Source organism: Gramella sp. KN1008 (assembly GCF_004332155.1).
Lineage (GTDB): Bacteria > Bacteroidota > Bacteroidia > Flavobacteriales > Flavobacteriaceae > Christiangramia.
Window position 1 is genome coordinate 1 of the sequence record NZ_SJDV01000003.1, and the last position, 57671, is coordinate 57671.

The 57671-nt window shown below is 36.2% G+C and carries 65 protein-coding genes and 1 other RNA gene (1 of these 66 running past the window's edge); 37 read left to right on the forward strand and 29 right to left on the reverse strand.

The features are described 5' to 3' along the window. Positions 1-312: 312 nt before the first annotated feature. The 8 genes from EZJ28_RS05705 to EZJ28_RS05740 all read right to left on the reverse strand — a co-directional run bounded on the left by EZJ28_RS05705 (position 313) and on the right by EZJ28_RS05740 (position 6042). Positions 313-702, reverse strand: a complete 390-nt coding sequence (locus EZJ28_RS05705; protein WP_131395847.1) for a hypothetical protein — start codon at positions 700-702, stop codon at positions 313-315. A 10-nt stretch (positions 703-712) separates the two neighbouring features. Continuing rightward, on the reverse strand, positions 713-1576 hold the full coding sequence (locus tag EZJ28_RS05710) for a hypothetical protein (RefSeq protein WP_131395849.1): 864 nt from the start codon (positions 1574-1576) through the stop codon (positions 713-715). After that, positions 1569-2117, reverse strand: coding sequence for a hypothetical protein (locus EZJ28_RS05715; RefSeq protein ID WP_131395851.1), 549 nt, complete (start codon positions 2115-2117; stop codon positions 1569-1571). Before EZJ28_RS05715 ends, EZJ28_RS05710 begins: the two co-directional genes overlap by 8 nt. Before the next feature lie 179 nt (positions 2118-2296). Then, entirely contained in the window at positions 2297-3283 is a 987-nt protein-coding gene (locus EZJ28_RS05720) for a 3-oxoacyl-ACP synthase III family protein (RefSeq protein WP_131395853.1), read from the reverse strand. A gap of 3 nt (positions 3284-3286) precedes the next feature. Beyond that, a complete protein-coding gene (locus EZJ28_RS05725) occupies positions 3287-3712 on the reverse strand; it encodes a hypothetical protein (protein WP_131395855.1) in 426 nt (141 codons plus the stop codon). A 3-nt stretch (positions 3713-3715) separates the two neighbouring features. Next, a complete protein-coding gene (locus EZJ28_RS05730) occupies positions 3716-4696 on the reverse strand; it encodes a glutamate ligase (protein ID WP_131395857.1) in 981 nt (326 codons plus the stop codon). After that, positions 4686-5477 carry a RimK family alpha-L-glutamate ligase gene (locus EZJ28_RS05735; protein WP_131395859.1) on the reverse strand — a complete coding sequence of 264 codons (792 nt, stop codon included), beginning with the start codon at positions 5475-5477 and terminating at the stop codon, positions 4686-4688. Before EZJ28_RS05735 ends, EZJ28_RS05730 begins: the two co-directional genes overlap by 11 nt. Positions 5478-5499: 22 nt before the next feature. After that, positions 5500-6042, reverse strand: coding sequence for a hypothetical protein (locus EZJ28_RS05740; protein WP_131395861.1), 543 nt, complete (start codon positions 6040-6042; stop codon positions 5500-5502). Between the two features lie 205 nt (positions 6043-6247). Between EZJ28_RS05740 and EZJ28_RS05745 the strand changes: the two genes are divergently transcribed. The 12 genes from EZJ28_RS05745 to EZJ28_RS05795 all read left to right on the forward strand — a co-directional run bounded on the left by EZJ28_RS05745 (position 6248) and on the right by EZJ28_RS05795 (position 15763). After that, positions 6248-6937, forward strand: a complete 690-nt coding sequence (locus tag EZJ28_RS05745; RefSeq protein WP_131395863.1) for a M48 family metalloprotease — start codon at positions 6248-6250, stop codon at positions 6935-6937. An 81-nt stretch (positions 6938-7018) separates the two neighbouring features. Next, positions 7019-7366 carry a hypothetical protein gene (locus EZJ28_RS05750; protein ID WP_131395865.1) on the forward strand — a complete coding sequence of 116 codons (348 nt, stop codon included), beginning with the start codon at positions 7019-7021 and terminating at the stop codon, positions 7364-7366. Next, the gene (locus EZJ28_RS05755; protein ID WP_131395867.1) at positions 7366-7839 is read left to right on the forward strand and encodes a hypothetical protein; all 474 of its coding nucleotides are present in this window, start codon (positions 7366-7368) and stop codon (positions 7837-7839) included. Before EZJ28_RS05750 ends, EZJ28_RS05755 begins: the two co-directional genes overlap by 1 nt. A 29-nt stretch (positions 7840-7868) precedes the next feature. Beyond that, the gene (locus EZJ28_RS05760) at positions 7869-8246 is read left to right on the forward strand and encodes a hypothetical protein (RefSeq protein WP_131395869.1); all 378 of its coding nucleotides are present in this window, start codon (positions 7869-7871) and stop codon (positions 8244-8246) included. 11 nt (positions 8247-8257) lie between these two features. Beyond that, positions 8258-8380, forward strand: coding sequence for a hypothetical protein (locus EZJ28_RS16190; protein WP_278248308.1), 123 nt, complete (start codon positions 8258-8260; stop codon positions 8378-8380). 110 nt (positions 8381-8490) lie between these two features. Next, positions 8491-9339: a PP2C family serine/threonine-protein phosphatase gene (locus EZJ28_RS05765; protein WP_131395872.1), complete on the forward strand. Its 849-nt coding sequence runs from the start codon at positions 8491-8493 to the stop codon at positions 9337-9339. A gap of 8 nt (positions 9340-9347) precedes the next feature. Then, positions 9348-12233: a protein kinase gene (locus tag EZJ28_RS05770; RefSeq protein WP_131395874.1), complete on the forward strand. Its 2886-nt coding sequence runs from the start codon at positions 9348-9350 to the stop codon at positions 12231-12233. Positions 12234-12236: 3 nt separating this feature from the next. Further along, complete coding sequence (locus tag EZJ28_RS05775) at positions 12237-12887, forward strand: FHA domain-containing protein (RefSeq protein ID WP_131395876.1); 651 nt, start codon at positions 12237-12239, stop codon at positions 12885-12887. A 14-nt stretch (positions 12888-12901) separates the two neighbouring features. Continuing rightward, on the forward strand, positions 12902-13420 hold the full coding sequence (locus EZJ28_RS05780; RefSeq protein WP_131395878.1) for an FHA domain-containing protein: 519 nt from the start codon (positions 12902-12904) through the stop codon (positions 13418-13420). Between the two features lie 100 nt (positions 13421-13520). Continuing rightward, positions 13521-14243 carry a hypothetical protein gene (locus EZJ28_RS05785; protein ID WP_131395880.1) on the forward strand — a complete coding sequence of 241 codons (723 nt, stop codon included), beginning with the start codon at positions 13521-13523 and terminating at the stop codon, positions 14241-14243. Then, positions 14236-14577, forward strand: coding sequence for a protease inhibitor I42 family protein (locus tag EZJ28_RS05790; RefSeq protein ID WP_131395882.1), 342 nt, complete (start codon positions 14236-14238; stop codon positions 14575-14577). The genes EZJ28_RS05785 and EZJ28_RS05790 overlap by 8 nt, the downstream gene beginning before the upstream one ends. Before the next feature lie 7 nt (positions 14578-14584). Further along, positions 14585-15763: a C1 family peptidase gene (locus EZJ28_RS05795; RefSeq protein WP_131395884.1), complete on the forward strand. Its 1179-nt coding sequence runs from the start codon at positions 14585-14587 to the stop codon at positions 15761-15763. A gap of 90 nt (positions 15764-15853) precedes the next feature. Here EZJ28_RS05795 and EZJ28_RS05800 read toward each other — a convergent pair whose 3' ends face one another. The 5 genes from EZJ28_RS05800 to EZJ28_RS05820 form a co-directional block, all read right to left on the reverse strand. Continuing rightward, the gene (locus EZJ28_RS05800; protein WP_131395886.1) at positions 15854-16336 is read right to left on the reverse strand and encodes a hypothetical protein; all 483 of its coding nucleotides are present in this window, start codon (positions 16334-16336) and stop codon (positions 15854-15856) included. A gap of 7 nt (positions 16337-16343) precedes the next feature. Beyond that, entirely contained in the window at positions 16344-16805 is a 462-nt protein-coding gene (locus EZJ28_RS05805) for an SEL1-like repeat protein (protein WP_207388433.1), read from the reverse strand. A 107-nt stretch (positions 16806-16912) separates the two neighbouring features. After that, positions 16913-17614 (reverse strand): hypothetical protein, encoded by a 702-nt coding sequence (locus tag EZJ28_RS05810; protein ID WP_131395890.1) that lies wholly within the window; start codon positions 17612-17614, stop codon positions 16913-16915. Positions 17615-17616: 2 nt separating this feature from the next. After that, complete coding sequence (locus tag EZJ28_RS05815; protein ID WP_131395892.1) at positions 17617-18222, reverse strand: hypothetical protein; 606 nt, start codon at positions 18220-18222, stop codon at positions 17617-17619. A 126-nt stretch (positions 18223-18348) separates the two neighbouring features. Then, positions 18349-19182, reverse strand: a complete 834-nt coding sequence (locus tag EZJ28_RS05820) for a hypothetical protein (RefSeq protein ID WP_131395894.1) — start codon at positions 19180-19182, stop codon at positions 18349-18351. Positions 19183-19943: 761 nt separating this feature from the next. On the opposite strand from EZJ28_RS05820, the gene EZJ28_RS05825 reads away from it, so the two are divergent. The 8 genes from EZJ28_RS05825 (at position 19944) to EZJ28_RS05860 (ending at position 29778) form a co-directional block, all read left to right on the forward strand. Beyond that, positions 19944-20243: a helix-turn-helix domain-containing protein gene (locus EZJ28_RS05825; RefSeq protein ID WP_131395896.1), complete on the forward strand. Its 300-nt coding sequence runs from the start codon at positions 19944-19946 to the stop codon at positions 20241-20243. Continuing rightward, positions 20236-21435, forward strand: coding sequence for a hypothetical protein (locus tag EZJ28_RS05830; protein WP_131395898.1), 1200 nt, complete (start codon positions 20236-20238; stop codon positions 21433-21435). Before EZJ28_RS05825 ends, EZJ28_RS05830 begins: the two co-directional genes overlap by 8 nt. A 149-nt stretch (positions 21436-21584) precedes the next feature. Then, entirely contained in the window at positions 21585-22385 is an 801-nt protein-coding gene (locus EZJ28_RS05835; RefSeq protein ID WP_131395900.1) for a hypothetical protein, read from the forward strand. A gap of 328 nt (positions 22386-22713) precedes the next feature. Continuing rightward, a complete protein-coding gene (locus EZJ28_RS05840) occupies positions 22714-23646 on the forward strand; it encodes a restriction endonuclease (protein WP_131395902.1) in 933 nt (310 codons plus the stop codon). A gap of 33 nt (positions 23647-23679) precedes the next feature. Continuing rightward, positions 23680-25308, forward strand: a complete 1629-nt coding sequence (locus tag EZJ28_RS05845; protein WP_131395904.1) for a site-specific DNA-methyltransferase — start codon at positions 23680-23682, stop codon at positions 25306-25308. 2 nt (positions 25309-25310) lie between these two features. Next, positions 25311-27950 (forward strand): DEAD/DEAH box helicase, encoded by a 2640-nt coding sequence (locus EZJ28_RS05850; RefSeq protein WP_131395905.1) that lies wholly within the window; start codon positions 25311-25313, stop codon positions 27948-27950. 5 nt (positions 27951-27955) lie between these two features. Continuing rightward, positions 27956-28837: a hypothetical protein gene (locus tag EZJ28_RS05855; protein ID WP_131395907.1), complete on the forward strand. Its 882-nt coding sequence runs from the start codon at positions 27956-27958 to the stop codon at positions 28835-28837. A gap of 47 nt (positions 28838-28884) precedes the next feature. Next, entirely contained in the window at positions 28885-29778 is an 894-nt protein-coding gene (locus tag EZJ28_RS05860) for an FRG domain-containing protein (RefSeq protein WP_131395909.1), read from the forward strand. Positions 29779-29803: 25 nt separating this feature from the next. Here EZJ28_RS05860 and EZJ28_RS05865 read toward each other — a convergent pair whose 3' ends face one another. Together EZJ28_RS05865 and EZJ28_RS05870 are read right to left on the reverse strand one after the other, a co-directional pair. Continuing rightward, the gene (locus EZJ28_RS05865) at positions 29804-30787 is read right to left on the reverse strand and encodes a hypothetical protein (protein ID WP_131395911.1); all 984 of its coding nucleotides are present in this window, start codon (positions 30785-30787) and stop codon (positions 29804-29806) included. Between the two features lie 37 nt (positions 30788-30824). Then, positions 30825-32048, reverse strand: coding sequence for a site-specific integrase (locus EZJ28_RS05870; RefSeq protein WP_131395913.1), 1224 nt, complete (start codon positions 32046-32048; stop codon positions 30825-30827). Between the two features lie 450 nt (positions 32049-32498). On the opposite strand from EZJ28_RS05870, the gene EZJ28_RS05875 reads away from it, so the two are divergent. From EZJ28_RS05875 to EZJ28_RS05925, 11 genes are all read left to right on the forward strand, one after another. After that, positions 32499-33761, forward strand: coding sequence for a tyrosine-type recombinase/integrase (locus EZJ28_RS05875; protein ID WP_131395915.1), 1263 nt, complete (start codon positions 32499-32501; stop codon positions 33759-33761). Between the two features lie 97 nt (positions 33762-33858). Then, complete coding sequence (locus EZJ28_RS05880; RefSeq protein WP_131395917.1) at positions 33859-34098, forward strand: hypothetical protein; 240 nt, start codon at positions 33859-33861, stop codon at positions 34096-34098. A gap of 43 nt (positions 34099-34141) precedes the next feature. Beyond that, complete coding sequence (locus EZJ28_RS05885) at positions 34142-34441, forward strand: hypothetical protein (RefSeq protein ID WP_131395919.1); 300 nt, start codon at positions 34142-34144, stop codon at positions 34439-34441. A 112-nt stretch (positions 34442-34553) separates the two neighbouring features. Further along, positions 34554-35648: a hypothetical protein gene (locus EZJ28_RS05890; protein ID WP_131395921.1), complete on the forward strand. Its 1095-nt coding sequence runs from the start codon at positions 34554-34556 to the stop codon at positions 35646-35648. 103 nt (positions 35649-35751) lie between these two features. Further along, complete coding sequence (locus EZJ28_RS05895; protein WP_131395922.1) at positions 35752-36033, forward strand: helix-turn-helix domain-containing protein; 282 nt, start codon at positions 35752-35754, stop codon at positions 36031-36033. A 4-nt stretch (positions 36034-36037) separates the two neighbouring features. Further along, positions 36038-36331, forward strand: coding sequence for a hypothetical protein (locus EZJ28_RS05900; RefSeq protein ID WP_131395924.1), 294 nt, complete (start codon positions 36038-36040; stop codon positions 36329-36331). 3 nt (positions 36332-36334) lie between these two features. Then, the gene (locus tag EZJ28_RS05905) at positions 36335-37741 is read left to right on the forward strand and encodes a DUF3987 domain-containing protein (protein ID WP_131395925.1); all 1407 of its coding nucleotides are present in this window, start codon (positions 36335-36337) and stop codon (positions 37739-37741) included. 103 nt (positions 37742-37844) lie between these two features. Then, positions 37845-39230, forward strand: a complete 1386-nt coding sequence (locus EZJ28_RS05910; RefSeq protein WP_207388434.1) for a DUF6965 family protein — start codon at positions 37845-37847, stop codon at positions 39228-39230. A gap of 14 nt (positions 39231-39244) precedes the next feature. Next, complete coding sequence (locus EZJ28_RS05915; protein WP_131395927.1) at positions 39245-39544, forward strand: hypothetical protein; 300 nt, start codon at positions 39245-39247, stop codon at positions 39542-39544. Next, the gene (locus tag EZJ28_RS05920; protein WP_131395928.1) at positions 39537-39770 is read left to right on the forward strand and encodes a hypothetical protein; all 234 of its coding nucleotides are present in this window, start codon (positions 39537-39539) and stop codon (positions 39768-39770) included. The genes EZJ28_RS05915 and EZJ28_RS05920 overlap by 8 nt, the downstream gene beginning before the upstream one ends. A gap of 35 nt (positions 39771-39805) precedes the next feature. Next, complete coding sequence (locus EZJ28_RS05925) at positions 39806-40276, forward strand: DUF4468 domain-containing protein (protein WP_131395930.1); 471 nt, start codon at positions 39806-39808, stop codon at positions 40274-40276. 248 nt (positions 40277-40524) lie between these two features. Here EZJ28_RS05925 and ssrA read toward each other — a convergent pair. Further along, positions 40525-40924: a transfer-messenger RNA gene (gene ssrA, locus EZJ28_RS05930) on the reverse strand. Between the two features lie 414 nt (positions 40925-41338). Between ssrA and EZJ28_RS05935 the strand changes: the two genes are divergently transcribed. Beyond that, on the forward strand, positions 41339-42553 hold the full coding sequence (locus EZJ28_RS05935) for an NAD(P)-dependent oxidoreductase (RefSeq protein ID WP_131396714.1): 1215 nt from the start codon (positions 41339-41341) through the stop codon (positions 42551-42553). On the opposite strand, the gene EZJ28_RS05940 is transcribed toward EZJ28_RS05935, so the two are convergent. Then, positions 42550-44163: a sulfatase gene (locus tag EZJ28_RS05940; protein ID WP_131395931.1), complete on the reverse strand. Its 1614-nt coding sequence runs from the start codon at positions 44161-44163 to the stop codon at positions 42550-42552. The genes EZJ28_RS05935 and EZJ28_RS05940 overlap by 4 nt on opposite strands. Positions 44164-44228: 65 nt before the next feature. On the opposite strand from EZJ28_RS05940, the gene EZJ28_RS05945 reads away from it, so the two are divergent. Next, complete coding sequence (locus tag EZJ28_RS05945; protein WP_131395933.1) at positions 44229-45056, forward strand: endonuclease/exonuclease/phosphatase family protein; 828 nt, start codon at positions 44229-44231, stop codon at positions 45054-45056. Here EZJ28_RS05945 and EZJ28_RS05950 read toward each other — a convergent pair. The 10 genes from EZJ28_RS05950 to kdsA all read right to left on the reverse strand — a co-directional run bounded on the left by EZJ28_RS05950 (position 45020) and on the right by kdsA (position 52316). Further along, the gene (locus tag EZJ28_RS05950; RefSeq protein WP_131395934.1) at positions 45020-45421 is read right to left on the reverse strand and encodes a DUF2809 domain-containing protein; all 402 of its coding nucleotides are present in this window, start codon (positions 45419-45421) and stop codon (positions 45020-45022) included. The genes EZJ28_RS05945 and EZJ28_RS05950 overlap by 37 nt on opposite strands. Before the next feature lie 54 nt (positions 45422-45475). Continuing rightward, entirely contained in the window at positions 45476-46198 is a 723-nt protein-coding gene (locus tag EZJ28_RS05955; protein WP_131395936.1) for a DoxX family protein, read from the reverse strand. 36 nt (positions 46199-46234) lie between these two features. Beyond that, positions 46235-47017: an oxygenase MpaB family protein gene (locus EZJ28_RS05960; protein WP_131395938.1), complete on the reverse strand. Its 783-nt coding sequence runs from the start codon at positions 47015-47017 to the stop codon at positions 46235-46237. 21 nt (positions 47018-47038) lie between these two features. Further along, the gene (locus EZJ28_RS05965) at positions 47039-48421 is read right to left on the reverse strand and encodes a serine hydrolase (protein WP_131395939.1); all 1383 of its coding nucleotides are present in this window, start codon (positions 48419-48421) and stop codon (positions 47039-47041) included. Between the two features lie 70 nt (positions 48422-48491). Then, positions 48492-48785: a hypothetical protein gene (locus EZJ28_RS05970; RefSeq protein ID WP_131395941.1), complete on the reverse strand. Its 294-nt coding sequence runs from the start codon at positions 48783-48785 to the stop codon at positions 48492-48494. A gap of 8 nt (positions 48786-48793) precedes the next feature. Further along, on the reverse strand, positions 48794-50038 hold the full coding sequence (locus tag EZJ28_RS05975) for a hypothetical protein (RefSeq protein WP_131395943.1): 1245 nt from the start codon (positions 50036-50038) through the stop codon (positions 48794-48796). A gap of 35 nt (positions 50039-50073) precedes the next feature. Further along, the gene (locus tag EZJ28_RS05980) at positions 50074-50358 is read right to left on the reverse strand and encodes a hypothetical protein (protein WP_131395944.1); all 285 of its coding nucleotides are present in this window, start codon (positions 50356-50358) and stop codon (positions 50074-50076) included. 70 nt (positions 50359-50428) lie between these two features. Then, a complete protein-coding gene (locus tag EZJ28_RS05985) occupies positions 50429-50749 on the reverse strand; it encodes a transcriptional regulator (protein ID WP_131395946.1) in 321 nt (106 codons plus the stop codon). Continuing rightward, the gene (locus EZJ28_RS05990; RefSeq protein WP_131395948.1) at positions 50749-51387 is read right to left on the reverse strand and encodes a hypothetical protein; all 639 of its coding nucleotides are present in this window, start codon (positions 51385-51387) and stop codon (positions 50749-50751) included. The genes EZJ28_RS05985 and EZJ28_RS05990 overlap by 1 nt, the downstream gene beginning before the upstream one ends. A gap of 110 nt (positions 51388-51497) precedes the next feature. After that, a complete protein-coding gene (gene kdsA, locus EZJ28_RS05995) occupies positions 51498-52316 on the reverse strand; it encodes a 3-deoxy-8-phosphooctulonate synthase (RefSeq protein WP_131395949.1) in 819 nt (272 codons plus the stop codon). 130 nt (positions 52317-52446) lie between these two features. Here kdsA and EZJ28_RS06000 point away from each other — a divergent pair, with 130 nt between their 5' ends. From EZJ28_RS06000 to EZJ28_RS06010, 3 genes are all read left to right on the forward strand, one after another. Next, positions 52447-52935 carry a DinB family protein gene (locus EZJ28_RS06000; protein ID WP_131395951.1) on the forward strand — a complete coding sequence of 163 codons (489 nt, stop codon included), beginning with the start codon at positions 52447-52449 and terminating at the stop codon, positions 52933-52935. Between the two features lie 116 nt (positions 52936-53051). Further along, positions 53052-54854 carry a translational GTPase TypA gene (gene typA, locus EZJ28_RS06005; protein ID WP_131395953.1) on the forward strand — a complete coding sequence of 601 codons (1803 nt, stop codon included), beginning with the start codon at positions 53052-53054 and terminating at the stop codon, positions 54852-54854. Positions 54855-54946: 92 nt separating this feature from the next. Further along, on the forward strand, positions 54947-55198 hold the full coding sequence (locus EZJ28_RS06010; protein ID WP_131395955.1) for a uroporphyrinogen decarboxylase: 252 nt from the start codon (positions 54947-54949) through the stop codon (positions 55196-55198). Here the strand turns inward: EZJ28_RS06010 and ppgK are convergent, their stop codons facing one another. Both ppgK and EZJ28_RS06020 read right to left on the reverse strand, forming a co-directional pair. Next, positions 55199-55945, reverse strand: coding sequence for a polyphosphate--glucose phosphotransferase (gene ppgK, locus EZJ28_RS06015; protein ID WP_131395957.1), 747 nt, complete (start codon positions 55943-55945; stop codon positions 55199-55201). A 304-nt stretch (positions 55946-56249) separates the two neighbouring features. After that, positions 56250-56933: a cell division ATP-binding protein FtsE gene (locus EZJ28_RS06020; protein WP_131395959.1), complete on the reverse strand. Its 684-nt coding sequence runs from the start codon at positions 56931-56933 to the stop codon at positions 56250-56252. A 247-nt stretch (positions 56934-57180) separates the two neighbouring features. Between EZJ28_RS06020 and EZJ28_RS06025 the strand changes: the two genes are divergently transcribed. After that, positions 57181-57671: the start of a tetratricopeptide repeat protein gene (locus EZJ28_RS06025; protein ID WP_131395961.1), read on the forward strand. Its footprint extends 2530 nt past the window's final position; the window shows 491 of its 3021 coding nt (coding positions 1-491); its start codon is at positions 57181-57183; its stop codon lies off the right edge, out of view.

Below are 57671 nucleotides of genomic sequence, written 5' to 3' on the forward strand. Positions count from 1 at the left end.
TTTTCTCTTCCTTAAATGCAGTAATATAGATTCTTCCGGGAAATATCATTTCAAAAATCTCCTTTGGATTTTGATAATAAATATTAAGAAGCTCGATGATTTGGCTTTTATAATCTAAAAATTGATCATCTGTTAAAGTTTTGTATTTATAAGAATTCATAACTATATCTACTTTTTAAATTTAATATTTAATCTCAGTGCGAAGAATTCATTTATTTAATCTATAATTTCCCAACCATTTTCTAAATGCTTTTCAATGTTTAGATTGTGTTAGTAAATCGCATCTTAATTGTTTTCTAAAACTTTATGAGATTACTTGTGAGTAATCTGGAAATCCCGTAAACATCTAAGCTTCATCGCAATTTGAGCCCTAGGACACGAGTTTTTACTGAAATCTGGTAAATTTCTTTTTAGTTGTACTTGATAAGCTTTTGTGAGTTCATTTCCAGAGTCTGCATCGACGAGGAAAAAACCGGCAAATTCATTTTTTACCTTCGCAAGAATTAGATTATTATTTTCAATAATTCTCTTTAATTCGGATGTTTTATATCGAGCTCCAAATAAGAATCCATTCTTATTATCCTCAGACTTCGCTAACCAATAGTTCTGAAGAGCTAAAATTTGATCTATATCATCTTCAATTCCTAACCTAATAGAAATTCCTTCAGCAATCTTTTCTTCTCTTAAATTTAGTGTGTCCAAGAGCGTTTTATTACTTACCTGAAATTTTAATAGGATCTGACGGATTCAAACAAATAGTGATCATTATCCCGGTTAGAAGTACACTAAGACCAATGTGGCTAACAGTAAAAACCTTATTTTCAATGATCATTTCAAGGCCTAAGGTTGCCAGGGCGCCTAAGGCAAATGGGAGTCTTACCTTTTCAGCATGATATCTTTTAAATAAAATAATGGAGCAAATCGAGATCAGGGCGAGCAGGCCACCACTCAAAATGAATAACCACATGTCTTCCATCCTCACAGACAGTCCTGCCCCGCTGTAGGAAGTTATGCCTACCCCCCAGATAACGATGCCAGACAGGTATAAAACGCCCAGAGACATTCCACCCTCGGTTTCAGACTGTTTCTTGATAATAAAAAAGCTTAATGCTGATAAAACAATGCTTGCACCAACATACAAGAAGCCCTTGGGATCTTCATCAATGATATTAGCAGATAATACAAAGAAGATTATGATAAATATGGTCCAGATAGACAAATAGAATTGAAGACTGCTGCGGTAATTTTTGCTGAAGACCGCTATAAGGATTAGTAAGGGGATATCCATTCTTTGAAACAATGCCACGGTCCCGGCTGAAAGAAATTTAAAACTGTATATAAGAAACCAGGCGCTGAGTCCATTAATGATAAGTCTCAAAATATGAGGTTTCCAATTCTTTGGTTTTAAGTCGCTTTTTCGATAGACAGCGAATAACAGAAAAACGCAAAGTGCTCCAAGGCCCCGGTATAACATGATTAGTCCGCTTGAATAACCTTTATCGGTTAAGGCTTCGATACCGTTGTTGTCGGCGGCTACTAAAAAAATTACAACTAAAAAAAGTATGTACTTAAGCATCCTGAATTTGTGGGAATAATTTTCGTTCTAATTCCTGAAATTTAATTTCAGAGGGGAGGTTACATAAAATCATCATTCTATCCCCTTGTGTTTCATCTATATCTAGTATTTCAAAAGTTCTTAAATCAAACTTCTTACATATATCCTTAAACCTTCTTCTTTCGAAATCCGCATATCTGGTTTTAACTGCAATCTTTTTAAGAACATAGGGATGGTAAGTCGAAAATTTTTCAAGATCGAGTTCCTTTTGTATTTGCCTGATTATTTTTTCACCATGCTTAGAATATGATCCATCCAGATTGGGTTCCACTTTATCCCAGATCTTAGGTAATGTTAATAGAATTACAGGTGTAGCTGTTGTTCCAAATAAAAGAATGGGATTTGAGTAATTAGATTGGAGTTGCAGGGCTTCCTTAGTGAAAGTATAATACAGCTTACTTCCTAATTTGTTTTCTTTATACTGATTATTAACGCAGCTTAAACCGAGATAGATTATAACTCTTTCTTCCTTTTCTGAGGACATTTCTGACCATCCGGTCATGAAAAAGGCTTCAATTTTTCCACCTATTTTCCGGTAATAATAGATACGATTATTCTTTTTCAGTTCGGACAGTAAAAGTTCGGTAGGCTCTTCATAATAATCCTGTAAAAGGTGGGTTATTTCTTCTAGATCCCTTCTATTGAGATCTGCTATTGAACTTGTAAAAAGCTTAAAGTCTATCATGTCTTATAGAAAATTGCGCCCCATGTAAGTCCGCCTCCCATACCGCAAATTAGAATTTTTTTATTTTTCTCAGAAAATCTTGCAAAATGCTCTGCAATAGTAATGTAAATTGAACCTGACCCAGTATTCCCAAGAAATTCTACAGTTTTTAAAATTTTACTTGAAGGGATACCCTGATCTTTCAGGCACTTTTCAATTACAACCTTGTTCGCCTGGTGTGTTATAATATAATCTAAATCATCAACCGTTTTTATATGCTTACTGAGTAGCCAGTTGATAGACTCATTTAATTTCTCGCATATAAAGTTTTTGACTTTTCTGCCCTCCATTTGAAGAAAATGATCTTTTTGATTTAGAGTATAATTTTGGATGGGGTAATTGGATTTACCGGCCAAGACCTTTAATGAATAGTCTTCGCCTACATCACCCTCGATATAGGAACCAAGATAAAAATCGATGATACCTTTATTTATAATACTTTCCTTCTTTTCAACAATAAGAGCTCCAGCTCCTTCACCGAACAGAACGTTCATTAAAAAATCTTCTGGATCTATCGCATCAAGCATTTTGTCTACGCCAATTAATAAGCCTTTACTATATCTGCCAGATTTTAAGAACATTTCAGCGATTGATAATGCGTAGACAGGACCAGCACAAGGCATATTTATTTCAAAAGCAAAGGCCTGGTCTAATCCTAATTTCTCCTGAATTAAAGTGGCAGTTTGGGGTAAGGTATAATCTCCTGTAAAAGTATTAACTATGATAAAGTCAATGTCGTTGCCGTCCTTTTCCAATAAATCTTTTGCGGCTAAAAAACCTTGTTTCGAAGGACTGAGATTTGATTTTCTTCGCTCAACAACACCTGTTTTTTGAAGTATCCATTCTTCAACATCAAACTTTTGGTTGAACCTTTTAGAAAGATCCTTGTTTGTAATGATTTCCTCCGGAATATAAGATGCGGCTGAAGTTATACATATGGCCATGAATTACTTTTTAAGATTTTCCAGAAACACCAGGTCGTCTTCTACCCTTTGTTTTATATGATCCAGGTAGGAATCAATAATTCCGGAACGTGTACAGGAATTTGTGGAATATGAACCGGTGTCGTCTTTATAGGCGAACAAGAGCCACTCTCCTTCGGTGCCAATATTGAGACCGCACATAGATAGATCGAGCGAGGTTGAAACACTAACGGAGTCGGTTTCCAGATCACCTTTATAAATCTTTTTGAGCTTAAAGGTGATCTGTCTTTGCTGATCTACAGTATCCAGTTTTTGAACTACTCCGCGGAAAATAAGGGCATAGTCCTCAATTTCTTCCATATTGATTTCTACTGGCGGGCGGCAGGTACAAAAAGCTTCTTCTCCGGGATTTGAGAAAAGGCTAAGAATTAAAAAAAATCCTATAGTCATAATTTAGTTTTTTAGAAGGTGCTCCAATAAATATTTCTCGGCACGCCGGTTTATTCCTTTATAGGGATAACTATGCATACTAATCATTGGTCTTTCATTGATTTCCAGAACCTCATAGTAATTCTTGTTTAGGTCAGGGATGATGATGTCTATTCCGGCAAACGGGAGATCAAACTTTTCACAAATGTCAATAGCTAATTGTTTATGATGAAGGCTTATCTCTTCCGTTACGTCAATGCTATCGCCACCTTTGCTCAGGTTACTGATTTTACATATCTGATGGATTTCATTTCTGGCAGGAATATAGTCACTTTTCAATTGTGAGTTTTCTAAATATTTCTGAAAATCCTGCTCTGATATCTTCATCAAAGGTTTGGTATAATCATTTCCACGATCTTTGTTTTTACTTTGTAATAATTCCGATAATGAATGGATACCGTCACCTTTCAGATTGGCTGGAATCCTTTGAATAACTCCTATTAATTTTCTTTCTATGACAAGAAACCGATATTCTGGTCCATCAATAAACTCTTCTACCATTATCTCATTGTATTTGCTTAAAAGTTCACTTATGGAAGTTAAAAAATCTTCCTCGGACTGAATATTTACATAAATACCAATACCATGATTAGTTTCCAGTGGTTTCAAAACGATGGGGAATTTCAACCTTAGATCCTTAAACTGATCTTCTTTTCGGAAAATTTGGAATGCCGGAGTTTGAAAACCTTCCCTTTTTAGGTTTTCTTTACACAACCTTTTGTTATTGCATAATATATGGTTTAAAAGTGAATGGGTATGTGTATAGGTAGTTCCTAATATTTTAAAAATCTTATTATCAATAGTAATTTCAATCAAATTATACTGGTCGTCCAGTACTTCCACAGTACCACCACGAGAAAGAACCTCTTTGATCAATAACTGAGTACTGGCAACCAGATGAGTAAAACCAGGGAGGGGTGAAAATATTTTTGGGTTATTTTTCATTCAGATGATTTACTACATATTTAGCTACATTAACTCCGGTGAAATTTGCGGGTATGCTGAAATCATTTGGGAAATTCACTTCAAGGACATAATACTTCCCATCTATATCCTGAATAAAATCTATTCCAACAAATTCAAATTTTACGGCTTGAGAAACTTTAATAGCCAACTTCTCTAACTCTTCTGAGCAATTATAAATCTCAATTATAGAAGACTTACCAGGAGCGGAACATCTAAAATCATTTTCTGGATTAAGCCTAATAATGCTGCAAACTACCTTATCACCAACTACAATAGCTCTTATAGTGCCATTATTTGGGATATATTGTTTCAACTGAAAATGAATACTTTTTGAAGAGAGCATGTCGGCCGTTGAAATCAGGTTTTCCCACGATTCAACCTTTATAACGCCCACGCCTAAAGTTCCACCAGTAACTTTTAAGATAAGAGGAAAACCTCCCAGGTAATCTACATAGTTTTGCAGTAATTCCCTTTTGTTGGAACCCTTTAAGATAGTCTTCGGTACCGGAATATTGGCAGAGATCAAAGATAGATCTAGCTGATGGGTAGAAAAGATATAATTCTGAATATTAGGATTGATAAAGAAACTTTTAATTTCTTTTGAAATTAGAATATTCTCTATTTCATGAGAAAAAGGGGTAACGTTGTAAAACATATCACCTGGACCAGCTTCCAATTCATCCAATTTGCTGTAATCAAAATACTCAGACTCTAATTTGACAGGTTCAATATTTTGCTCAACGGCTGCATCTGAAAGCATATTTAATCTTTCTTTCCAGTGTCTAAAACGCTGGTTGTATATTAGATAGAATTTCGCTTTTCTTTTGTTCAAAATCTAGATTATAATTTTCAAGTTTAAAGAGTATTAATTCTACAGAGTTATTTTCTATAGAATGATAGGATTGCATAGAACCATATTCCTTGAATCCAAATATTTCAATTACTTCCTGAACTCCTTTTTTATATGGTCTAACAGAAGTTAGAATGGTTTTGTTATTATAAAAATTGAGAGAATTAAGCATAAGTAATTTGAAGATCTCCCTTTTTCTATAATCAGGATTTTGAATTATAAATCCCCTGGATAAAAATAACGTGTCTTTTTTTGCAGATATTTTACCTTGTGACCATGCTTGTAAGATTTCATGCGCATGTGAAACCGTTAACGCCCCTAAACAAACATTTCCATTTCTAACAACAACATGAGTGCTTTTATTGTCAATGATTGTGGCTTTTTCATTCAGTAAACTTGACTTAAATGCCCTTTTCTTTGACTCAATAATTTCAGGAGAAAGGTTTGAAGTGATTGAAAAGTTAAGCTCGTTCACAGGTTTTACTTGGTTAGGATTGAGTTTTCAAAAATTACGAATATAGGTGTTTGAAGCAATACCCCGAAAGAGGTATTTTAAGAATTTATTAAGAGTTGTATATTGCTCCCCAAAGAATTGAATATTAGAAGTGAAGAGTAATATTCTAATGCTTCTTTAAAATCTCTATTTCTTAAATGTACTTTTTTAAATTTTTATAAATCATATGTTTCTGAAACAAATTAAAAGATCTTTATTTCTCCTCTGCTTAATTATTACCAGTAATGCAAGCTCTCAAGGAGAAGAGGTTATCACATATTTAAATAATTCTGATGCCATATATGAAAAGTATCTTCAGCAGTACGAGGTATATAATGGACCAGAAAGTATTTGGCTCAAACAAGTTGGTGAAGAAGTCAAAACTGCTGTGGATCGAATGTTTGTGGCGAATGGATCTAAAGAGTTACTTCCCCTTTTTGATTGGGAATTCAATGTTGTGAAAATGAATGAGGGAGACAAGGATTTTATGGTGTTTCCAGGTGGAAAGGTGTTGATTTCCAAAGAGTTGCTTGGTGTTTTAGATACGGCAAATGAATTGGCCTGGATGATTGCGCATGGACTTGGCCATGTATTTTATGACTCCACAGAGTTAAGCCTTTCAAAATTTCATCTCGATAATAAATACAGTTTTAGTGATGATGAGGAGATGAATGTAGATGAATTTAGTTTAAGCTTAATGGCCATTGCCGGTTTTAATCCTGATGTGATGGAAGAAATGTGGAATGATAAAGAATTAGAGAAAAAAACAGACTTTTTTGATTATCATCCTAGGTACGAAGGAAGGTTAGGAAAAATCAGAGAATTTTCTGCAGAAGCTAAATCAAATGCCAGAAAATATGGGGTAACTCGTTTTTAGCTTTCAAGAACCTAATCCTAAATAAAATTCTTGGGATTAAGAATTAGGAGTGAAAAAGAAGTCCGAGAATAAAACAGATTTATGAGAAGTTTACTTCCAATTTTAATAGCAATTTTAGTTTCAATTACATTATCTGGTTGTGCTGAAATGTACTCCGCGATGTCTAATTATAATGCTGCTAACGGTTCGAAATGCAAAGTCAAAGCTGCTAGTTTTGCCGGCTATCATGAAGGAGAGGGGAAATATATGGAAAATCGTGTGCTATATAAAGAAAGTACAACTGATCAAAATATCAAGAACGAATATGCATGGTTGAAGAAAAAAATGAATGAGTATGTCTATAAAAATGGGTTTGGAACTTTTTATGAAACTAGCCCTTTTACAGATATCTCATATAAATTTCATACTTATTGTAAAGACTATTATTAGTGTTTGATATAAGAATTACTAGTCTACTATTCCTTTTACCTATTTCAGGCTTGACCCAAAGTCTTGATTGGGAAGAAATAGAGAAAGATATTGAATACCTAAACAGCCAGAGAGTCTTGTTTTCAAAGGTCGAAAATTGGCTCGAAGGAACGCGGGTGGAATCCATACTCATGGATTCTATCTATATTCACAATGGAAACAGCCCACAAAAAGCGGAATTAACGGTTTATCATTATGGGAGGTCTAATCCAAGTGAACTTAAAATCCCTTTGAAGCAAATAGATTCTATTACACATGATGATTATGTGCTTAATCTTCATGTGTCTACACTGGATCCTCCTATCTATTCTTTGATGTATGAACAAATAGATCTATTCCAGGGTAATTTACACGTCCTTCATTTCGTGATCGAGAGATTTAGGAGGATCGTTGATTTTTACAAATTCGGTCAATCAAATGATGAAGACCGTTAGACGACAAATACTAATTTAAATTTTAATACATGCAATTTTTAAAGACAGGTTTATTCTTAATGTTCACGATTCTTTTTTTGCAGAGTGCGCAATCCCAGAATAGTGGAGAGTGGAGCTCCTGGAAATCGGATCAGGTTTTTGAAGAACTGGAAATGAGATATAAGAAAATTGAGAAGGAAGACGATAGATATTTTTACGAGATCGAATGTAGAAATCGGTTCTCTCATAACCTAACTTATTTCCTGGTATTCGATCAAATTTCCGAAAAAAGGAAATTTATAAAGCTGAAACTGGGAGAAAATGAAAAGGTAAATATCAAACCTGAATTTAGTTTAGATCCTGAAGGACTTAATATTCACACTTTTTATGCATCCTTAACGCCAACCTGGCCGGTAGAGGCTAGATAAAGCGGATGAAAGTGGGTATTACCTTTCCCGAAGCTGCTTTAGGTGTTCAGTTTGGAAGTATGGCGCTAAAAGGCGGAGCAGCTTATATTGATGAAGAAGTTTATTTCAGTGTTGGGATAGGCTTTGGAGGTTAATTCAAGATCTTCAAATGCTTTATTGCAGATTTTTAAAAATTAATTCATTTGAATTGTATTGGAAAACTACACATTAACAAATAATTAAGAATAATTTTTATATTTGGTAAATGCTGACCTACTCCTTTACCCATATTGGTAAAAAAACTAATAATGAAGACGCCTACCGGCTAGGATCTAATCTATATGTTGTGTGCGATGGTGTGGGAGGTGCTAACCGTGGGGAAGTAGCCAGTTCCTCAATTTCAGATTATTTAGTGAGTAACTATGATCAGCCAATTAATGCAGCTTCCGAGATCAAAGAGGCAATAATTAATAGTGTTCTAGATCTAAACCAAATTATCCATAAAAATCCCGAATATGATGGGACTGCAACTACAGTTGCAGGAATTTTTTGCAACCCGGAGTTAGGAATATTTAGTTTTCATATAGGAGATAGTAGAATATTTTTAGTGAGGCCTACTAAAAAGATCTTTTGGCATACCTGGGATCATTCAATGGTGGCAGAACTCGTTAAGAATGGTGATATCACACGTGATGAAGGTCGCTCTCATCCTATGAATAATAGAATATATAAAGCATTAAAGAATTCGGAAAAGGAAAATATTCCCGATCCGGAGATCAAGTTAATTTCTGACATTAAGCCGGGTGACAGACTCTTAATTTGTTCAGATGGTGTACTTGAAGCTTTTACAGACCATGAAATAATTGAATTGCTTACCAGGAAAGATATTTCCCTTCATGATTTGGGTAAACAGGTTGAAGAGATCTGTAAAGCTGAAAGTATAGATAATAATACGGCCATTATTCTAGAGGTCGAAAAAGGCGATTTTAAGATAAATAATACAGAGGCCCTGGAATGGGAGACTCTTAAATCATTATCAATGGATAATAAGGGAAGAAGTATAACGCCTTCCGTAAAAGGTTGGTTTAGATCCTTGCTGTCCAATAAAAATTAATAATTATTATGACAGAAAAGGAATTCTTCAACCGCTATAATTTCAATGTCCGCGAAGATAAGGTAGGTGGCGGGAGTTTCGGAACGGTTTATAAGGCTTACGACACCGTTTTGGATCGTGAGGTGGCGGTCAAGGTATCTGAAGTTAGGATCTCGGGAGATAAAGAGTTTTCGTTACGAGAAGAGTTTAAGGCCATTGAGAAACTTCCTCCACATGCGAATATTGCTAATTACGAGGAGGTGCACACTTTTGAATCCTTCAATGGGGTTTTTGACTATGCGATCATGCAATACTATCCTCTGGGTAACCTGGATAGTTTTCTTTCTAAGAAGTCTTTAAGTTTTGAGGAAAAAGAAAAACTTGTTTTGGCGATACTCGATGGAATCGCTCACTTGCATAAACATAAGATCGTACAGCGAGACCTAAAACCAAGCAACATCCTGGTGGTAGACCGCAGAGGGCAACTGATTCCAAAAATCACGGATTTTGGTTTAAGTAAACAGGCGAATGCAGATAGTAAAGCCTCGAGGTTCACTAACAGTTTTGCAGGCGGTACACTACAATATTGTTCCCCGGAGCAGATCAAGGGTCAGCCTTTAAAGCTTAATACGGATCTTTGGAGTTTTGGTGCAATCGCTTATGAAATATTTACCGGGAAAGCCTTATTCCAGGTAGAGGGAAGTACTTCGGCCAGTGCTGAATGGCAGAATGAAGTTTCCAAAAAGATCTTACATGAAGATTATTCAGCCAAATTAAAAGAACTTACTGGAAACTGGCCAGCGGTAGTGGCAGCCTGTTTGGAGCGTGACATGAACGAGCGGGTTAAGGATGCCGAAGAATTACTTAAGATCCTGAAAGGAGATTCTATAATAGAAGATACTTCTGCTACACAGATCCTTCCCCAGGCTGATAATGATGCTACGCAGATATTTAGCAATGAACCTAAGCTGGAGAGTGAGGAAGAAGCAAAACCTGAAAAGCCTGAACCCGCAAAGATCCAGAAAGAAACAGGTCCTAAAGAAAGTGAAGAAAAGAAAGCTGAACAAAAGACAACGATTCCCAAACCAAAAAAGAGCAATAAGAAAGTCTGGATAGGAGTCGCAGCCGGATTGATAGCGGCAATGGCGGTGACTTATGGATTTACTTTTATGGACAATTCGGAACCGGTAGAGGAATCATCAAAGAAAATAGCAGAAACTCCAGTGTTGTTCAAAAAAGATAGCCTTTTTGGATATAAAATAGAAGATCAGGTTGTGATTGAACCGGCATATGTGATGGCTGATAATTTCAGTAATGGACGGGCTAAAGTCCAGACTCAGGATAGTGTTTTTTATATCAATGAGGAAGGTAACTGGATGGCTTCTTTTACGGAAAATTCTGAAGAAGAGGCTTTAGCTGATAATTCAGAAAAAGAGGACGAGAAGAATAAAGAAGAGAATTCTATTAATGAAAAGGATAAAACATCCGGTAAATTAAGCTTGGCCGAGCAAAAGCAAATATATGAAGAGGGAGAAAGTTTTTATGAGGCTAACCAGTATAAAGAGGCCTACGAGAAATTTATTCAGATAGCAAATTTAGGGCATGCAGAGGCTGAGTTTATGATAGGTAAAATGTATGATAATGGATACTATTTAAAAGAAAGTGATTCTAATGCTATTGACTGGTATTTGAAAGCCGGTAAGCATAGGAACAACAAAGGGTACGGTAATATTGGGTTTATCTATTATGTAAAAAAGGATTACGGGAGAGCAATGGAGTGGTTTTTAAAAGCCGCTAATGAAGGTAATGGTGTTTCTATGAATAATATTGGCGTTATGTATATAGAGGGTCAGGGTGTTGATAAAAATGTAGAAAAAGCAGTCGATTGGTATTTAAAAGCTGTAGAGAAAGGTCATGCTATTGCAATGAATAATCTAGGGAAACTCTATAGAAACGGTAAGCATGTGTTTAGAGATTATAAAAAAGCCATGGATTATTTTAAAATGGCGGCCAACAAGGGTAATGGGGAGTCCATGAATACTATTGGGGTTATGTATGAAAACGGCGAAGGGGTAAATATGGATTACGGTAAAGCTGCAGAGTGGTTTGAAAGAGCATATAATAATGGAGATGAATGGGGTGCGTATAATCTAGGTCAACTTTATTATGAAGGAAAGGGCTTTGCCAAAAACAAGTCTAAGGCCTTCGAATGGTTTTTGAAGGCGGCAGATAAGGGACATACAGATGCCATGTGCTATATAGGAAATATTTATGGTAACACAGAAGAAAAAGGTTATAACTGGGAAAAGGCCAGAGAGTGGTATGAAAAAGCTGCTAATAAAGGTAATCGTTGGGGGAAACGTGAGTTAGGGGAGTTCTATTTGTTTGGAGTTGGTGGTGTTTCCCAAGACCAAAATAAGGCGAAAAGACTCTTTAGAGAGGCCGCTAATGCAGGAGATGATAAAGCAAAAACTTACTTACAGGTGATTTCAGATATTGAAAATAATAAGTATTATCAATTAAATGAATCTAATAAGGGAAATAAGCTTTACGTGAATGATGGTGATCGAAATGTAGATTCGATGCCCCTCGTATTTAGTGATTATACCCACAGCTGGGCGGTTAATATCCAATATGAAATGGGGAATTCAACAACCGGTGTACAAATTTGGCCACTTAAAGTAGAAAGTGATGGGGTTAGTTATGCCCAGTATTGGCCTTGTAATGTTCTACAGGAAAAACAAGGAATGCATAGAACGGGGATTGCCTGGGCAGGACATAATGAGAAATATAACGATGGCGGAAGACAAATTGGGTATATGTATGTATACGGAAAATTTTATGGCTCAGAGGAAGAATTGAAAATTAAAATGCCGGTTATGCTTTGTTGGAAGCCAAGGCATTATTACCAATAAATAATGACTTTTTATATAGGAAGAAATAGTAAAAATGATCTTCACCTAGCCAGTCCTTCTGTAAGTGGTGAACATGCCAAGGTATCTATTAGTGATGATTACCAGTCCTATACCATTGAAGATCTGAATTCGACGAATGGAACCTATATTAATGGACAGGCAGTAGCTAAAAAAGAACTTTCCAAAAAGGATAAGATCGTTTTCGGGGATAAGGAGGTCCAGACCGAAGAGTTTTTTGAAAAGATCAAAGCTTTTATTCATGAAAAGCGAACAGATTTTTCTGAGGAATTTATGGAACTGCAGGTTCTTGAAAGAAAGTTTCAAAAAGATAAAGATAAAGCAAATAAGTTTTTTAAGATCAAATCTGCTGCGCTAAGACTTGCTGTAACCGTTGGAATTATGCTCGTAGTAGCTCAGTTCACACCACGAGAATATAGGATTTATCTTATGGGGGCAATAGGTTTAATAGGAACAGTAATTTCAACACTTTCAATGTCTGAGGATAGATTACGGAATAGAATTGAAGATCTTACTGTGGAATTCATGAGTGCATTTTCCTGTCCTAAGTGCAATATGGAGCTGGCTGGAAAAAGTTGGAAATACTGGCGGTCCAAAAAGAATTGCCCAAAGTGTAAATGTACCTGGGCTAATTAATTATTAAGTTATAAATGGCATCATTTAAATGTAAGAAATGTGGTTCAGTCATTCCTATCAAGAAGGAGTGGCTGGAAGAGGGGATTAAAAAATTAATCCAATGTGAATCCTGCGGAAATAAAATGAAATTAAATCTTCCGCCAGTTAAAGCAAAAGAGCAGAGTGGAACCGTTATTCTTACCAAGGACTCAAAGAAGTCTTCACCAGAAAAGTTCACTATCAGGTCAAAAGACACTTTTGATTTTCATCTGACCCAAAAGCAGGAAAGTTACAAGGTTTTGTTTGGGAGAAACCCAAATGCTTCCAATGAGGAGCTTGATGAATGCCTTATTATTAACGATCCATTCATATCAAGGGAGCATGGCCTTTTTACAATTTTCAAGTCAAAAGGTGAAATGAAAATTACGTTAGAAGATCTTGGGAGTTCGAACGGAACATTCCTAAATGGGAATAAGGTTAATAATAGTGATGTAGTGTACGTGGAAATTGGAGATGAAATATTAGCAGGGAATACCGTTATAAACGTTCAATAAAATTAAAGCGATGGGTGAAACGAAGGGCCAAAAAAGAAATTTTTTAGTTAAAGGTATTAGCAAAAAACAATTACAAAAACTGAAAAAGGGTAAACTTCCGTTGTCTTTCTTTTTGGGTTTTGTAAGCGGAATCAATATAAGTGCCGTCATACCTGCTAATTCACGAAAAGAATTTACGAATATCGACGACGGTAAAGAGAGTAGACAGAATGAAATAGAAGGAAATACGGAAGAGGGCTGTATCGATGTTGAAATCCCTACAAGTATGAAATTTGCTACAGGGATAAATGAAGAGATGAGTTTTAAAGAAGCTTATGAGTCAGCAAGAAATGAAGTGGGTAAGGAAGGCTTTTTTAACTGGAAAGGAAATTCATATCATACCCTAACCAAAGAAGAATGGGATAGTTTGTCAGAGGAAGAAAGAGCTTCAATCTCTGAGAGAATACAGGAGAACTCCAATTTTGAATTCACTAAGATAAGAGATGAAGATAATGATAATGGAGGATTGGATGATTTCGAATTTGAAGACAAAGATGAGTCTGAAGATAATACAGGTGATGAATCTGATGAGGAAGAGGAAATTGATGAGATAACAATTGATGATTTAATACCCGATGATGAGACAGAGGAATTTGAATATGTTGAGTTAGATGATTTTGCAGAAACAGAAGATATAATTTCAGGTTTAAATGATGGAGAGGCGGAGACGGATGAATACAATTCTTCAAAAGATATAGCTTCTAATGATGGTACCGAGGAGTTTCTTAAGAGAATCAATGACTTGAATGAAGGGAGTAATGATGAAATAGAGGATTATGGATAAAAGTAAAATTTTTTTCATTCTCTTATTTGTCGGTTTAGCTTACTCCTGTAAGGTTGTAACAGTAGATAAGAAAAACTTTACCATAGAACTTGATAAAGACGGGGTGGGTGGATATACCTGGAATTATCTTCCCGGGAATACTGATGTCAAATTAATAGACTCAACCGATATCCCTAAAACCGATTCCACAGGTTTTACTGAATATTCAAAGCAATATAAATTTCAGGCGTCTAGAAAAGGATTGTATAAATTAGAATTCCTAAAAAAACGTTCTTTTTCGAAAACTGCTGATACAGCTGAGACTTATAAGAAATATTGGATTAGAGTCAAATAACAGAGATATGAAAAAGCTTCTAACATTTGTAATAATAAGCCTTATTTCCATTGCTATCTATTCTCAGGATAAAGGAAGGGGGCTCATTAAACCCAGTAAGGAAGATTACGATAAAAGCATACAATTAAAAAGCTCCTTTATTGGAGATGGAGAAAAACTATATGCACGGTCTAAAACAGAATTCGGCGATCCGAATGCTGCGCGATTTGATCTCAGGGAAATAAATGGAGTAACCAAAGTTAAGGATCAGGGTTCCTGTGGTTCTTGCTGGGCTTTTACAAGTCTGGCGAGTATTGAGTCCAGTTACAAACTATTGAATAATAAGGAACTGGATCTTTCTGAACAGCAATTAGTCAATTGCTCACCCAATAATGGATGTACGGGAGGGTGGTATTTTAAAGTTTTTGAATGGTTAGCTTACAATGACAAAGGCGTAAACGATGAATTGGAATTGCCCTATCATCAAAATAAATCGGGTTGCGTAATAGCACCTGAATCTGATGTTAAGATTGCCAACTGGGGAACCTTACCTCATGGAAGCAGTATTGCTGAAGTCAAAAAGTCTCTAGTAAAACATGGAGCTATTTCTGCGGCATTATTTTCACGTAATACATCATTCATGAATCATGATGGTACAGGTGTTATAGAAGCAAGTAATTCTGAAATAATAGACCATGCTGTAGCTATAATTGGTTGGGATGATACTAAGGGAGCTTGGTTGATCAAAAACTCATGGGGGACAGATTGGGGAGATAATGGTTATGGCTGGTTAAAATACAATTCGGCTAGTCTGGGATATTTTGCGTGGGCCGATGTTTTTAAAGAAGATTCTGAAAAGGAGAATAAGAAATCAGAAGAAGAGTTATTCGAGGTTGATTTTACCCGAACCTTGGGAAGTCTACAGGTCTACGAAGAATTATACATAAAGGTCGATGATAAAGAGCCTGAAATTTTTGGAATGAATAAAAAGAAAACGAGATATCATAATTCAGTCTATTTGCCAGCTGGAGAGCATAGGATAGAACTCATATCTAAATCCATACTTTCTAAGGATAAAAAACGCTCAATTTTATTTGGGTATTTTAATAATAACATGAAGATAGAAGGTGATAAAACCTATAAAATCAGCTATAAATCAAGAGAGGGTAATTCCAATATATTTTACTTGGAATTAGAAGAGATTTAATTCGCGCTATGAAATTTTAGGCTTATTAATTTAGATAAGACTAGTAAATAGGGCCATTTCAATTAACTAGATAATTAATTTTAATAATCACTAATTTGACTTGATTATTTTTTGAAACGCTTGCTTCGCTGTTTTAACAAAATTATCCTCCTGACTCCAGGTAATCCTATTACAGCCTTTTTTCGATACTACTTCACAATTTGAAAGTATAATTCGAGTCTTATCGTTATTTATATCGGGTATTACTGCACCATCAAAAATTAATGTAAGAGAGCATGAGGTCTCGCAGGTTAAATCTACATCAGTAAGACATCTTAAATCGAAAACAGATCTATTACTTTTTCTTGTAGCCCGTTCCCATACGCTTACCACTAAAAAATCATCTTCAATACTATAATTTTTAATTTTAATGGCGATATTCGGATTTGAGCTTTCATAAATTTTGATGTCAAACATTGGTAGGGTTTCTGCCAGAACATTCAGATTTCTATCCCATTCATTTTGAGTTGTAGACTGAGCTTGTGTATTAAAACAAACCAGGGCCAGACAGATAAGAGTATATTTTTTTAGCATAGCAGATCTATAAATATTTCTCCAGAAGTCTTTTTAAATAGGCTGAAGACAGATCATATTTTTCCAACTCAAAATATTCATTTCCTTTTATCCAAAGTGTATCTTCAGTCAACTCCTGCTTTCTGTCCTCAAGACCTAAGATTAAGTATCGGGTCATTAACATCTGGTCATGTGGATAATCTGATTCTACCAGCATCGCCATTTCATAAGCTGCCTTCTTGTGACGTTGCCCGGCAGCTTTTGCGTAAAACTGGGCTGCCTTATAGTAAGATTGTTCAATAAACTTTCCCGTGTAATAAGTCCTGCCTAATCTATACTGCGCCTCGGCATTTCCTAAAATAGCATTTTGATATATACGAACCAGGCTATCTATTTGTCGTTTCGACCCTTTGAATTCAGGAATAGATTCTTCCCTTTGTTCATTCAAATTTTCAAACTCTGGACAGGAGTTGGATTTTTCATCAATCATTTCAGAAATCCGCTCAAAGCCCGGTTCATTTTTCTGGCTAATTAAATTAGAAGTGAAAAATGACAAAATTATTAGAGAAAGTATAGTTTTAGATAACCAGGATTTCATTAGTATAATGTCTTCAATAAATTGATAGTTTTTTCTGGTGAAGGGATCTTTTTAATGATAGGCTCGCTGGTTTCTTTCAGGGAGTTAGCAGTTCCAAGATAATTAAAAATGATATTCATTTCATGATAAGTTCTTTCTCTTCTTCCAAACAGGCTCATATCACGCTTTCCATTTATTTTGATCTCTGTAGGAATGTTCTTTTCAAAGGAACAAATCGTGAAATTATCCCGGCTGGGTTTGCCTAATTTGAACTCGTCATAGTTCAGGTCAATAACTGGCATCTGTTCAAAATAAAACCTGAAAGACTTCCATTTAAAGGCAGAATTCAGAAGCTTAGAATAGAAGACATGTTCTATATTATATGCTGCTTCATTAATTATCCGTAATTTTTGTGACTGGGTAGCTTGCTTTAGCTCCTGTAGTTTATGAGGTTCTAAATAACCAAATTTCTCTAAGGTTTCTTGTATAGAATCGGAATTATGGTCCAACAGAAAAATGAAATCAGATTTATCTAACTCTGAATTCTTTATCTGGGACTTATTAAGCCAGAGTGTATCACCGTCTAATTTTCCGGAATAAGAAGTTATCTCTTTTTTCCAGGCATGTTGTTCTTTACGATCTTCAAAAGATCTGGACTCCTTTGTGTATTCATAAGAATTGTCAAAGATCTGAATCACATGTTTTTCTCCTTTTAAATTCATACCTACTTTATAAAGGAATAATTTTCACTTTCCAGTTTGATCTTTTTAGAAGGAAGCTCGAAATAATCCAAATTCTGATATTGAAAAATCTCTTTAGGTAAATTGATTTTTAATTCAAAATAATTTCCGGAGAGATAACGGCCATCTATGACAAAATATTCACCTGTTATCAGGTAATAATCATAAGCCAATATATTATGATTTTCTGAAATATTATAGGTGCCAGTCTTTCCGTCAGTATAAGTCCGTAATGGTTGGGAGATCTCAGTCATCTTTATTTCTTCAGAATATTCTAAATATTCATCCAGGTCCTGAACCACTTCTTTCATGGGAATTTCTCGTAGATATGCTACAAAATCAAATTGGTAAATGGGCTCATTGTTTATGTCGAGTATTTTGATACCCGGTTTTTCAGATTTATCAGATTTAATTATTTCTAAAGTGATGGAGTTCTGAGATATGGGCTTAAGTTTAACCTTATCATTTCTTCTCTTCCATGTTCCCATAGAAAAACTGAATTTTACGCCGTCGCAAAACTCTTCAAAAAAGTAACTGTTGTTATTATAAAGTTTTAGACTGCTGCCACAATATCCATATTCTTTATTCATTTCTTTCCAGACTGTTTTTTCCTGGGAGTGAAGAGTTATGAAATGAAATAAGCAAATGGAAATTGTTAGAAATAGATTTTTCAAGATAAAATTTAATAGTTAACGGCTAAAGATATATAATTTGAATTATATCTGTATTTTGAATATATGGGTCCGGTAATTCTCCTGAGGGATAGGTGTGCGTTCCAGAATTTCAATCTCTATAACATCCTCATACCGTTGAATTCTTGAACTAAAACAGGAAGATTCCGAAGGATCATAATTTATCAATTTCTGGGTGCTGATCTCTTTCAATTTACTATCTGCAATTATTAGATAACCGGCATTTTCAAAAAGGAAAGTATCTTCTCCAACTAATAATGGATTGGAGGATCTCGAACTTTTTAGTTTCATGCCCTTTGATATGGATCCATCTCTATTTAGTTTGTTTAAATAGGAAGAATGGGGATTCTGTCTGTTCTCTTCGATCACAATAATTTCATTGTTTACGGGAAGGTACTCTCCGTAACTTTTCCATTCCTGTAAAAGATTGCCATCCCGATTATAAAGCCAGGTATGGAAATAGTCATATCCTTCCAAACCAAGTATAAATTCACCATTGAAAAGTCCTTCTACTCTTTCTCCTTTTAATTCTTTAATAATATTACCAGTTTCAAGGTCAATTAATATCGCAGGACCTAAGAAATCCCAGGAATGATAATCTTCAGTTGTAGTTGTGAGGATTAACCTGTCATAAGATATAGCAGCCAAATCTGGTTTTCCAGTACAAAATACAGAAGATCTCCAGTTAGAACGACCATCAAAATTGACAAAGTTCAATTCTTTATCTTGTGAGATTAGGTAGCCTTTACCAGGAACTATATTTAATATTTTCCAATCTTTGAAAAGATTATCACCTGAATTAGTTTTCCAGAATCCTTCTTTAATATTATAAGATTTAATGTGAAAGTTTATTTCCAAATTCAATAAATCTTTTCAATAATGAATACTTTCAATTTATAATTTTTTAAGGAGGCTTTTAAATAATAAGAAATGGGAATGAATTTAAAGTTTAAAAATATAGATTTAAAACAATAATTTCTCACCTAGAAATAAAAAGCCCCGTAATCATTGCTGATTCGGGGTTTTAGAGTGGAGTCGGAGGGGCTTCCGCCTATGGCGGATCAACCTTTAACTCCCATCCTGTAAATGCCTCCCGCTGTCCTTGCAGTCCAGGCGTCTTAAAACCAAAAAATCTGCTCAGGTGAAGTACCTGGCAGATTTTTAAATTTTAATTCGCAGCCGGGCTGCGCTTAATTGTGGAGTCGGAGGGGACGCCACCCTTTATCTTTAGGCCAGTATTCATAAGGGTTCGAAAATTCACTCTTATTTAGGGTAACTCATAGAGTAACTCAACCTGTCTAACTGATATTTCAAAGTACTACTTCAAATATAACATATCTTTTAATTTATCTCGGGACATTTAACCTTGTCAACACGATGAACTCCATAAGTCTTTATTGATGATTTCAACAATATCTTCTAAAGACTTATTTGCTATATGGACGAGTGTAAGTCAATTTTTTTTGCACGGATTAGTTCAAAGTTTGGCACCTCCCCCTCAACCTAATCAATCTTAAATTGACCAGGATTCAAAGCAATTACTATTTAAAAGTCTACTTAAAGAGACTTTTCAAACAATTATAGGGTGTTCAATATTTGCCATCACAAAATAATAAGAGATGGAAAGAAACCTATTACAAATTGAACAACAACTTGTAAAGCTTTTTGAGAAGCTAGATAATCTCAAGATTGAGAGGCAAAGGCGAAATGTACAACCAAAGTTTTACAGAAATAAAGACTTAAAACGATTATTTGGAGTAAGTAGCAATACTATAATAAAGTATAGAGAGAACGGTATCCTACCTTACACCTTTATGGGTGATATCTATTTATATCCCGTTTCCGAAATAGAGCTATTGTTAAAACGTAATTCAACCACTTCTGTAAATGTGAGAAAGGAAGGAGGTCATAATGTCTGAAATTTTTGTCAATCTTTTTGCCTCTGTTAAGAAACCTCAAGTTGTAGAGACCGTTTCCATATTGAAAGTTCTAAAAAGAATTGAAACTGGTGGAGACGATTTGCCAAATATTACCAAGGCTCAAAATGCATTACTGATAGATAATAACAAAGAGGTTTACTCAAATGAAAAACTCAATATAACCTGTACATGTTTTGGATTCCTTTATGACGGTTATAAGAGCACACCTAATGTGAAAGCCCCTACTGGACTAATTGCCGTAGAAGTGGATAATGAATTACCTATGATAGAAAGCGATATGATTTTTGCTGCATACCATTCTTTGTCGACTAAAGGAATGCACTATTTAATACGGGTTAACGGTTTAAATGTTAAAAATTATTCATTGAACTATCAGTTGATTGCTAATGAAATTGGTATCAATGCTGATATCAATGCAGCTAAGGCTACTCAACCTTTTATTTTACCCTACGATAAGGATATATATTATAATCCAGATTCAAGAATTATTGATGCATTTAACCCTGTAAAAACACCCCACTACATTCCTGAAAAAAAAGAGAGAGTTATAGGGACTGAATTGGTTGATTTTTCGAAAAAGCGCTTCAACAATCTGGATGACTATACTTCTTCAATTGATTTTGATGGTGAAGCAATATTTGATTTTAAAGAGAAGTTTCAGTTTGCCTCAATATACGTACCTAACGAAATTCCAGAGGGTAAAAGGAACAGTATTATTTCTGGTATAGGATACCAATTCAGATGTCTGAATAAAGTTTGCTCTTTAATGGATATAGAAAATATTCTGGGCAGTATCAATAAAAAATTTGTAAAGCCTCGTCTCTCTACCAAAGAGATAAAGAGTATATCAAAATCGATATTTAAGATTCCCAAAAAGGATTTGGTTCCCATTTTAAACGACTCAAAAAGATTTGTCTTTAACCCAGATTATGACCTGACAGTTAAAGAGAAAAGGAGTCTTGTAATGACCGCCTTAAATAAGGAAAAGGCCCTTAAAACCAAGGAGATTATTGCTGAGTGTATTAATACTTGGGATTTCTTAAGGAATGGAAAAATAACTCAGAAAAAATTAGCAAAGGTCTCAGGTAAGAACATAAAAACTATTCAGAATTACTACTCTGAGTTTAGATGCCTTATTAAATCCCTAAATGAAAAAAACAGACCCCCGTAATAATTTATTTCAAAAAAAAATTAAAAAATTTTTGAAGCATATTACCTGTCCATTTAGGCAACTACCCCCCCCAGGACAGGAGTAAGGGGATACGAAGGTAGGGCCCCCAGGCCCCCCTATATTAAATAATTAAAATAAAAATTTTTAAAATGACATTAATAAGTAATAATATTAAAGAAATCAATTTGGAGTATACTCCTCATTCTAAAGCCCTTTTGGAAATATTTGTAATGGCTTCCGATGAAAGTTTGATAGTTAAAAATAAATATTTAAAAAGTGAACTAATACGGCTGTCCCAAACATCTAATCTGGTTGACCTAATTCTAACTGAATATATGACCTCTTCCGATTATAAAGGGCAAAATGAAGTTTCTTTGGAGGATGTTGATTTAAATTATACTCCGCATACTAAATACTTGATAAAGCAATATTTAATCAATCAATATGAGGGGGAAATCGAGCTCAGCAATGAAACTTTGAAGGAGTTTTTGTTGAGACTTCATAGGAACGATGATATAGACTCCTTGATTTTAAGTGAATGGATTTATTCCCCAGGAAGTATAGAGTTTGAACCGAAACTTGAATCAGAACTTCCAGATGAAGAACTAAGGAGTTTAAAGAACCAACTGCGAGAAAAGCTGCAAATCCTAAATAAGTTTCTCTCATTACAGGAATATTGCATCATGACTAATCAAATGGAGTTTCGTAAGTCCTGCAAAAAGTATCAATATCTAAATTTAGAAGAAAATAAACATCAATTCAGTTTTTCAGATGAACCCTTGACTTTAATCAGCGTTGCTACCTCAGGAAATTTGAAAAAAACTTTCTGGAATCTTACTGATAAAATTGAATGTTTAGAAAACCACTTATCCGAATTAATAAATCAGATATTAAAGAAGGATGGAATTGAATTGCCGCCTGATTTCCGCTTTACAACCAATCTGGATTAATGATGTGAGGTAATTCCTTGGAAAAGCCCGACAAATTTTTGTCGGGTTTTCGTGTTTACATCCTTCATACACTATCATATTATCTCCACATTTATTATAGGTCTTACTTCATTTAAGCTAGAGTTTTCGGGTGGTTAGAAATGAAAATCGAGCTTCTCTCCGTATCAAATCAAAATTAAATACCCTTCTTAGTACTGTCACATGCAAAGGATATAGTACAGTAAAAGAACTATAATTTATCTAAAAATAGCGTTTGTTAAGATTATCCAAAAACACTACTTTTAAACCCACAGTCCCACCCTACACTAACTAAAACCATGAATTATCAATGGCCATACCCAAGCATGATGAAATAAGATTGCGTGCGCTTGATTTACTCACGAAGCATCCAATCCTTAAACTAAAAGATTTCATTGAACCTTTAGCAGAAGATTTTAATCTTTCAGAAGAAGAGGTTACTAGAATGTATCCTTCTGGAAATGGACACATTTTTTATGACCGTGTTTCCTGGGCATTGAGTTACCTTAACATGGCAGGATTAGTTGATAAACCAAAAAGAGGCCAATATCAAATAAATTCGAAGGGGCAACAAATGCTTACTACTCCTGAAAAACTAGAGGAATACATCCAGAAAAAGCTAGAGAAAAGAGAACCTACTAGAAAAAAAAAGGAGGCTACTACTACAGAAAAACTTAGTATTGAAAAAGAAGATGAAGATTCAACTCCTCAGGAAAAGCTTTATAATTCTTTTGAAAATATCAGGAAGTCAATTTATGCTGAAATCTTAGATACTATCCTAAGTAAAACACCAATTGAATTCGAAAGGTTAGTTGTACAACTGCTTCAAAAAATGGGATATGGGGGGGAGATAAAAGATAGTGGTATGGTAACCAAGGCATCTAATGATGGTGGTATTGATGGTGTTATAAAGGAAGATATTTTGGGATTAGGTAGAATTTATCTTCAGGCAAAAAGATATAAGCTAGACAGTGGTATCCAACGTGATGAAGTTCAGAAATTTGTTGGAGCGTTACAAACAGCTCAATCTAATAAGGGTGTCTTTATAACTACATCTTATTTCTCTTCTGGTGCGATTGGATATGTTGAAAGCCTCCACGGTTCGAATAACATTGTTTTGGTTGATGGAAAAAAGCTTGCAGAATTTATTTATGATTTCGGTTTAGGAATGCAAGTAGAACAAACTATTGAAATCAAAAAACTGGATGCCGACTATTGGGATTCAATGAAGGACCAGGATTAAAAAGTATTAATAACTGATTTACCAAAAATATAGATGCCAACACTCAATTGGATTGGAAAAGATAAAATAGTAAACCATCATCAGGAGGTGCCTTTTAAAACTTTGGAACATAAGTATGGTTTTAAAGCTAAAGAGGGAAAAATAGAAGCCGAAACACATAGTGGTAATAAAATTATCCATGGGGATAATTTACAAGCTTTAAAAAGTCTTCTTCCGCAATATGAAGGGAAAATTAAATGTATATACATCGACCCGCCCTACAATACAGGTAATAAAACTTGGGTTTACAATGATAATGTTAGCCATCCAAAGATTAATAAATGGTTAGGTGAAACAGTAGGAAAAGAAGGTGAAGATTTGTCCAGAGATGACAAATGGCTATGCATGATGTATCCAAGGCTGAAGTTGTTGCGCAAACTATTAGCTGAAGATGGAATAATCTTTATTTCAATAGATGATTATGCATATCATAATCTATTAAATATTTGTTTCGAAATTTTCGGGAAGAAAAATAAAATAGCCACGACTATTTGGGACCTTGGTACAGGAACTCAAGCAGGACATTTCGTTCGTTCCCATGAATACGTTTTAGCCTTTGCAAAAAATAAAGACCAGGTACCGAATTTTAAGGGAGGGGAAGGCATTATAAAACATTCTGCCCTAAAAAAAATAAGCAAGAAGAATCCTGCTAGTGAGTTCGAATTTCCTATTGGAACTCGTTTTGATGCACACGATGATGTCTCTTTGGAAGAAAGTTGGGGAGGTTCGGAAAAAACTACTTTGATTAAAGGTAAAATGCAGGCTTCAAATGGCATTCTTAAAAGTCCAGTAACTCTGAGAGCTGGATGGGCAATGAAAAGTCAGATGGAAAACTGGTTTTATAATAATCCAGATGAAACTTACGATACCAAAGGACAAAAAGTAAAAGAATTTTACTTTAACAAAAATGGGGTTCTTACATATATCAAAGAAAAATCGGTAACTAACCCTCCAACTGTCTTGAGAGAGTTGGGAAGTACTAAAACGGGTTCTAAGGAACTTACAGCATTAATTGGAGACAATAAGTTTGATTTTCCTAAACCAACGGAGCTAATAAAATTCTTATTGAAATTAGTGACTAGAGATGGAGACATAATTTTGGATTCATTTGCAGGAACTGGAACTACTGGCCAAGCAGTCTTATCTCTTAATAAAGAGGATGGTGCTAATAGAAAATTTATTCTTGTAGAATTAGAAGATTATGCCGAAAATGTTACAAGTGGAAGAATTGAGAATTCTATTCGCAAATATGGATTCGATGAAGCAAAATTTGATTTTTGTGAATTAGGACAATCTATATTCGATGAAAACCAGAACCTTAATGAAGAAGTGGGAACTAATAAGATAAAGGAATACATCTGGTATAGCGAAACTAGAACTTCATTTTCACAATTTGAAGATGATAATTCAAAAGAGTATCTAGGAACTAAGGATGGAACAGCATATTACTTTATTTATGAGCCCGACAATCTAACCACTTTGGACTATGAGACTTTGAGTAAGATTAAAATAAAAGCTGAACAGTATATTGTATATGCAGATAACTGTCTTCTCTCGAAGGACTTTCTTACTAAGCACAATATAATTTTCAAAAAGATACCTAGAGACATTACAAGATTTTAAGTATGGAATTAAAAAGCTACCAACAAAACGTAATTGACAGCCTTGAGGACTATTTAGATTACGTTCAAAAATATAATGACCTGGGTAAAGCCTTTAACCAATATTGGGAAGACAAAATTGGTCCTTATAATCCTATTGATGGGTCAGGCATGGAGCCTTACAAAAATAATATCCCCAATGCGGCCCACGTATGTGTGAAAGTTCCTACTGCAGGAGGAAAAACCTTCATCGCTATCAATTCACTACACTCTATTTTTTCTGCTTATGATAGTTCGAAACCCAAGATGGTAGTTTGGTTAGTGCCCTGGAGTAATTTGTTACAACAAACAGTAAATAACCTCAAGAACCCAGAGCACCCTTATCGCCAAAAGCTAAATTCGCTTTTTAATAATAGAGTTGAGATTTATCAAAAGGAAGATTTACTACAGGCTTCCAATTTTAACCCAACCACAGTTAAAGAGCAGATAAGTGTGGTAGTAATGAGCTTTGCTAGTTTAAGGGCTAAGAACAAGGAAGACAGAAAGGTTTTCGAAGAAAACGGTTATTTAGAAGCATTTGAATCTTTTTATAAGGATGAGAAGCATCTTTTAGATAACGTTTCTCCTACGGCATTAATAAACGTACTGAGGTATTTAAATCCTGTGTTGGTTGTAGATGAAAGTCACAATGCTGAAAGTACTTTAAGTGTAGAAATGTTGCGAAATCTCAATCCATCATTTATTTTAGACTTAACCGCTACACCGAAACAAAATAGTAATATAATTAGCCTTGTTCCTGCAATTGAATTGAAAAAGGAGCACATGGTAAAATTACCTGTAATTGTCTATAATAACCACGATAAATCTGAAGTGATTAATAATGCACTTCATCTTCAGAGAAAGCTAGAAATTCTCGCTCAAAAGGAGGAAAAGGAGGGAGGCAAGTATATTAGACCAATTGTACTCTTCCAGGCTCAGCCCAAAACTAAGGATGACAACACCACCTTCGAGAAACTTAAACAACATCTTTTAGAGGTCGGTATTCCAGAGAATCAAATAAAAATAAAAACTGCTGAGATTGATGAGCTTAAGGATGTAGACCTAATGAGTAAGGAATGTGAAGTGAGATATATCATCACTATAAATGCACTCAAAGAAGGATGGGATTGCCCCTTTGCTTATATATTGGCATCTCTTGCCGACAAATCCAGTGCCGTGGATGTTGAACAAATTTTAGGTCGGGTTTTACGTCAACCATACGTTCGAAAGCATAAGGCTTATCAGCTTAATCTAAGCTATGTGCTGACAGCTTCTGCTAAGTTTAATGAAACCCTCGAAAAAATTGTAGTAGGGCTTAGAACAGCAGGATTTAGTAAAAGGGAATATCGTAAAATAGATATGATGCCAGAAGAAGAAAAGACCAAAATTAAGGACAAACCTGTAAAGTCTTATTTGTTTCCAGAACAAGAAGAAGATAAAGAGGATGAAGATGATTTCGATAAAAGCAGAATTCAATATCAGCCTACAGCTAAAGAAGAGGAGTTGAATGAGAATCCTGCGCTCTCCGAAATAGATAAAATGGCTTTTGAACAAAACCAAATTACCGAACATGAAATTGCAGAGCAGGAAAAGGAACCAGTTGACGAAAAAATCTTTATGGAAATGGGAGACAAAGTAAAAAGATTTAGAGTAAAGGAATCTTATCTTTCCGTTATAGAAGATATTGATTTTCCTCAGTTCTTTTTAAGAGTTACGCCAAGTGACATTTTTGGAACAGAAGAAGAAAGATTGAATCCAGAAGCTTTACTGGAAGGCTTTAAACTTTCCCAAGAAGATTCAAATATTGATTTTGATAGGATATCTTCAGACCTTTACAAGGTGGACTTGGAGGAATCAGCAAAAGACGAATTCTTGCCATCCTTTACCCCAATTGAAGACAATTTAGTAAAGGACCCGATTGCTGAATATATTTTAGCCAAACCCAAGGAAAAACAGATTATTGATATTGCCAATGAACTGACAAATATGATGGGAAATATGTATCCCATAATGGACCCTGAAATTAAGGCATATATTACAAGGATTATTCAAAATCTTAACCATGAGCAACTTAGGGATATTCTTGTTAGAAAATGGAGCTACAGTGACAAAATAAAAGCAAAAATAAGACAACTTTCAGATGCTTATGCTGAAAGACAATTTATGGACCTCATAAAATCGAAAAGGATTTTAACTAAACCGTCCTGGAAGCTTCCGAAAGAAATTGTACCTGGTAATCTGGGGTCTTCTATTGGAAACTCACTTTACGAACGTGAAGGGCATATGAATAATTTTGAGGAAGAGGTAATTATGCAGATAGGTACATCTTCTAATATTCTTTTCTGGCACAGAAATCTGGAACGAGGGAAAGGATATTTTATCAATGGATTTAAAGCGAAACATTATCCTGACTTTATTCTACATACTAAATCAGGTAAAACGATTTTATTAGAAACCAAAGGTGGGCACTTAGATAATACAGACAGTGCTGCAAAATGCCGTTTAGGTAGCGAATGGGAACGACTTGCAGGAGATGATTTCGCTTACTTCATGGTATTTGAAAAAAATGAAATTGAAGGAGCATATAGTTTGGATAGAGCTAAGGAATTAATTGGGAAGATGTAAACCTTATGAATGTAAATCACGATAAAAGATTCTGGTATTATTTAGAACATCGCATTCAGTTGATGTGGGAAAGTTATCAGGAGGGCAATTTAAATTCCGCAAGATTGAACCTTAAAGAGATTCTGTGGCAAGCTTCTGACCTTACCATTGAAAATTTTAAAGGATTAGAAATTGTATTTAACGAGTTACTGCCTATAGAAAGTAAGCAAATTCTGATTGATAATTTGACAGAATTTTGCTCTAATAAGGGGGAAGAAGCTAAAAAGGAAATTAAAGGAGCCTGGAGAGAAGAAATATCATTAATTAATAGTCTCAAGCATGTATTTGAGAATTCAGAGTATTTTTCAGCAGATGATTTTTTATGGGAAATTGAGAGGTATGAAAAGGAATCTTCTTTCGGTCAAGAAATTAGATTTCAAAATTTTAAAAATGAAATAATTAAGACCAAGAATCCAGTATCAACCGAAAATATGTTCTATGACCTATTCCGATTCGTTCAGTTGGAATCGATAAATTATAACGAACAATTTTGGGATTATCATTTGGATTTAATTCAAGAATTATTTGATAATATATATCCCAGAGTTTCAGACCCAAATCATTTAAAATCCATATTGGAAGAGGCTGATAAGTTATCTCCTTTCCGTAGAGAAAAAGCTTTTAAATATTTATTGGAATTAGCTTTAAAATACGATGAGTCTCAGTCAGCAAAAGATAATCTTCTTGAAGCCTATTTCGATTATAAAGACATAATACATAAAATTTACGAAGAAGCAGATTTAGAAATTAAGCGGAGAAAAAGTAGGTTTTATGAAGATTTCATTGACGAAGAGAATGATATAATGAATTCCTTTAGAAATGGAAATCAGGATAACTATGGATATTAAAATTATACTGTTTCTTTACAAATAAGCGGCCTTAATAACAAAATGCCATGGACTATCTCCAAGTTTCTAAACATATTAAAGGGAAATACCTCACACCTTTAGAAAATTATAAAATAGAAAATTTGAAAGATGTAAGGAAGTTTCATGAAGAATTAGTCAATGTCAGAACTGAAATAAGATTTAGGAATGGCCTTGATGTGACACCACATTACAGAGGAGAACAAAATTATGGATGGGATGTTTTGCCAGGGATATACCGACCACCATTTTCAACGGGTATCGACCTTGCTCAAACTAGGAAAATTGAAAAAATTGGAGCAGAAATTTTTGAAAGTAGAGTTTCTGCTAAATTTGGAGAGAAACAATTATTTAAACATAGTGTAAAGCCGTATGGTGAAAAATGGGACCTATTGTTTCAGGCTCAACATGCTGGAGTTAAAACTAATTTGATTGACTTTTCAACATCAAGTGTCCTTTCAGCTTTTTTTATGTGCGAACCTTCTAAAAAATACGAAAAGGTTGATGGGCAATTATGGGCTCTACTTGTGCCTTCCGAATTTATATATAATGAAACTTCTGATTATAACAAATCAGTTTATCCTGAAATAAACCCCTATAAATTAAACAATTCATTTGTATGTAACATACCTACTTACCTAGACGATATAGACGAAAGAACTTATCAATTCAGGTTATTTAGACAGCATGGTAGATTGTTTGCATCAAGAGATTCAGATTTAGGTATTCCATTGAACAAAAAAGAGTTCTGGGAAAATATGATGTTCCGTGTTAGAGTTCCCTCTGCTGTAAAGAATACAATTTTTGAAGAATTGGTTGAAGAGGGAAAAGATAGAGAGAGCATGATGATTTTGGAGAGCGAAGAAGCTGACGATATTATAAAAGAAATCAATAATGAAATGAAGCAAGTGGCGTTGATATAATTTAAAAAATTAGGGTAAGAGGACCTTACGCTTCAATTTCCTGAATCCTTTCGTTAAATAGAGTAATTAACCGTTTCAATAAATTGACCTCTTTGCTATCCATGTTGTGGACCTCCCTGTCATTTTTGACTTTATTAAACTCATTTTTAATTCCAACTAATCGAGTTCTTTTCCCTTTCTTTCTAAAAAATATGTTTGAACTCTCAAGATAGCTTTTTAAGTTAGCCTCCCTTTTAAATCCTGTATTTCCAGGTGTCTTTACAATTTCACCTTCCATTAGATTATAATACAGAATGGCTATTTCCTCCTTTGAAAGATTAAATTCAATTTCAAATGGATTTGAGGTTGGTATATCAACATATTTATTTTCAATGAAATAATCTTTAGCTAAACCATCAACCGTTTCAAAATAATTTTTAATATAATTAAGCAATTGTGAAATCGCATATTGATGTAGTCGCAGGACGTAAATTAAATGTGCTTTTGCAAAAAACATTTTTATTTCCTCTTTTTTCAATTTTTCGCCACCTTCAAACTTTCCCTGACTTAAAACCTCAGCCATTTCTTCTGCCGTATTAATTGTATCTTCAAGTTCAATGTCATGATACTCCTTCAAAATATCTAAAACCACAGATTGCATAGAGTCATACTCATAAGGAAGCTCACCTGGAAAATACATTACTCCTTGTTCGGGAAAGCCTCGATATTCGGAATCTATTGTATAGGAACTTTCTAAAATAAAGTTCTCTTGAATATCCTCTAATTCCTGGAAAGTTGATGCTAGTTTTTCTCTAATTCGATTTAAAAAACCTACCTCAACACCTTTGCTATAATCTATATGGTCCTTAATATAAACTTCAATTTCTCGAATTTTATAATCAAAATATTCTTTTCCTAATTCAGTAACCCAAATGCCATTCCATAGAAAACATTCTCCATGAGTGTTATATAGAATATTTAGACTTAATCTCTCAATAACTAATTGATTCAATTTCACTAACTCTCTCATATTCAGATATCCTTATTTGCTTGTGATTTTAGACAAATTAGGAAAATTTTTCGGTTAGTTTACTCATATCTTTTTTTACATTTTTATCTAGAATCTTGGCGTAATGTTGAGTCATTTTAAGGTTTGTATGTCCCATCATACTTGATACTGTTTCAATACTTAAACCATTTCCCAAAGTTACTGTTGTTGCGAAAGTGTGTCGTGCGACATAATGAGTTAGATTTTTTTTAATACCGCATAAATCGGCAATTTCTTTCAAGTATTCATTCATTTTTTGGCTGGTTAAGGTTGGGATTAAATAATTTCCATTAAAACCTGAATACTTTTCAATGATTCTCTGGGCCCTGGGCAATAGTGGAACATTTGATTTTACACCTGTTTTCATTCTATTAGTGTCAATCCATAAAGTTCCTTCATTATCCTTTACTAGATTTTCCTCCTTTAAATTAACAACTTCAATTGGAGCATAACCAGTGTAGCATGAGAAAAGAAAGATATCCTTTATACGTGAAAGTCTAAATGTGGAAAACTCTTTTTGTTCAATTGCTCGTAATTCGGCATCTGTCAGATAAACAGCATCTTTAGTTACTATCTTTCCATCATAATTTCTCAGTGGATTTTTATGAATCAATTCCCTTTTTACTCCATGATTGAATATGGTTGAAAGTCTTTGAATATATTTTACAGCAGAATTATTATCAATACCAATCTTTCCTTTATACTTTGATTCATATCTGAGGAAAGACTCAAATTCATAAACCATTGGGTTTGTAATATCTGTAATTGGAATATCAGCTTTTTTATATTTTAACTTTATAAATTTTAAAAATAATTCCGCAGCCCTATTATATTTTTGCTGAGTCGCTCGACTTCTTTCCTTAAACTTGACTTTTTTGTCGAAGTAATTTTTATGAAAAATATAGACTTCATAAAATGTGACTTCAGGATTGGTTTTTAATTCACCTTTGAGTAGGGCTTTTATCTCACTCGCTGTGATATTGATATTTTTCTTAGAAGATAATTCAATATAAGCGTTCTCAATATCATTGGATATCTGATTTAGGACTACTTGTATTGTCTTTTCTTTCTTCAGTTTTAGGACATTTCTTAAATGGTTGGTTGATTGCCATCTTTTTTTACTTATCCATTTTCCAGTGCTTAGTGTGGTTGATGTCTTTCTATAATTAATTTTGCAGAAAATTGGGTTTTCCCCATGTTTGTTTTCTTTATCTGATTTTAAATAGAAAATAGTTTTAACCATTATTGGAATTTTTAAGGTTGAACAAAACTATCAGTCAGAACAAAAAATTGAAAAGTCTCTTTAAGTCTACTTTTAATATTTAGTTACCCTCAAATTGTGTCAATCTATAGGGGTAACTGTAGAGGTAACTCTTTTTTGGAGTAAAATGTGTCTTTTGAAATGTATTCCAAAAGAAAAAGCCCTATAAACACTAAAGTTTAAAGGGCTTTAATTTCAAATGTGTCATTTGACACAAAGAGTTGTGGAGTCGGAGGCAACACTAAGATGCAAAACCTTAACTTTATTAAACGTCCTATTTTCCTGTAAAGTTAATTATAAAATCAATATTAGTAAGGGTTTAAAAGTAATTTACTTTTTGTTATACTTTTTAATACTTTGCATTTAATTGCAGTTTACCGTACAACTACCGTACAAATTTAATAGATTTGTATTGTTCAAATTATTACAAGTATGGCTACTGTTAATTTTCTTTACCGATCTACTAGGGTAAAAGCACCTTTAAACTTACGTTTACTTTTTCGTCACAATGACAAAGATTTTGTTATTGGAGGCAAAACTAAAATAGATGTTTCAAAGGATTACTGGAGCAACCACCACAGCAAACAGCGCTTAAAAGATATTGAGGTTAAGAACCTGCAAACGGAAGTAAACAACCAGTTAAGCGAATTAGAAAACCACATTTTAAAAGCCTTTAATTCTACTCAACCGGGAAAGGTAAACAAAGACTGGTTAAAAACTACAATTGAAAATTACTACAACCCACCACAGGTTAAAAAAATTCCTACTGATCTTGTTAGTTACATTGATTACTATTTAGAGTACCGTAAAAATGAAATAACCGAAGCAAACAGGAAAAAAGTAAAGGTTACCAAAAACAAGATGTTACGGTTACAAAAGGAACTGGGAAAGCCTATTTTAATCAATGAAGTAAATGAAGACTTTAAAAAGGCTTATGTAGATTTCAGTAATAAATATGCCTATTCTCAAAATACACAACACCGGGAGTTTGTTCTAATAAAAACGATTTGTTTCCACGCCCGGTATTTGGGATTAAAAACACACCACCAACTTGACGGCATAACCTTACAGCGCGAAGAGGCAAACCACATTTACTTAACTCTTGAGGAACTGGAAAAGGTTAAAAAAGCTGATCTAAAACACGATTATTTAGATAATGCACGCGACTGGCTTTTAATTAGTTGTTACACCGGGCAAAGAGTTTCCGATTTTATGCGGTTTAAGCCTGAAATGATAAGAACCGAAAACGGCAAACCTTTACTAGAGTTTAGACAAAAGAAGACCAAAAAAGAAATGTCTATTCCTGTTGTAAAGGAGGTACGGGAAATTTTAGCAAAAAGAGGCGGCAAGTTTCCACGCCCTATTTCAGATCAACGGTATAACGATTACATTAAAGAAGTTTGCGAAGAGGCAACTATTAATGATGAGGTTAAAGGTAAAAGACGTATTTCAATAGCCCCAAAGGGAGTTAAACCTACTAAAAACGATTACCGGGATATTGAAGACAAGTTTGAAAAATGGGAGTTAGTTACCTCTCATATTGGCAGACGTTCATTTGCTACAAACTTTTACGGCAAAGTACCTACAACCTACCTAATAAATATGACAGGACACGGAAGCGAAAAGGCTTTTCTTAATTACATTAAAAAGAGCAATAAAGATTTAGCACTTGACGCTTTTAACTATTTTGAATAATTGGTAGCCAATTTTTTTTTTGACTACATTTAAAGAATGAGGTTAATTATAATAGAAAATTTAAAAAACAATCCCCGAAAATTCTCAAAATTTTATAATGACTCTTTACGAATTCAGTAGGTTAGCGAAACAACAGCAATATTCTATTGCTTTTAACAAAGGAACTTTTATTGAACATTATTTTACAGGATACCGTAAGTTTTCTCTTTACGCAGTTGAGAAGTTTTTTGTTGAAGTAGAGTATAGCAGTAAAGAAAACAAAATAATTGGCATAAAAACATTTAAAACGGGAAAGGAGTTGTTTAAATATTCCCCAATTAAAATTCTCAAGTTTTAAAACATAGAAATTAATTATAATTAAAAAATATAAAATAAAAAGTATGAGTAATGCGGACATAGAAACACCTGTAGATTGGGAAAAGTCATTTAAAATAACTGTTAAATGGAATGATTTTGATGAAAATAATCCTAGTGATTTTGAAAATCAATCAATACTGGAAGAAGTAGTTCTGAAATATCTCCAAACCTTTAATGAATTACCTAAACCAGGTCTTAATTTAGCTACAGGTGATGTGGATACATTAGTTGTAACTAAGGTAGCATTTGGAGTAGATAGTATTGACATTTTCGGATCTCTAATTCTTCACTCAATGTTGGAGCTTCCAAGTGCGCGCCATTAGGGTTAGGGTAATAGGGGTTAAAACACCACACCAATTTAAATACATACATCGCCACTCAGTCAATATTTTACTCTTCTTGAAAATATGAGGGGGGGCTTTGAAAAATAGAGGTATGACAAATTTTTTAAACCTTGTTCTAATAGGGCACTTCAATGAACAAAACTATTTAGAAGAATATTTTCTAAGGGAGCAAAAAAGAGTAAAAGAGGAGTATAATGCGGAAACCTTTTTTAGTAAATGTTTAGATGTTGTTCAGGAATTCAAAAATGAACTTGAGAGAAACAAGCATCGTAGAAAAATGGAAATTTTCCATGCCTTACAAAACTACCGTGAACCGGAAAAACATGAAGAGGAGATAAAGCAAGGGTATAAAGCTATTAAGGAACTCAAGAGGGAAGATTTTTTTGTTGATCTCTTCAGTTATTGCAACCCTCCAGTTTTAGGAAGCCTGGACTACGGAAATATTTTGGAATTGGAAACTGCTATTTTAAAGGCTATTGATACTCATAACCTTCAATTAGATTTTGATGAATTGAGTAATAAATATTTGAGTACTAAAAGATTGGATGTTTTGTTTCCGTTCAAAAAGCCTTTTTTTTCAAAAGATAACTTTTACACATTAAAAACGTTTCTCAATTCGTCACTCGAAAGGTTTAATGGAATTGTTCTAAAATTACCCGTTAAAGATAAAATTCAACTTAAAGAAGAATTTCAACTTTATTTAATGAGATTAACAGAAGGAGCAGGAGGGGGGGATTACAAGGAGCTGTTGAATTCTCAAATAGAGTTAGTTGAATTAAAGTACCAGAAGTTGAAAATTCAGGAGGAAAATTCACAGAAAAAAAATAATAATAAGAAACCAGGAAGACCACCCGCAATTATACAACCCGCACAGAATTACCTGCAAAATATTGAACTTGAAGAACGGAAAATCCTGTTTATTGAAGAGCTAAAAAAGATTTTTCAAGGTTGTGAGCCTAAAACTTTCAATTATCTGGTAATTGTTTTATTAGAATTAAACTATGTGAAAGAAGTTTCACAAAAAGAACTCAAAAATTCCTTTGAACAAGCAATAAACCCCCAACGACAATCAATGCAGAATTTCAGACAGGATTTATCCAAAAGAAAGTATTTAAAGGAAACAGAACTTTTTGCATCAATTAAAAGACAGGTTTTAAAATTGACAGATGAAAATTTAATTGTTTAAATATTAAAACAATTAGCGCAATTATAAACAACTGAAACAGATACTTTTAGGTTGCTTTGTCACCATACTTTAGCCGTGAACAATAAATAAATAATTTACGGTTATGAGTACAATTCAATTTCTTTCTACAAGCCCGGAACAGTTAGCGGAACTGATTAACGAGGGCGTTAAAACGCAATTAGAGGCGTTTAAAAAGGATCTTCACAACAAGGAGGCACAAGATGACCTTCTCACCAGGGAACAGGCGGCAAACCTGCTGCAAATTCACGAAACAACCCTTTGGCATTGGACTAATAAAGGGCGCGTTACTGCCTATTCAATAGCAGGGAAAAGGTACTATAAGCGAAGCGAAATTTTAGGAAGTTTAACCGAACTAAAAAAATAAGGCTATGAGGAGTTACACTAATAGCCTTAATCCATTTGGCGACGGACAAGGCAAAGATAATCAATTTAAGCGTTTTTATAAGGCTTTGAAAATAAAGTCTCTAACAATGCTTGAGGCAGAAAAATTAACAGGAATTAGACGCGAAAATATTTGTCGGTATGTAAGTGAATTAAAAGCACAAAACAAAATTGCGGTTAGAAAAATTAGACGTTGTTCAATTACTGGTTATCCTTATGTGCAGGAACTAACGACGAACCCTGATTTGTTTCCACAGTCGAACCAATTAAAAATGTTTTAGATAATGGAAGCAAAGAAATTAAGCCCCGTTTTTACTGATCTTGAACCTGAAAGCCTTATTAGCCACGTTGAAAATTTAAAGAAGGTTACAGCCGTTGAAAAGGAAACAAAGAAAAATTCTTTTCCGGTTAAGGTTTTCCCTAAAGCAGTACAGGAAATTATAACAGCAACAAACCAAAGTTTAAATTATCCTACTGACTTTATTGGCGCGTCAATGCTTTACGCTGTTTCTGTTGCAGTCGGTAACACTCACAAAATACATAATGGAGTATTTGAGCAAACAGCAGTTTTATACCTTTCAATTGTTGGAAGAGCAGGAACAAATAAAAGCCACCCTTTAACCTTTGCTTTAAAGCCTATTGAAGAGCGCGACAAACAGCGTTTTAAAGGTTACCAGGAACTAAAACAGGAATACGATCTTGTTAGCAGTCTAAACAAAAAGGAAAGAGAGACGCAAGGTTATGACGAACCAGTACAGCCTATTTGGGAACAGCACCTAATAACTGACTTTACACCTGAAGCACTTACAGACGTTCATAAATTCAATAAAAGAGGTATTGGAGTTTATGCAGATGAGTTAGCAAGCTGGTTTAAAAACTTCAACCGATACAACAAAGGGAGCGAAGAGCAATTTTGGTTGAGCGTATGGAGCGGAAAGCCTTTAAGAATTAACAGGAAAACAAGCGAGCCTATTTACATACCTGAACCCTTTATTTCTGTTGCAGGAACAATACAACCGGGCGTATTAAATGAATTGGCAAAAGACAGAACCGAAAACGGGTTTCTTGACAGGATTTTATTTGTTATTCCTGACGATCTTAAAAAGGAGTATTGGAGCGAAAACCAGTTAGATGAAGTAATAATTCAAAATTGGAACGCTGTTATTAATAACCTGTTGGATTTAGACCTTGAACAAGATGAGAACCTCAACCCTAAACCCACCGTTCTAAAGTTTACACCTGAAGCCAAACAATTATTATTTGAATGGCAAAAGACAGTAACAGACTTGAGCAACAAAGCAGATAATGAAGCCTTGAGCGGAATTTATGCAAAGTTTGAACAATACGCCTTGCGACTGGCTTTAAACCTTGAGTTATTGCGTTACGCTTGTGGAGAAAGTACCAAACAGGCGGTTACCGTTGAAGCAGTAAAAGGAGCGTTAAAACTGGTTGAGTACTTTAAAAATTCGGCTTTAAAAGTACATACGATCTTAACCAATACAAGCCCCGTAGAAAAGTTACCGGGAGACAAAAAGAACCTTTACAACGCCTTACCTGAAGAGTTTACCACAAGCGAAGGGTTAGAGTTAGCAAATGATTTCGGAATAGCGGAAAGGACGTACAAACGCCTTTTAGTAAACCGGGAATTATTCAACAACCACAAAAGAGGGGAATACGAAAAAAGGTTTTAATCTCTATTGGCACAAGGCACTAACGGCACTAACGGCACAAACTAAGGTTTATTAATGCCACAAATGCCGCTTGTGCCAAATGCCAAAGGTAATATTCTAAAAAATGAAACAGCACCGATACACTTTAGAGAAAGGGAGTAAAAAAGACTTTTGTCCGGAATGTAACAAGAAACGTTTTGTTCATTATGTCGACACCGAAATAGGGGAATATTTGCCGAACCAGTACGGACGTTGCGACCGGGAAAGCAAATGTGGTTACCACCTGAACCCTTACAAAGACGGCTATTCTCAAATGATAAAAGAACAGGAACAGGGAACGTTTAACGGGAACTGGAAACCTAAACCAATACAAGCCCGGCAAAAGGCAGAAACACGCCCTAAACCTGCCTTTATTCCTGTTGAGGTACTTAAACAGACGTTAGAGCCTGACAGGTACGAACTGAATGTTTTTATTCAAAACCTATTTAATAACGTTCCTTATCCTTTTGAGGTTTCAGATGTTACTAAAGCCGTTGAACTTTACAAAATAGGCACTATTAAAGCAGGTTACAGAAAAGGCGCGGTTACCTTTCCTTTTATTGATCTCAAAAGCAATATTAGAGCAGTACAGGTAAAACAATTTAATAAAAGCAACCACACCACAGGAACGGACTTTTTACACTCTATTATTGATAAGCACCACAGTAAAAGAAATGAACCTTTGCCGAACTGGTTAAAAGCGTATAATAAGAATGAATTAAAGGTTTCCTGCCTATTTGGGGAACATTTGTTAAGTAAGTACCCGTTAAACCCTGTTGCGTTAGTAGAAGCCCCTAAAACAGCCTTTTACGGTGCGTTATACTTTGGATTACCTGAACAACCCGAAGACCTTATTTGGTTAGCAGTTTATAATAAGAGTAGTTTCAAATTTGATAAACTAAAGGTATTAAAAGGCAGAACGGTTTTAACCTTTCCTGACTTATCAAAAGACGGGCAAACCTTTAAAGAATGGAAGCAGAAAGCCACAGGAATAGAAAGCAGGTTACCGGGAACGCGTTTTATTTTTTCCGATCTACTGGAACAGTTAGCACCTGAAGCAGATAAAAAAGAAGGAAACGATATTGCAGACTATTTAATTAAGCAGGACTGGCAGAACTTCAGAAAAAGGAAACCTGAACAAGAACCACCCGAACCAGTACCCGAAATTAAAGAACCTGTTACCGAAATTAGACAAATTAGACACTATAAAAAGGAAGCAGAACAATTTGAATTTTCGGAAACCATAAAAAAAGAGCCTGAAGACTGGCAAACCGATATTTCAGAACTGGAAAGCTATTTTGAAAAGATGAGGTTACCACCCGAACCAGTACGGCTTAATCAATGCACGGTAATAACTAACGTTTCTCAATTCCTTAACAGCCACCTGCAAACGGTTAAGAGCCACAACGGGAACAGTAGGTTTTTACCTTACCTGAACCGATTACAACAATTAAGAACTACGTTAAACTAACACAAACTAACATTATGAGTTTTACAAGCGACACAGCAAAAGAAGCCGGGAAAAGATCAACAAGAGCCGGGAAAAAGAACAGAACAACAGAAGAAACAAGGGAGCGTTTCAAAGACTTGTTAGAAGCTAATTTTGATAAGATACAAGAAGACCTGGAACAGTTAGCACCTGAACAACGCATTAAAGCCCTTTTAGATTTGGCAAAGTTTGTATTACCTACTTTAAGATCAACGGAATTAAAAGCAAGCGAAAAAGATTTTCAACCTATTGTTATCAATTTAGGTAGTGGTATTAATCCTGAAGCAGATGAATAAAGAATTTAGAATTTCAACAGGCGAAGAGTTAATTCAATTTATGAAAGCCCAAAACCTGAACAGCAAACAGATTTGTGAAGTACTGCAAAGGGCGTTAATTCTCTTTGCAGATGAAACTAAACCACCTGAAGTATTAATTCAGGAATTTAGGGAGTACTGGGAACACTTTAAACATACTAACGAACGTCCTTTATTTTTAGGATTAAATTTAGATGTAAAAGAATAATCCTAACTTGTTATTCTAATCTAAACCAATTGGCAATGAGAAAATTAGTATTAATTACGGTTATAATGTTTTTTTGTTCTTGCGGAGTAAAGTACGTACCTGTAAGCGTACAGCCCATAGAAGAAACTTTTGAGATAAAAGACCAAGAGAAAGACCTTTTGTTTGCCAAAGCAAATACGTGGTTTGCTTTAGCTTTCCAGAATTCTAAAAATGTTATTCAGTATTCAGATAAAGAAACTGGAGTAATTACAGGACGATTTGCCATACTTCCTCAAGTATCAAGAAACGGTTACGGTATTCAACAAGATAATAGTATTTATTCAGGAATTCACGTAAGATTAAAGGATAATGGAGCAAAAATAGTAGTTAGCCCGGATAATTTTACTGAAGTGCATAGCTCATTGAATGAAAGTTATCGTTTTACAAAAGAAAGTGCAATTGCAAAAAGCCAAGAGTTGATAAATTCTTTTGTAACCTACCTGAAACAACCTGTTGATGATTTTTAATTGTGTTTAGACGAGGGTTAGGAAGTTGTGAAGACGGGTTTGGAGAAAACTTAAAAAAGGGCAAACCTCAACGGAACGCCCTTTTTCTGTTCAAATTATTAGCACGGCTAAATGCTAACATCAACAAAGATAAATTAAAAATTTCTTACCTGAATTGAAGCTAATTTTCAATTACCGTACAGAAACCGTACAATTTATAAAATGAAAAAGCCGTAAACCCTTATAAATAAAGGAAAACGGCTTTTTAATAGTGGAGTCGGAGGGGTTCGAACCCTCGTCCAAACAAGCAATTCAGCTGCTTTCTACACGTTTAGTCTTCACTTGATTGTCGATGCAAAGCCGGCAGAAGACCACCAACTTTACAAGTATCCTCGCTTAAGTTTCGGAAACCCATCAAGGCCCTGAGCTTCCTATATTTACTTTACCGGTGCCCCTGATGCGAACGCCGTAAATCAAGGCTTTCGCGGGACATCTTGGCTCCCTGTCTTACAGGGACTAAGAGTAACCTACTGTGATTCGGTTACGCAGCCAAGGCGTAGTTATTCTCGCCGTTTAAAAAAGTGTGAAATATGAGATTTACGAGCTATATCCCAGCGCTCGACGTGCTTACAACTCAATTAGACTCGCTGTCAAAACCAAGTCGACCCCATATGTAAAGAACTTCTTGAAGTATGAGTTACGAAGTTAGAGTTACGATTTTTTAATAATCGTACTTCGTATTTCTCACTTCTTATTTCAATGATGGCGTTCCGCTTCGGCTTTCGCCTCGCGGCGGGCTATTCGCTGCAATCTTTTTTATTGTGCTTCGACAAGCTCAGCACCTCAAAAAAGGATTTCTGCTGCTATCCCTAACGCAAATGAGAACTTTAATTACCATCATTCTGAACTTGTTTCAGAATCTCATCAGAACCTGAAACGAGTTCAGGTTGACGAATCTTAAATAATTCCAGTCTCAAATTTTCAAAGAAATCCGACTGTAGTTTACAATCGGGCCAGCAAAGATACAGATTAAAATTTATATCTTTGAAGCACTTCATAACTACACAAAACCTATACCAGAATATGATCAAATTTGCCCTTATCAAAGAGCGAAAGACCCCACCAGACAGAAGAGTCGTTTTCTCCCCTGAAATGTTAAAGCAGGCGACGGAAAAATTTCCCGAAGCTGAATTTAAAGTGGAAAGTTCAGATATCAGGGTGTTTACCGATGAGGAATACAGAGCCGCAGGAATTGAAGTAAGTGATGATGTTTCAGACTGTGACGTGATGCTGGGCGTCAAGGAAGTGCCTATTCCGGCCCTTATAGCCAACAAGAAGTATTTCTTCTTTTCACATACTATCAAGAAACAACCTTATAACCGGGACCTTTTGAGGGAGATATTAGAGAAGAATATTGAACTGTATGATCACGAGGTAATTGTTAATAATAAAAATGCCCGACTCATAGGTTTTGGAAGATACGCGGGGCTAGTTGGTGCCTATAATGGGATTCGTGGAATAGGGATCAAAGAAAGACTCTTTGAACTTCCCAAGGCCGAGAATCTGCCAGATCTTAATGCCATGCTGGCAGAACTTGATAAGATAAAACTGCCTGCTTATAAATTTGTATTAACCGGAAGTGGAAAAGTAGCCTATGGCGCAAGGGAGATCCTGGAACATTTGAATATGAAAAAGGTGGACGCCGACGCTTACATGGAAAATGAATTTGATAACCCGGTATTTTGTCATATTGATGTGCTGGACTATGCGAAGAGAAAGGATGGGGCTAAAGGTAGCAGAATGGAATTCTATAAGGTGCCGGAAAACTACGATTCCGATTTTATGAAATTTGCCAGGACAAGTGATGTTTTCATTGCCGGGCATTTTTATGGAGAAGGTTCCCCTGTTTTCTATTCAAAAGAGGATGCTGCTCAAAAGGATTTCAGAATAAAATATGTTGCTGATATTTCCTGTGACATCGCCGGCCCGGTAGCCAGTACGATACGGCCTTCCACCATTGCCGATCCTTTCTATGGTTACGATCCTGAAACAGGTGCTGAAACCGATTTCATGGCTCCTGAAGCCATAGGAGTTATGGCAGTGGATAATCTGCCCTGTGAACTCCCTAAGGATGCCAGCGAAGGCTTTGGAGAGATGTTCCTGGAACATGTGATCCCGGCTTTCTTTAATGATGATAAGGATGGTATCCTTGAAAGAGCACGAATGACCAGAGATGGAAGGCTTACTGCACCTTTTCTGTATCTTGAGGATTATGTAAAAGGCGAGCTGGAAGTTTAAGATTTCTTCCTCTCTTCGTAGAGCTGGATATAGTAATTGTCAAGTTCTTCGGAGTCTTTGTACTTTTTCCGAAGTTCGGTTAATTTTTGCTTTAATTCTTTTACCACATCCTGGTACTCAGGCTCGTTATATACATTGTTCAGTTCATGCTCATCCTTCTCTCTGTCGTAGAGTTCCCAGTAATCCCTGTCATGATAGAAATGAATTAATTTATATTCCCTGGTGGCTATTCCATAATGCCTTTTTACGGCATGCTCTCCCGGGTATTCATAATAATGATAATATACGGCATCCCGGTCCCATTTTTCCTTTTCTCCTTTTAAAAGCGGAACCAGACTCTTTCCCTGCATGTCCTCAGGAGCCGCAACCCCGGCAACCTCCAGAAATGTTTGCGCGAAATCGAGATTTTGAACCATCTCATCTTCGGTAGTTCCTGGCGTGATCTTATTAGGCCATTTGATAAGCAAAGGTGTTTTAAAGGATTCGTTATACATAAAACGCTTGTCGAACCAGCCGTGTTCTCCAAGGTAAAAGCCCTGGTCTGAAGTATAGACAACTATAGTATTTTGGTCAAGATCATTTTCTTTAAGATAGTCGAGCACCCGGCCAACATTTTCATCAACCCCTGCAATAGTCCCGAGATAATCCTGCATATATCTCTGATATTTCCAGACCATAAGAGTTGAATCGTTCATGGTAGGATAGGTCTTTGCGAATTCAATATCTATAGGCCCGTAAATAGCTTCCCAGCTGGCTTTTTGTTCCGGGGTCATTCGCTTTGTTCTGTCTATAAGCCTTCTTTCGCTTATTCCAAGTTCATCTATTGTTTCTTTTTTGATCTTATTGTCATAGGAAAGAAGCATATGATCCAGAATGTTCATTTCAGCTGTCTTTGCTGCTATCCCACGATTCTCATAATTATCAAAAAGGGTTTCGGGGAGCGGGAATTCCTTTTTGGTAAATTCCCTGTAATGTCTTTCTGCCGGTAACCAGGCGCGATGCGGTGCTTTATGCAGGTACATCAGTAAGAATGGTTTATTTTCTTCCCGTCTGTTCTCAAGCCAATCGATCGTAAGATCTGTAATGATATCTGTTACATAACCTGTTACGATTGTGTCACCATTATTGGTTAAGAATTTGGGGTTATAGTAGCTTCCCTGTCCAGGAAGGATCTTGAATTCATCAAATCCTTTCGGATTATTCCCAAAATGAAGTTTCCCGAACATAGCGGTTTGATAACCGGCTTTTTGAAGGAGTTGAGGAAACGTTACATTGGTGGTATCGAACGGATGAATATTATCGATCTTTCCATTGATATGCGTATGCTTTCCTGTCAGGATAGTAGCTCTTGAGGGGGCACAGATGGAATTGGTCACACTGGCATTCGTAAATAATATACCTTCATCAGCAATTCTGTCTATGTTGGGAGTTTTTATAAGCTTATCACTATATGCACTGATGGCCTGGTAGGCATGATCATCGGCCATCATGAATACTATATTTGGTCTTTGTGGTTCTTGAGAAATATATGTGTTATTGGTACTTTTACAGGAAATGAAAGCGAGAATTGAAAGATAAACAAGAATTGAAACGGGCTTAAAAGCGTACATTGCTAAAAAAATTAAATAAGATCTTCTAATATATATAAAAAACGTAAAAAGTACTGTTATTCGGCATGAAAAAAACTACCCTACTAAGTTTTGTAATTATGTTAAGCTTAAGTACTGTGGCACAGGTAAACCTGATGACCTACAACATTAAATATGCAAATGAAAATGATGGTGAGAACAGTTGGTCTAAGCGAAAGGATTTTATCACCAGCCAGTTGAAGTTCTATGAACCGGATATTCTTGGAGTTCAGGAGGCTGTTCTTAGTCAGCTCGATCATTTTACTTCAGAATTAGATGGGTATGACTATTTAGGTACCGGTCGTGATGGTGGGGAAAATGGTGAGTTTAGTGCCATTCTTTACAAAACCGATAAATTCGAGGTATTAATATCAGGTACCTTCTGGCTCGCCAAAGACGTGACCAAACCATCAAAGGGATGGGACGCGGCCTTCCCGCGTATTTGTACCTATGCTTTATTTGAGGACCAAGGCTCGGGTAAAAAATTCTGGGTTTTTAATACGCATTTTGATCACCGGGGAAAGAAGGCCCGACTGGAAAGTGCAAAACTGATCCTGACCAAAATGGAAGAGATCAATACGGCCGGTCTCCCGGCTATCCTTATGGGTGACCTTAATCTGGAGTCTAATACCAAAGCAATTAGGTTGATAACCGATGAGTTAAGAGACTCCCGGAAGATTGCAAAAAAGGTAGCATTTGGCTCTGAAGGGACTTTCAATGGCTATAAATTCCATGAGCCGGTAACCCGAAGGATCGATTATATTTTCGTAAACTATAAAGTTGAAGTGCTTAAATATGGGGTGCTTACCGATTCAAAAGATCAGAAATATCCATCTGATCATTTCCCTGTCCTGATCATGGCCGAACTAAAATAGAATTCCAGACCTCCCGTAAATAGTATTCCGAGGCTGTAAGCCAGCAGATCCCAGGCTGAAAAACTACTTCCAAGTATTATCATTACAGGTTCCGGCGGCTGATACTGCATTATTTTCACGATATTGATGATCTGGAAGAATTCCACGGCGAAGGAAAATATCAGAACGCTCAGCAATCCCTTTATTACTGAAATATTAGATATTGCCATTAAGAAACAATAGATCAAAATAACTACAAGGAAATCTCCTCCATAAGGCCTGATAAAGTTATCGCTTACAAATTTTGCTATCAGGATTTCAATGATCAGGAGAATTACAAATCCCAGAAAGTAATTAAGCCGGTTATTTCGATGAATTCTTTTCATGGTAGAAATGGAAAAGTATAATTTTTGTGATTTCTGAACCCAATATTTATGTATCTATTTTTGAACATTTTTACCATACTTCTCCAGGCACTGGTCCAGTGGACTACCTTGTTGATGGATGCATTCGCAAAAATGATTGCATGCTACAGCATCACTACTATCTGGACATTGAGCCTGGCAATCTGAAATATGATTACGAGGCATCAGGGCTTTTAAATTTACCAGGACGATAATAGAAACTGTTATTGCCAGCATTAAAAAAATTCCGCCGAAAAATTTAAAAGGAAATTTTCGGGAATTTCTATTAGGCTCTGGCAGTATCTGTCTGATCGTGGATCTTTTAAAAGGTAAAACGAATTTCCACCGATGATAATCCCAGCAGATCAGGTAGAGATTTGCCATTACCATTAATGGAGAGGTAAGTATGGACCCGTCAAATCTTACGGCTAGCGAAAGAATGCAGATATTCAGGATGATGGGGAAATATATAAGCGCGCCGAGCAGAGCTGTTCGGGGGATCAACAATAAAACACCTGCTAACATTTGAAGGATTCCAATAAAAGTATAATAATAGCCCGTATGGAATAAGGCTTCTAAATAATGCCCCATGGGATGATTATCAGACAGACTGGTGAAACGCTCCCCGTTGACTTTTACAAAGCCGGCAAATATAAACGCATATGCAAGGGCTATTCTGAGAAATATTGTAAAGTAACCTACCCAGCGGTTACTTCTTATATTCGCGTGGAAGATGTCAAATCTGGTAGAGATATTCATAGGTAATGGAATGGGTTATTCTGTTTTTTTTGATATTCATTTTTCTCGCTGAGCTGTAAGAACGTCTAAAGACCGGATCTCTTTTTTGTATTGCGAGGGCAATAGCAATTCTTTAAGGAGCCAGTCAATTTTTATACTTCGGCTTAATTTATAGAGACCCAGCAAAGGTTTTAAGAGCGATCTTCTCCTCAAGCATAGAATCTTTTTAACCTGAATTGGAACGATAAGGCGCTGGGTCTCCAGCAACAATTGGTTCCTTAATGGTCCAAGGTGTTTGCGGTATTGAGCAAACAGGTCTTTAGAGAGGTCACCGTAAATTAGATGTTGTTCCATGTGAAGACTGCGCATCTTTTCAAAATCTTCAAAATTAACAGGAAGGCCAGGGATCTGCATCCCTTTGCCGACCTTATAAAAAACATCATATACTTCCCGCTTTTCGGCCGTGGTGAGTTTGCGTTCCAGTACCTCGTATGACCTGATAGAATAATCGATAAGCATGTATAATACATCCCTGTAAGCCCAGTCGGGTATATTTTTCCCGCGCTTATTCTCAACCGAAGAATGGATGTGATTTATCCTTTCAATGGCTTCATTAGCCGATTGCTTATCAGAAAAAACGATCGTTCTTGCGTAGGATACGGTAGAGAATAGCCGTCCTAACGGATCCTCAGGAAGCTTACCGGTAAAGTAGAGCCAGTCAACGGCTTTGTTAAGCGCGAATTCTGCCGAAGCCCCGGCAAAGATGAACAGGATTGTATCGCTGTTACCCCAAATATGGCGAACGATGGATTTCTCTTCTACAAACATTTCCGTACTCATGATCCTTCCTTTGAAGATGTATTAATTTTCTTTTGTAAAAACTCTTGCTCCGGAGCCTCTTTTAAAGGTCATCTGGTTTTCCTTTTCATTAAACTCAATACTCATACCCTGACTTGCAAGTTTGAATTTATTGTTTGATACCGCTTCTAAAGGAAGCGCTTCTTTTCCATTCATTTGTAGGAAAAGGGTTTTTTCCTTCCGGCTAACTGTAAAATTTACAGGGGCTCCCTCCCGTGTATATAGTCCCACATACTTATCAAGAACATCGGTACTCAGGTCCAAAGTTTTAAATGTTGGTATCTCAAAAGGCTGATTAAAGTAAATCGTGGCAACGACTTCAATAATTTTCTTAATAGGATATACTTTTGCATTGGCTACATAAGCAATTGCCAGTTTCTCTTCAGGTTGATAAGCCAGCCAGGATCCAAAACCGTCAATACCACCTGTATGTCCAAAATATATTCTATCTCCGAAGATAAAGGTCTCCATACCCATTCCGTAACCTTCCTTCTGTATGGTCTTCATGTGGCTAAGACTTTCCTGAGATACAAGTTTATGATTGAATAGTGCCTGAATAAATCTGGCCATGTCATCCGGTGTTGAAACAAGAGATCCCGAACCAAAAAGTATACTCCAGTGGGTAGCTGGGACCTGTCTCCAGTTATCAAACCGCATATAAGAATAGCTCTCATTTTTATCAGGATCTGTAACTCCGGAGGCAACATAAGAATTCTCTAACCCAACTTTTTCGATAATTCGTTCCATGAGATTTTCTTCATAAGATTTGTCCGTTACTTTTTCCAGCAGGTAACCTAAAACAAAATAACCTGAATTACTGTATGAAAATTTAGTGCCGGGTTCAAAATCAGATTCCGCTTTGGATATGATATTCAACATTTCTTCTTTTGATATTGATGCGGTTCTCTCGGGCCTGAGCTTTGGGTCTGCTGTGATATCATGAATTCCACTCGTATGAGATAAAATGTCCCTTATGCTTATCTTATCAGAATTGGGGATTTGGGGAACATACTTATCCAGTTTGTCTGCAAGTTTTAAACTTCCTTCTTCGATAAGCTGAAATATCATGACAGCGGTGAACATCTTCGTAACCGATCCTACCCGAAATTTTGTTGTGGAATTTAAAGGTGAACTTTTATCTTCCTTTATCTCACTATATCCAATTGTTCTTGTATAGAGAACCTTGTCATTTTTAGCCAGAGTGAGGCTTCCCATTGCTTTATTATTCTTATCTAGCTGATCAAAAAAGAGATCTAATTTATCCTGATGAGGCGTTTGGGAATATCCGTATAAAGACAGGACAAGGCTAAGATAAATGACAAAGCATTTAATATTAAAAAGCTTCAGAAATCTGCTTGGTTGTTTGTTTGTGATTTGATTTTTCATATTGATTGATTTAATGAGGTTTTGGTTAATATGTTTTCTATTGTCTTTTTTTGATGAAGCTTTTTCGTGTTTAGTTATGTAATAATATTTCCGGGTAATATCCTTCAGCAATAGCTCCTACAGCCAGCGTAACCCATATAATCAGGATAGCCAGTGCAGCTTTTAAATAGTAAGAGATGCTAAACCCAAACAGGTCTTTCAGAATTCTATTGACCGGTGGAAAATATATGACTGATAGTACTACATAGGTAACCCCCAGTCCCGGATCATTTCCCCGCAAAAGATTCATTATACCTACAACCAATACAAATACTCCAAATAGCCAGCCCACGATTATTGAAAGTTTCAAATTATATATCATCATCTTGAATTTTACTGGAAGTTGAAGATTAAAGGAAACAGAAATATAACTACGAGAATCCAGGCAAAATATACCGGATAATACATGACAATAGATCGCCCCACCTTAGGAATATTCCTTTTGGTCCTGGTGCACTGAAAGAGCCTGAAAGCGACTATAAAAAGATGGATTAAAATCAGGATATTTCCTCCCAGAACGGCCAGGCGGTTTGGAGTAAATCCCCATTCTGAGATCCTGAAGATGATCGCTGAAAGAGCTATAGCATTCACAATTATGGTCACTAGGGAAAGGGGTAAAAGTATATACCTGTTCGATCTCAGTCGGTCTTCTTTCCAGGCTTCCGCAACCGAGAAAAAGATAAGCGCCATTACTCCTATAAGCAGGATATTGAAAATTATCAGAAAATCCCTGTCTGTATAAGGATCTTTTCCTAAATAGAGGATAGCACTAAGGTAAATAACTAGCATTACCAGCACTATTGGGCTGAAAATTTTAGCGATCACCGGTGAAACTTTATTTACCAGCAAGGGATTGGTCTGTACTAAAAGGCATGCAATGATCGGTATGGCAGGTAAAGCAAAAATCACCAGGTACCTGAAATAGAATTCAACGATATCAAGATCTAACAGTTCAAAAAGACCAACTGTAATTACTGTAAGGATAATTCCAGCCAATACTAGCATGGCACACATTACCAGCAATTCTCCGTTAAAGCTCAAAAACCGAAGTTGTTTAATGTAGTTATTGAATTCGCTTCCTGTAAAGGAGATTCCCAGGACGAGCCATAAGAGGAGAGGTAAATGTAGACATGCCAGGAATAGGGTATCACTTTCAGGATTATCTGGAAGCAGGTTGATGTAAACCAGACTTAAAGCTGTAATGCTGCTGAGGACTATCATCTTAGTGGTTGATAATCTATTTTTCCAAGCGAAGAAAAAGCTCAAAAAAGGAAATACGAGAAAACCAATATTTCTGGGATAAAAGAAGTCTTCATGAATTCCCAGAATATCTGGTAGTTTAGCCAGAATGCCTGCAATTACAGATGCCAAGAGAACAAATTTCAATTCTTTATTAGTCCCCCAGGCAATATCAGGAGAATCGTAATTCAGGCGTTCATGCCAGAATTGAACGATCGGTCGGTCCCTGAATTCGTTGTAAACAGACATAAAATTCTGTTTGAACTCAGCTTTGTTCTTTCTATAAAGTCTTTCCAGTTCTGCCGGACTGTTAAGTCCTGAAATTATTGAATCGCGCATGGGAATAGTTTAAAATTTTATCAAAATGAATGGGATCAGCTTCCCGCAAAATAGGATCCAAACACCCCAACAGCCAGCTCGGCCCAGATGAGGAAAAATATCAGAAGAATAGCCCCGATAGCGACCAGCTTGTTTGTGGAAGAGGAAAACTTCCGGAGGCTGAATTCAATGGCCATTCCCGTACCAAAAAGTAGTACTCCCATAATAATAAAATCCAATAGTTTCCAATCTATATCGCTCGAGAATTGCATGGCGATCAATGGGATTGATAATAGAACCCCAACAACGATTAGAACTGTAATAAGTCTTTTTGTCTTCATGATTTAAAATTTAATTGATTAGTAACGCATGTTAAGTACTTTGAATTTCAAAGTAAGTTGATAAAAAATTTTATTTGTCAGTATTGTCAATATTTATGTCCTTGTTCAATAGTTTTTCCAGGGCATCCAGATGTGCCTGGAATGCTTTTCTTCCATTTTGGGTTGCCAGGTAACGTGTGTTTGGTTTTCTATCGATAAAGGATTTCTCCACCTTTATATATTTCTGTTTTTCGAGAGCTTTGGTATGGCTGGCGATATTCCCATCGGTCACACCCAATAATTCTTTCAGTGTTTTAAAATCGGCATATTCATTCACCATCAGTACACTCATAATTCCAAGGCGAACCCTATGATCAAAAGCCTTATTTATATTGCTTATTATATTTTTCATTAAGTACTTTTTCGGTCATACTTATTGTACATCCATATGCCATAAATTATATGGAAGACTCCAAAACCGATCGCCCAGAAATAGATCCCGTAGCCCAGAAACTGGGTGGCGATTAGTCCCAGAATGAGGTTTGCATATCCAAGACCTTTAAGGTCTCCAAAGGTATATTTGCTTCCGTGGATCAATGCCAGACCATAAAATATAAGCATGCAGGGAGCGATAAGTCCAATAAGTCCATATTGTAACAGTACTAGGCAAAAGACACCGCCCGCTATGAGAGGAGCAAAGAAGTTTATGACCAATCTCCTGCTGGTATTGTCCCATATCTTCTGGCCATTTCTTTTGGCTTTTCTGGTAGTAAGAAAAACAGCGGTTCCAATGGCCAGAATAAGCACAGAGATAGCCGTGAATAATAGCTGAGAGATAACCTCAGAATTGAGATCACTGGTAAAATCCGACTTATAATCCTGGTAAACCAGCCCGTTGCCTGCAAGGATGGTTTTGGCAACAATCGCACCTATGATCGCATAGCACCCGGCAAAGACTCCCGCGAGACCACTAAGTGAAATGAAACGGGAGGAGCGGTTCATCATTTGCTTGATCTCGCTTATATCCCGAAGATACTTTTCGTTTTCCATTTTAAAGTACTTTGAAAAACAAAGTAAATGTATTTAAATGAATTAACAAAAAAATTATTCCATAAAAAAAGCCCCGATTAGGAGGCTTCTTCGATTTTATGATTTTTCGATTAAAGTGATCTTACGGTCTTTCTTATCGCCGTAAGATTGCTAAGAAGTTTTTCCAGATGGGCCAGATCCAACATGTTTGCACCGTCACTTTTCGCATTTGCCGGATCAAAATGGGTTTCAATAAATAGGCCATCCACATTATTTACAATCCCTGCACGGGCTATGGTTTCGATCATATCCGGTCTTCCACCCGTAACCCCGCTGCTCTGGTTTGGTTGTTGAAGGGAGTGGGTTACATCAAGAACCGTTGGAGCAAACTCACGCATGGTGGGGATTCCCCTAAAATCCACTATAAGGTCCTGATACCCGAACATTGTTCCGCGGTCGGTCACCATTACCTGCTTGTTATTGCAGTCGGTCACTTTGGTAACGGCATGTTTCATACTTTCAGGACTCATAAACTGGCCTTTTTTAAGATTGACTACTTTCCCGGTTTCGGCAGCGGCTACAACCAGGTCGGTCTGTCTTACAAGGAAAGCCGGGATCTGCAGAACATCTACATATTCAGCCGCCATTTGCGCGTCACTTACTTCATGAATATCGGTTACGGTTGGAATTTGAAAAGTTTCTGAAACTTTACGCAGGATCTTCAGGGCTTTTTCATTTCCAATACCTGTAAAACTATCAATCCGGCTCCGGTTTGCTTTTTTAAACGAACCCTTAAATATATAGGGGATTTCCAGCTTATCGGTTATATTCACAACCTGTTCAGCAATCCTTAATGCCATGTCTTCACCTTCTATGGCACATGGCCCGGAAAGAAGGAAGAAATTATCAGAATCGGTATGCTTTATATTAGGAATTTTACTTAGATCCATGCTTTTAAATTTTGCTGCAAAGATAACTTAATTAATATCGCATTGCAATTAAGCTAAATTTTAAGGCGGGCAGACAATAGAACTTTATTTTGAGTAAATTAGAGTCTTGTTTAATCGTAAATGCCAACCAATGAAAATCCAGGATTATCTTATTCCGCAGCTACAGCAGGAAGTGGCGCTGACCGAAAAATTCCTTAGAAGAATACCTGAAGATAAACTAGATTGGAAACCTCATAAGAAATCCATGACCATCCGTCAGCTGGCCAATCACCTGGCTGAAATTCCATCCTGGATAACGGGAACCATGAAAGCCGGGATGATGGATGTGAAAGGTTATAAACCTAATGATCATGCTTCAGTGGATGAAATCATCAGGGAACTAAAGAAGAACGCTGCCGATGCTGAAGAATCATTGGAAAAACCGGATGATGAATTCGAAAGAATGTGGAAAATGACCAATGACGGGGAGATCATCTTCGAAATGCCAAAATTCAATGTGTTGCAATCCATGGTGATGAATCAGTTTCCACATCATCGGGCTCAGTTGGGGGTGTATTTCAGACTACTGGATATTTCGGTTCCGGCCACTTATGGTCCTTCAGCTGATGAGAATGAATAAAATCAAATCATGCTCCGGTTTATAATCAACTAAAAATCAGTGTATTAAAATCTTTTAAATCTACGATGGTTTAGTGAAAAATAGCCGTACATTTGCAGCCTTAAAAATAAGGCTATATGACAGCTATAAGAAATATCGCGATTATCGCACACGTTGACCACGGAAAGACTACTTTGGTTGACAAAATAATGCATCACTGTGAACTCTTCCGTGATAATGAGTCGACCGGAGAGCTGATTCTGGACAACAATGATCTTGAAAGGGAAAGAGGAATCACCATTACTTCCAAGAATGTTTCGGTAACTTATAAGGATACAAAGATCAATATTATTGATACTCCCGGTCACGCCGATTTTGGTGGAGAGGTAGAACGTGTTCTGAATATGGCCGATGGAGTTCTTCTTCTTGTTGATGCTTTTGAAGGGCCTATGCCGCAAACCCGATTCGTTCTTCAAAAAGCGATAGATCTTGGTCTTAAGCCTTGTGTGGTTGTGAATAAAGTTGATAAGGAGAACTGTACTCCCGATGAGGTTCATGAGAAGGTTTTTGACTTAATGTTCGAACTTGGCGCCGAAGAATGGCAGCTTGATTTTCCTACAGTATATGGTTCGGCTAAGAACAACTGGATGAGCGAGGACTGGAAACACCAGACCAAGAATATCGAGCCTCTGCTTGATATGGTTATCGAACATATTCCTGCTCCAAAGGTAGATCTTGAAGGGACTCCTCAGATGCTGATAACTTCTCTGGATTTCTCTTCTTTTACAGGTCGTATTGCCATTGGTAGATTGCAAAGAGGGACTTTGAAGGAAAACCAGCAGGTTTCTTTGGTGAAGCGTGATGGAACTATTAAGAAAACTAAGATCAAGGAACTTCATACTTTTGAAGGTTTGGGCCGAAGAAAGGTAGATCAGGTTCAGGCTGGCGATATTTGTGCCCTGGTTGGATTAGAAGGTTTCGAGATTGGTGATACGGTTGCCGATTTTGAAAATCCTGAAGGGCTTAAGACTATCGCGATAGATGAGCCTACCATGAGCATGCTTTTCACGATTAATGATTCACCTTTCTTCGGAAAGGATGGGAAGTATGTGACTTCAAGACATATCAAGGAAAGACTTTATAAGGAACTTGAGAAGAACCTTGCCCTAAGGGTAGAGGAGACCGATAGTGCCGATAAATTTATGGTATACGGTAGGGGTGTACTTCACTTATCTGTTCTTATCGAGACCATGAGACGTGAAGGTTATGAGCTTCAGATAGGGCAGCCTCAGGTTATCATCAAAGAAATTGATGGTGTTAAATGCGAGCCTATTGAAGAACTCACTATTGATCTGCCGGAAGATGTTTCAGGCAAGGCCGTTGAGATGGTAACCATGAGAAAAGGGGAGATGCTAAGTATGGAAGCCAGGGGTGACCGTATGAACATCCAGTTCCTTATTCCTTCCAGGGGGATCATAGGTTTGAGAAACCAGCTTTTAACTGCGACTGCAGGAGAAGCGATCATGGCTCACCGATTTAAGGAATACCAGCCGCTCAAAGGAAATATTCCTGGTAGAACCAATGGATCACTGGTGTCTATGGAAAAAGGGACTGCAATTCCATATTCAATAGATAAACTTCAGGAAAGAGGGAAGTTCTTTATAGATCCGGGAGAAGATATCTACGAAGGACAGGTGATTGGCGAAAATTCAAGACAGGACGATCTTGTGGTGAATGTTACCAAGACCAAAAAACTTTCGAACGTTCGTTCTTCAGGAGCCGATGAAAAGGCGAAGATCGTTCCTGCTATTAAATTCTCTCTTGAGGAGGCTCTGGAATATATTCAGAAAGATGAATATGTTGAAGTGACTCCAAATCATTTAAGACTGAGAAAGGTTCTTCTTACCGAGAACGAAAGAAAAAGAGCAAAAGCAATTTAGAATTGTTTTCCGGAGCACAGTCAAAGGAAACAATAAGATTAGATATAAAGCCTGCCGTAAGGCGGGCTTCTTTTTATAAAAACTGAAAGATTATGACTGAATTTTTAGGTGTATCGATTACTGAATGGATAGGTTATCTGGCTTCCTTGTTTGTACTCCTTTCTTTTCTTATGAGGAACATTGTCACACTTAGATCGGTAAATACCATTGGTTGTTCCTTCTTTGTGGTTTATGGGGTGCTATTGAACAGCTGGCCTATTATTATCACTAACCTGGCTATCGCAGGAGTGAATTTCTACTATCTTTTTATCAATAAGAGGAAGAAACCAGCTGCTGAGGCCTAATTAGCGGTTGTATTTACTTTTGGCAGCAATGGCAGCTCCAAGTATGCCAGATTCGTTGCGAAGTTGAGCCGGTATCAACCTGGTATCCACATCCAGGTATTTTTCAAATTTATCCCAGTCGTTGGAGATCCCGCCGCCTACGATGATCACATCAGGATTCAGGATCCTGAAAACATGATTTAGGAATATATTAAAACGATAAGCCCAGTCCTTATAACTAAGATTCTGTTCGGTCTTTATGGATGATGCCGCCCATTCTTCAATCTTTTCATATTCCTTATAGGGGATTTGCCCTAGTTCAAAGTTAGGAATAAGTTCTCCGTGCAGGTATGCGCCGCTTCCAAGTCCGGTACCTACGGTGATCATTAAGGCGAATCCTGTCGCGTCCCGTCCTGCTCCATATTTAATTTCGGCAAGGCCTGCCGCATCAGCATCGTTGATCACGGTAAATTCCTGACCGGTGGTTTTTTCAAAAAGACCGTCTACATCAACATCAAGCCATTTCCGACTCAGATTTCCTTCATGTTTACATATACCTTTTTTAACAATGGTAGGAAAACCACAGCCTACGATCCCGGTATAGGAAAAGTGGTTCAGCATTTCTTTTACGGCGGCAGCCATCTCATCCGGTTCTCGGTTTTCAGGAGTAGTGATCTTATGGGAAGGAGTGATTAGTTTGCCCGTATTTGTATCCACTATGCCTCCTTTAAGACTTGATCCTCCTATGTCTATTCCTAATATTTCCATCAGAGTTTAAATTGAAGGATATACAATTTATCAAAAATCTGTCCTTCAAAAAAGGCTTTTAGGGAATGTTTAGGTTTTGAGCTATCAGTAAGGTGTCATACTGAAATAATTTTTTAAAGCCCTGAAACGAGTTCAGGATGACGGGATTGAAATTTTACGTCATGCTGAATTTATTTCAGCATCTTTCTCGAAAATGATTTTGCTTCGTAGCCTTGCTCCTTGTAAAGAGGTTTCTGTTGAAAGGTCACTGCGATCCCATTGGAGTCGGGAGACGCGGTCTTTTTGGTTTTAGGGTGACGAAAGTCTACACTGATTTTTGTACCACCTCAAAAACCCTTTGCCCGTCACATTTTAAAGTTTTGGAAGGATATTTTAATAGAAGAGCATAATCATGGGTTGCCATTAAAATGGTATTACCATTTTTACTGATTTCCTGAAGCACTTCCATGACCTCCACCGAAGTTTGTGGATCAAGGTTTCCGGTAGGCTCATCGGCGAGTATCAGTTCCGGATCATTTAGAAGAGCTCGAGCAATGGCAACACGCTGTTGTTCTCCACCTGAAAGCTGGTAAGGGAACTTAAAACCTTTGGTTTTCATTCCCACCTTGTTCAGCACTTCATCGATCTTATGATCCATGGCGGTTTTGTCTTTCCAGCCCGTAGCTTTCAGTACGAAAAGAAGGTTGTCTTTTACATTCCTGTCAGTAAGCAGTTTGAAATCCTGGAAAACCACTCCGAGTTTTCTTCTTAGAAAGGGAATATCCTTTTCCTTCAATGTCCTTAGGTTAAAATCAACAATATGGCCTTCTCCTTCGGTAAGTGGAAGGTCACCATAAAGGGTCTTCATGAAACTACTTTTTCCGGTCCCGGTCTTTCCGATGAGATAAACAAAATCACCTTTGTTTACAGTTACATCTACTTCAGATAAAATTAAGGCTTCCCGTTGATAGATCGCCGCGTTTTTCAGTTCCAGAACAGTTTCAGACATGAAATTTTAGTTTGGTTGAATTTTTTGAGTGATTTTCAGTTTAACAAATATAAACGGAAAAATACCGGCTTATTATAAACTGGTGATCAAAAATCTAATCATTAAATGCCCATTATGGGCTCCCAAATATACATTTTTCAAAAGGCGGCTACATACTTTTTTTTGTATTAACATAATTATAGAACTTAATGAGCGTTATAGAAGCAAGCTTTAAATTATCTTTGAATTCCAATCTAAAACGCAATAAATGACACTTAAAAAAGCTTATCTGCTGGTCGTTTTTATATCTTTCTCATTTTCCGCGATTTGTCAACAGACTGCCGTTTATACTCACGAACTGGCCGACTTTAATCGTGCTCTGGAATTATACAATAATGAACAGTACCTCGCTGCGCAGAACCTCTTTGATGAGGTGATGGACGAGACCGATGATGAGAAGATCAAAGGCGATGCTGCATATTATATTGCCAATGCCGCTGTGAGGCTTAACCAGCCCGGAGCTGATCGACTCATGGAGCAGTTCGTTACCAGGTACCCAACCAGTACCAAGACAAATTCTGCTTATCTGGATGTGGCTGATTATTATTTCCAGACAGGAAAGTATGCTCTTGCAAGGAGATGGTACGACCGTGTGGATGAAAATGCCATGAGCCGTAAGGATCGCGATCGTTTCTATTTCAATAACGGTTATGCTTATTTCCGTGCAAATCAGTTCGAAGAGGCTCAGACTTACCTGAA

Coding starts and splice junctions, on each gene's coding strand:
- EZJ28_RS05710 (WP_131395849.1), bottom strand. CDS start 1,576: ATGCTTAAGTACATACTTTTTTTAGTTGTAATTTTTTTAGTAGCCGCC.
- EZJ28_RS05715 (WP_131395851.1), bottom strand. CDS start 2,117: ATGACCGGATGGTCAGAAATGTCCTCAGAAAAGGAAGAAAGAGTTATA.
- EZJ28_RS05720 (WP_131395853.1), bottom strand. CDS start 3,283: ATGGCCATATGTATAACTTCAGCCGCATCTTATATTCCGGAGGAAATC.
- EZJ28_RS05725 (WP_131395855.1), bottom strand. CDS start 3,712: ATGACTATAGGATTTTTTTTAATTCTTAGCCTTTTCTCAAATCCCGGA.
- EZJ28_RS05730 (WP_131395857.1), bottom strand. CDS start 4,696: ATGAAAAATAACCCAAAAATATTTTCACCCCTCCCTGGTTTTACTCAT.
- EZJ28_RS05735 (WP_131395859.1), bottom strand. CDS start 5,477: ATGCTTTCAGATGCAGCCGTTGAGCAAAATATTGAACCTGTCAAATTA.
- EZJ28_RS05745 (WP_131395863.1), top strand. CDS start 6,248: ATGTTTCTGAAACAAATTAAAAGATCTTTATTTCTCCTCTGCTTAATT.
- EZJ28_RS05750 (WP_131395865.1), top strand. CDS start 7,019: ATGAGAAGTTTACTTCCAATTTTAATAGCAATTTTAGTTTCAATTACA.
- EZJ28_RS05760 (WP_131395869.1), top strand. CDS start 7,869: ATGCAATTTTTAAAGACAGGTTTATTCTTAATGTTCACGATTCTTTTT.
- EZJ28_RS05765 (WP_131395872.1), top strand. CDS start 8,491: ATGCTGACCTACTCCTTTACCCATATTGGTAAAAAAACTAATAATGAA.
- EZJ28_RS05770 (WP_131395874.1), top strand. CDS start 9,348: ATGACAGAAAAGGAATTCTTCAACCGCTATAATTTCAATGTCCGCGAA.
- EZJ28_RS05775 (WP_131395876.1), top strand. CDS start 12,237: ATGACTTTTTATATAGGAAGAAATAGTAAAAATGATCTTCACCTAGCC.
- EZJ28_RS05780 (WP_131395878.1), top strand. CDS start 12,902: ATGGCATCATTTAAATGTAAGAAATGTGGTTCAGTCATTCCTATCAAG.
- EZJ28_RS05790 (WP_131395882.1), top strand. CDS start 14,236: ATGGATAAAAGTAAAATTTTTTTCATTCTCTTATTTGTCGGTTTAGCT.
- EZJ28_RS05795 (WP_131395884.1), top strand. CDS start 14,585: ATGAAAAAGCTTCTAACATTTGTAATAATAAGCCTTATTTCCATTGCT.
- EZJ28_RS05800 (WP_131395886.1), bottom strand. CDS start 16,336: ATGCTAAAAAAATATACTCTTATCTGTCTGGCCCTGGTTTGTTTTAAT.
- EZJ28_RS05805 (WP_207388433.1), bottom strand. CDS start 16,805: ATGATTGATGAAAAATCCAACTCCTGTCCAGAGTTTGAAAATTTGAAT.
- EZJ28_RS05810 (WP_131395890.1), bottom strand. CDS start 17,614: ATGAATTTAAAAGGAGAAAAACATGTGATTCAGATCTTTGACAATTCT.
- EZJ28_RS05815 (WP_131395892.1), bottom strand. CDS start 18,222: ATGAATAAAGAATATGGATATTGTGGCAGCAGTCTAAAACTTTATAAT.
- EZJ28_RS05825 (WP_131395896.1), top strand. CDS start 19,944: ATGGAAAGAAACCTATTACAAATTGAACAACAACTTGTAAAGCTTTTT.
- EZJ28_RS05830 (WP_131395898.1), top strand. CDS start 20,236: ATGTCTGAAATTTTTGTCAATCTTTTTGCCTCTGTTAAGAAACCTCAA.
- EZJ28_RS05835 (WP_131395900.1), top strand. CDS start 21,585: ATGACATTAATAAGTAATAATATTAAAGAAATCAATTTGGAGTATACT.
- EZJ28_RS05840 (WP_131395902.1), top strand. CDS start 22,714: ATGGCCATACCCAAGCATGATGAAATAAGATTGCGTGCGCTTGATTTA.
- EZJ28_RS05845 (WP_131395904.1), top strand. CDS start 23,680: ATGCCAACACTCAATTGGATTGGAAAAGATAAAATAGTAAACCATCAT.
- EZJ28_RS05850 (WP_131395905.1), top strand. CDS start 25,311: ATGGAATTAAAAAGCTACCAACAAAACGTAATTGACAGCCTTGAGGAC.
- EZJ28_RS05855 (WP_131395907.1), top strand. CDS start 27,956: ATGAATGTAAATCACGATAAAAGATTCTGGTATTATTTAGAACATCGC.
- EZJ28_RS05860 (WP_131395909.1), top strand. CDS start 28,885: ATGGACTATCTCCAAGTTTCTAAACATATTAAAGGGAAATACCTCACA.
- EZJ28_RS05865 (WP_131395911.1), bottom strand. CDS start 30,787: ATGAGAGAGTTAGTGAAATTGAATCAATTAGTTATTGAGAGATTAAGT.
- EZJ28_RS05870 (WP_131395913.1), bottom strand. CDS start 32,048: ATGGTTAAAACTATTTTCTATTTAAAATCAGATAAAGAAAACAAACAT.
- EZJ28_RS05875 (WP_131395915.1), top strand. CDS start 32,499: ATGGCTACTGTTAATTTTCTTTACCGATCTACTAGGGTAAAAGCACCT.
- EZJ28_RS05880 (WP_131395917.1), top strand. CDS start 33,859: ATGACTCTTTACGAATTCAGTAGGTTAGCGAAACAACAGCAATATTCT.
- EZJ28_RS05885 (WP_131395919.1), top strand. CDS start 34,142: ATGAGTAATGCGGACATAGAAACACCTGTAGATTGGGAAAAGTCATTT.
- EZJ28_RS05890 (WP_131395921.1), top strand. CDS start 34,554: ATGACAAATTTTTTAAACCTTGTTCTAATAGGGCACTTCAATGAACAA.
- EZJ28_RS05895 (WP_131395922.1), top strand. CDS start 35,752: ATGAGTACAATTCAATTTCTTTCTACAAGCCCGGAACAGTTAGCGGAA.
- EZJ28_RS05900 (WP_131395924.1), top strand. CDS start 36,038: ATGAGGAGTTACACTAATAGCCTTAATCCATTTGGCGACGGACAAGGC.
- EZJ28_RS05905 (WP_131395925.1), top strand. CDS start 36,335: ATGGAAGCAAAGAAATTAAGCCCCGTTTTTACTGATCTTGAACCTGAA.
- EZJ28_RS05910 (WP_207388434.1), top strand. CDS start 37,845: ATGAAACAGCACCGATACACTTTAGAGAAAGGGAGTAAAAAAGACTTT.
- EZJ28_RS05915 (WP_131395927.1), top strand. CDS start 39,245: ATGAGTTTTACAAGCGACACAGCAAAAGAAGCCGGGAAAAGATCAACA.
- EZJ28_RS05920 (WP_131395928.1), top strand. CDS start 39,537: ATGAATAAAGAATTTAGAATTTCAACAGGCGAAGAGTTAATTCAATTT.
- EZJ28_RS05925 (WP_131395930.1), top strand. CDS start 39,806: ATGAGAAAATTAGTATTAATTACGGTTATAATGTTTTTTTGTTCTTGC.
- EZJ28_RS05935 (WP_131396714.1), top strand. CDS start 41,339: ATGATCAAATTTGCCCTTATCAAAGAGCGAAAGACCCCACCAGACAGA.
- EZJ28_RS05940 (WP_131395931.1), bottom strand. CDS start 44,163: ATGTACGCTTTTAAGCCCGTTTCAATTCTTGTTTATCTTTCAATTCTC.
- EZJ28_RS05945 (WP_131395933.1), top strand. CDS start 44,229: ATGAAAAAAACTACCCTACTAAGTTTTGTAATTATGTTAAGCTTAAGT.
- EZJ28_RS05950 (WP_131395934.1), bottom strand. CDS start 45,421: ATGAAAAGAATTCATCGAAATAACCGGCTTAATTACTTTCTGGGATTT.
- EZJ28_RS05955 (WP_131395936.1), bottom strand. CDS start 46,198: ATGAATATCTCTACCAGATTTGACATCTTCCACGCGAATATAAGAAGT.
- EZJ28_RS05960 (WP_131395938.1), bottom strand. CDS start 47,017: ATGAGTACGGAAATGTTTGTAGAAGAGAAATCCATCGTTCGCCATATT.
- EZJ28_RS05965 (WP_131395939.1), bottom strand. CDS start 48,421: ATGAAAAATCAAATCACAAACAAACAACCAAGCAGATTTCTGAAGCTT.
- EZJ28_RS05970 (WP_131395941.1), bottom strand. CDS start 48,785: ATGATGATATATAATTTGAAACTTTCAATAATCGTGGGCTGGCTATTT.
- EZJ28_RS05975 (WP_131395943.1), bottom strand. CDS start 50,038: ATGCGCGATTCAATAATTTCAGGACTTAACAGTCCGGCAGAACTGGAA.
- EZJ28_RS05980 (WP_131395944.1), bottom strand. CDS start 50,358: ATGAAGACAAAAAGACTTATTACAGTTCTAATCGTTGTTGGGGTTCTA.
- EZJ28_RS05985 (WP_131395946.1), bottom strand. CDS start 50,749: ATGAAAAATATAATAAGCAATATAAATAAGGCTTTTGATCATAGGGTT.
- EZJ28_RS05990 (WP_131395948.1), bottom strand. CDS start 51,387: ATGGAAAACGAAAAGTATCTTCGGGATATAAGCGAGATCAAGCAAATG.
- kdsA (WP_131395949.1), bottom strand. CDS start 52,316: ATGGATCTAAGTAAAATTCCTAATATAAAGCATACCGATTCTGATAAT.
- EZJ28_RS06000 (WP_131395951.1), top strand. CDS start 52,447: ATGAAAATCCAGGATTATCTTATTCCGCAGCTACAGCAGGAAGTGGCG.
- typA (WP_131395953.1), top strand. CDS start 53,052: ATGACAGCTATAAGAAATATCGCGATTATCGCACACGTTGACCACGGA.
- EZJ28_RS06010 (WP_131395955.1), top strand. CDS start 54,947: ATGACTGAATTTTTAGGTGTATCGATTACTGAATGGATAGGTTATCTG.
- ppgK (WP_131395957.1), bottom strand. CDS start 55,945: ATGGAAATATTAGGAATAGACATAGGAGGATCAAGTCTTAAAGGAGGC.
- EZJ28_RS06020 (WP_131395959.1), bottom strand. CDS start 56,933: ATGTCTGAAACTGTTCTGGAACTGAAAAACGCGGCGATCTATCAACGG.